Origin of the sequence: Rhodococcus sp. MEB041 (assembly GCF_030208955.1) — a bacterium.
Lineage (GTDB): Bacteria > Actinomycetota > Actinomycetes > Mycobacteriales > Mycobacteriaceae > Rhodococcoides.
In genome coordinates this window covers 449973-506555 of record NZ_JARVSZ010000001.1, presented here as the reverse complement: position 1 = coordinate 506555, position 56583 = coordinate 449973, and the positions used below count along the sequence as shown (strand labels likewise).

The window sequence follows — 56583 nt, the reverse complement described above, 5'->3', positions numbered from 1 at the left end:
CATCGGTCGTGTCTGCTCGAGCGCTCCGAGAGTGGCGGAGCGACCTCTGATTCCGGTCTTCTCCGCTTCGCGCGCCTTGGCCAGCTTGTGCTCGAGCTTGTCGAGGCCGCCCAGGAGGTTGGCGCCGGGGATGCGGACACTGTCGAACTTCAGCTCCGCGGTGTGGGATGCACGGCACCCCAGCTTGTCGAGCTTGCGCACGAGTTCCAGTCCGGGGGTCCCGCCGGGGACGATGAACAGGGCCTGGCCCTTGTGACCGAGTTCCGGGTCCACATTGGCGTTGACCACGTGCACGTCCGCGATGCCACCGTTGCCGATCCACATCTTGTGGCCGTCGATGATCCAGTCGTCGCCGTCCTGCCGCGCCGTCGTCCGCAGGTTGCGAACGTCGCTGCCGCCCTCGGGCTCGGAGATGGCGAGCGCCGCCAGCTTCAGGTCGTCCGGGGTGCCGAAGCACTGCGGTGCCCATTCGAGCATCTGTTCGGGCGTCGCCGCCTGGCCGATGGCCGACAGCGCGAGCGCCGGCATCACCACCGCGAGACCGATTCCCGCACAACCCCAGAACAGTTCCTCCATGAACACCGGCAGCGAGAGCCCGGTCGGGTCACCGATGAGGTCGCGGTAGAACAACGGCGAGTAGAAGCCCGCCCGCGCCGCCTCCTGCAGCACCGGCCACGGGAACTCCTGCTCCTTGTCGTAGTGCTGCGCGACGGGTCGCACCACGTTCTCGGCAAAGTCGTGAGCACGACCGACCAACTCGTGTTGGGCCGGTGTGAGCGTCAGATCGAAAGCCATGATGTCCCCCCAGGACGGTTGTTTCGGCAGGGCATACCCCACCTCGACGAGTGTTACACGTCACTCAGTCTCATCAGGCAACGCGCTCGCCAACACTTGCGCGAGGTGCTCACCGCGGCGATCCGTGAGATCGGACAGCTGGGTACGGCAGGAGTAGCCGTCGGCCAAAATCGACGCGGTGTCCGCCGCCGACTGCACCGCCGGCAGAAGTTGCTGACCGGCGATGGTGACCGAGACGTCGTAATGCCCCTTCTCGACGCCGAAATTCCCGGCGAGCCCGCAGCAACCACCGAGGCGCTGCACATCGGCGCCCGCTCTCTCGAGCAGAGCCGCGTCTGCGCCCCAGCCCATCACGGCGTGGTGGTGACAGTGCGGCTGCGCCACCACCTCTCGGCCGTTAAGGGACGGCGGTTCCCACCCGCGCTCGGTGAGCAGTTCGGCCAGCGTGCGGGCGGCCTCGGCGACCGGCGCGGCGCGTTCCCTGCCGAGCAGTTCCGTTGCGTCGCTTCGTAGTACACCGGTGCACGACGGTTCGATACCCACGATGGGAACACCGCCGTCCGACGCCTCGGTCACGGCGTCCACGGTGCGTCCCAGGATGCGCTTCGCGGCGTCCAGTTGACCGGTCGAGATCCACGTGAGACCGCAACACTGCTGCTTCTCGGTCAGCCTGGGCCGGTAGCCCGCCGCCTCGAGCACACGCACCGTCGCGCGGCCCACCTCGGGCGTGAAGTGATTGGTGAAGGAGTCGACGAAGAGCACGACGGGATCACCGGTCGTGGGCCGGTGCGATTCGTGGAACCACTGCCGGAACGTCCTCGGGGCGAACTCGGGTATCGAGCGACGCGGATCGATGCCCGCCGCCCGCAGTGCCAGCGGACCCACACCCGGAAGCCGCGCCGCAGCGTTGACGGCGCGCGGCGCCCGAGCGGCGACAGCAGCCCAGCGCGGGAGCCACCCGAGCGAGTAGTGCGCCACAGGGCGTAGCCGACGTCGGTAGCTCTGGTGCAGCACCTCCGCCTTGTACGACGCCATGTCGACACCGGTCGGACAGTCCGAGGCACATCCCTTGCAGGACAGGCACAGATCCAGGGCATCGTGCACCTCGGGCGAGCGCCACCCGCCGGTGACGTCGGTGCCGTTGATCATCTCCTGCAGTACCCGGGCGCGACCGCGGGTGGAGTCCTTCTCCTCCCGAGTCGCCAGGTACGACGGGCACATCACCCCGCTGGTGCCGGTGGTGTCCGCGCGACACTTACCGACGCCCGTGCACCGGTGCACGGCCTGACTGAAGTCGCCGCCGTCCTCGGCGTAGGCCATCGCGAGCAGCGTCCGAGACGTCGCGGACGGGACACGAAGATCCGCATCGAGCGGTCGAGGATCCACGAGCACACCGGGATTGAGGATGCCGTCGGGATCGAACGCATGCTTGACGGCACCGAACAACGCGAGTGTGTCCGCCGAGTACATCAGGGGCAAGAGCTCACTGCGCGCACGGCCGTCGCCGTGCTCACCGGACAACGACCCGCCGTACCGCGCCACCAGCGTGGCGGCATCGACGAGGAACCGGCGGAACACCCCTGTCCCACCGGGCTTGTCGAGCGGCAGGTCGATGCGCACGTGCAGGCACCCGTCACCGAAGTGCCCGTACGGCAGCCCGGTCACCCCGTACTGCGTCATGAGGTCGTCGAAGTCGCGCAGGTATCGGCCGAGCGAGGCCGGCGGTACCGCCGCGTCCTCCCACCCGGCGTGTGCCGGCAACCCCGCGGGACTGCGCCCCGCGAGTCCGGCTCCGTCTGCTCGGATCTGCCACAGCCGAGCGGTGCGTTCCGCGTCGGTGACCACCAGGGAGTCGACCGCTCCGCAGCCGCGTGCGACCGCGTCGGCTCGGTCCGTGGCCTGCTCGCGGGTATCGCCGACGACCTCGACGAACAACCACGCGGCGCCGCCGGGAAGAGGCGGAACCGCATGCAGTCCGCGGCGTTCGCGGACGACGTCGACGATGCGCGAATCGATGCCCTCGCATGCGGTGGGCGTGAACGTCAGGACGGTGGGCGCGGCGTCACCGGCGGTGGCGATGTCCGGGTACCCGAGAACGACGAGGATGCGGAACGCAGGCTCCGTCACCAGGTCGACGGTGGCGCGCGTGGTGACCGCGAGCGTGCCCTCGCTGCCCACCAGCATCCGGCGGACGTCGAAACGGTTCTCCGGCAACAGGTTCTCCAGCGCGTAGCCGGAGACCTGGCGGCCGAACATGCCGAATTCCGTTCGGACGGTTCCGAGTCCGCCGGCGACGATCTGCCGCAGCGCATCGAGAGTCGGAGACGTGGTGTCCCTCGGCAGGTGCAGCTGCTCCCCGCTGCCCGTCACCACGTCGAGCGCGGAGACGTTGTCGGAGGTCCGGCCGTAGCCGAGAGTGCGCGAGCCGCACGCGTTGTTCCCGATCATGCCGCCGACGGTGCAGCGCGTGAAGGTGGACGGGTCGGGACCGAACCGGAGCCCGTGCTGCGCCGCTGCCTTCTGCACCACCGACTGCACGGCGCCGGGTTCGACAGTCGCGGTGCGCGCCTCGGGGTCGACGTGGAGCACCCGGTTCAGGTGCCGACTGACGTCGAGTACAACCCCGGTACCCACCGCGTTGCCGGCCACGGACGTGCCGCCGCCGCGCATGGTCAGCGGGACCCCGGTCTCGCGGCACACCGCGACGGCCGCCGCGATGTCCTCGGTGCGACGGGGCCGCGCGACGACGAGCGGGTGCACGCGGTAGAGCGACGCGTCCGACGAATAGGCGGCGCGGGTCGTGCCGTCGGTGAGCACGTCGTCGAGGCCCGCGCGGCGCAGTGCGCGGGCGCAGTCCTCGGCGGAGATCACCGTGTCGACGCTACCGGGCCGGGTGGGCGGGGGTGTGGGGATGGCGGGGGCGAACGGGTGCGGGTGGGTGGGGGGCGGGTGAGTGGGTGCCGGTGGGTGGGTACCGGCGGGCGGGTGCGGGGCGGGTGGTTGGGTGCGGTGCGGGTGGTTGGGTGCGGTGCGGGTGGGTGCGGGGCGGGTGGGTGCGGGGCGGGTAAGTGCGGGGCGGGTAAGTGCGGGGCGGGTAAGTGCGGGGCGGGTGGTTGGGGGGCGGGTGGTTGGGGGGCGGGTGGGTGCCGGCGCGCACTGCGCGGCAGTACGCGCTGGACGTGGCCTGCGCACGGTGCTGGGCGGTGAGCGGATGGTGGTGCTCGCTTGTCCGCGCACGCTCCGGTCGGGTGCGCCGGTTGTGGTGAGCGGGGGTGCTGACGGTCGCGCGGATCGGCGCGTCGGTCGGCGCCGCAGACGCGCACCGTGCAGCAGTACGCGCAAGTCCGTGGCCTGCGCGCAGTGCTGGGAGCTGCGCGGCCAGCGGTCGCGGCGGATCCGAGCACCGTTCGGACACCCGCGCCGGTTGGACCGCGCGCGGCTGACCAAAACCCGCGCGGATCCGCATGGGAACCGCCGGGCCGCTGACCGCGTCCAAGTTCGAGTGCGATGGATTCGAGGTGGGGTGGCCGTGGCTGCGCTCGTGTTCTGCGGCGCCTGCTCCCCCGGCGTCTCGGGCGAACCCGTCGCGGAGCTGTGGGATCCGTGCACCATTCCGAGTGACGCCGTGGCGGCTGCGGGCGTGAACGCGGAGATCGTCGACTCGGGTCAGTTCGATCAGGGAAACAGTCAGTGGCGGTACTGCTCGTTCCGGCAGGACTGGTTCGTCCTGACCATCTCGTCGACGACCACAGCGATATCAGAGTTCCGCGGAGACAGCCGATCCGTGAACCAAGAGGATATAGATATAGGCGGGCGCCCAGCGCTCAGCTTCCAGCAACTTCCGGGAACTCTCGACGAGGCCTGCCACATCGCGTACGCATCGACCGCAGGGGCAATTGAGTTCGCCGTGAGAAACGCGGGTGATCCATCAACTGTCGGCGACTACTGCGCAGAAGCCAGGCGCATTTCAGGCGCTCTCGAGAGCGCGACACCACCATGACGGGGGCACCGTGACAGGGTTGAACGAGCTCGAAATAACCACGGAGGCCGCGGAGCGATGTGCCCGTGCGTGCGCAGAATTCGCCGAAGGCATCACCGCCGTGAGGTCGACCATCCAAGTGCAGGACTTCGCACAGGGCTTCGGCACCCTCCCCTCCGGCCTGGCGCTGGCGCGCAAGTACTCCGAGCTCGCGGTGGGTGGGCCGGGGTCTTTGTCGACCTTGCTCCAGGCGCACATCGCGATCGCGTCGTCGCTCGCCGACACCTTCACCGAGATGGGTCGGAACTATCAGTCCACCGACAGCGAAGCGGCACAACGCATCACGCCGAAGTAGCCGTCACTTCAGCGCATCGAGATCCGCCTTCAACAGCATCACGTTGTAGTCGGACCAGCGCGAGGCAGTGAAGTACAGGTCACGCCCACTCGACTTCGGGTGGATGTACGGGGCGTAGACGCCGCCGATGGTCTCCGCACGCCCGAGCAGAGTTGTCATCGGGCTCCACGGTCCCTGCGGATCCGTGGCGGTGCGGGCGACGATCGAGCCCTGGTTCTCATCGCCGTAGAGCATCACGTACTTCTTCAGGTACGCGTTCCACGAGACGCTGAGCTCGCTGACCGGTTCGTCGACGACCTTCTTCGAATCGGCGACATCGGTCGACCACGGGCGCGCGACATCACCGGTGGAGTACTCGTACTTCGTCAGATCGAGGATGTCCGCCGGCTGCACACGGGCGAGGAAGGCTGCACCGAAACGGCCGTTGGGCGTTCCGAACTGGTACAGCCAGCCGTCGGGACCCTTGGCGTATGCGTTCATCTGGAATCGGCCGTTGGCCTCGTTGACCTGAGCGACACCGGGAATCGTGACGCCCTTGTTGACGCGAATGGTCATCGGGTCCGTCGTCCAGCTCTGCCCGTTGTCCCTCGACGTCGCGATAGCCGAGAAGTTGGTGACCCACCGGCCGGGCGCTCCCCAACTCTGCACGGACATGTAGTTCAGGTACTGCACACCGTCGATGGCGATGGCAGCTGTCGGGATGGTGGTCACCTCGATCTCCGGCAACCGCAGCGTCGGGACGATCTGCTCGGCGTACCGAGGCGTCGCCGGCAGGACGATGGAGCCGGACGCGCTGTCGCCGGGCACGGCGTCGGGAACGGTGATGCCGTCGGAGAGGTTGTCGTCGCTGGACCGCAGCAGCAGGTTGTTGCGCCACTGCTGCCCGTTCACCGAGCAGTTGCCGAAGGAGTCACCGAACGCCATGAGCGTCTGGCCTGCGCCGTTGTCCCAGCTGATGCCGAGATCGGTACCCGAGATGCCGAAACGGTCGTACGTGTTGTTGGCGCTGAGAGGTCCGGTCACCCACCCCACGGACTGTGTGTTCCCACTGCGGATCGGGGCGAGCGGCTGCTGAGTCCCGCGCGGGTTGCTGCCCCCGCCGCCACTCGATCCGCTGCTACCGAAGAAGCTGCCCAGCAGTGACGAGCCGGGGCCACCGAGACCACCGCACGGTTCCGCGGACGCGACCGGTGCCGACAGCACACCCAGACCGCTGGCCACCAACGTCAGCGCGGCCCCCACCGCGATCTGCCGACTTCGTGCTCGCATACTCCGACCCCCACCGATCGACTGTGTGACTCACGTGACTCATGTGACTGATGTGGTGAGTGTTACCGAAAAGTGGGCACGCCGCAACAAATGCACGTGTCGGTACTTGACAAATGAGAATTACATGGTGGGTATTTCAGCCGCGCAATGAGGGCGGCCGGTGCGCCCCCGACGGACGCACCGGCCACGAGGCCCACGTCGGTCCGCGGACTCCAGTCCAGTGTGCCCCTCGGACCGGACGGTATGCCGAGTCCTGAGTCACAAGCGTTTCGCGTGCACGCTGTCGAGCACCAGAAGAGCCGCACCCTGCACGACGACGGCGGCACCGTGCCCGGAGGACTGCTGCGGCGTCACCCTCCCGCCGAAGGTGGGCCGGTGGTACAGGAGATGTGCACCCAGGGCGACATAGACGACGTCGAGTCCGGTGTTGATCCACAAGGTCTTCCGCAGCTTGTCGGCCGCAACCTCGGTGGACCGGGCCGCCCCGATCCCGGCGATGGCGAGATCGATGGCACCCCAGCCCGCGGTCTGGATGCCGAAAGCACGGACCGCGGGAGAGCCGCCGCCCAACGCTGCGGCGGCACCGACCGCGACACTGCCGCCGCCCCACCAGAGAAGCCGTCGACCGAGATCCTTCGCGACACTGTGTGCTGACGTCATGGACACCAGTGTGCCCACTCGAGCGGTCAGACGATGCCGGTCTCGTGCAGGGTGCGCACCTCGTCGTCGCTGAGACCGAGCTCGGCGAGCACGGTGTCGGTGTCCGCGCCGTGCGGACGTCCGGTGTGGCGGATGCTGCCAGGGCTCTCCCCCATGCGCCACATGACGTTCTGCATGCGCACCGGCCCGAGAGCGTCGTCCTCGACTGTGGTGACCATCTCGATGGCGTTGACCTGCGGATCGTCGAGCAGCTCGCTCGGCTTGTAGACGGGGGCGACCGCCGCGCCGGCCTCCTCGAAGGCCGCGATCACCTCGTCGCGCGTGCGCTCGGCGATCCACCCACCGACGTATCCGTCGAGCAGGTCGGCGTGGGCCGCGCGCTGACGACCCGTCGCGAACCACGGCTCGTCGAGAACCTCCGGGTGACCGACGAGGCGGAGAACGCGTTCGGCGATGGAGTTGGCACTGGTGGAGATGGCCAGCCAGTGCTCGTCCTTGGTCCGATAGAGATTGCGGGGCGCGTTGTTGCTCGACCGGTTACCGGTGCGCTCCTGGTCGATGCCCAACTGGTCGGCGTAGATGATGCCGGGCCCGACCGCCGTCATGATGGGGCTCAGCAGATCGAGATCGATCTGCTGACCCTTTCCCGTCTTCGTCCGGTGCAGCAGGGCCATCGAGACCGCCGACGATCCCGCGATACCGGCCAGCGAATCCGCCAGACCGAAGGCGGGAAGCGTCGGCGGTCCGTCGGCCGAGCCGGTGAGGTGGGCGAACCCGCTCATCGACTCGACCAGGGTGCCGAACGCCGGCCTCGTCGAGTAGGGCCCGGTCTGGCCGAAACCGGTGACACGCAACAGGATCAGACCCGGATTGATCTCGGACAGCACGTCGTAGCCGAGGCCCCACTTCTCGAGGGTGCCCGGCCGGAAGTTCTCCACCACCACGTCGGCGTCCGCGACGAGCTTGCGGAAGACGTCGGCCCCCTCGGGCTTGCCAAGGTTCAGCGTCATGCCGCGCTTGTTGCGGCTCACCATCGTCCACCACAACGGGTGCCCGTCCTTGTCCAGACCGTGCCCACGCATACCGTCCGGCTTGGTGGGGTGCTCGATCTTGACGACGTCGGCACCGAAGTCGCCGAGGATCTGGGCGACCAGCGGACCGGCGAGGATCGTCGACGCGTCGAGAACGCGAATCCCCTCCAGGGGCCCGGTCACTTGTAGGGCCTGTGCAGGTAGCGGCCGGTGGGCTCCCCCGCGACAGCGCCGTTGTCGAGTACGCGGTGGCCACGCACGAACGTGTCGGTGACCTTCGCGCCGAGTTCGAAGCCCTCGAAGGGGGTGTACTCCTGCGTGGACTCCGAATCCTCGGGACGCACCGTCCACGTGTGATCGGGATCGACCAGTGCCAGGTCGGCGTCCATACCGACGGCGATCTCGCCCTTGCCCGGAAGTCCGTAGCGACGAGCGGGATTGAGCGAGGTCAGCTCGGCGATACGGCGCCAGCTCAGCCCACGCTTGCGGCCTTCGCTGACCAGTCCCGGCAGCAGGTACTCGGCGCCGCCGAATCCGGACTTGGCGGCGAAGATGTCGCCGCGGTCCTCGGCGAACTTCTTCTCGTCCTTGCAGCAGGCGTGATCGCTGACCACCCAGTCGATGTCGCCGCCGAGCAGGTGCTCCCACAGTGCCTCGACGTCGTCGCGTGGGCGCAGCGGCGGGTTGACCTTGCCGCCCAGTCCGTAGGCGGTGTCGATGTCGGCGAGCAGGTGACCGATGGTCACCTCGCGACGGAAGTTGACGTGCGGGAACGCCTTCGCCATCCGCATCGCGGCGGTGAGGGCCTTGCGGGAGGAGAGGTGCAGCAGGTTGATGTTGGGCAGCTGCGTCTCGTCGGCGAGGAACGACGCGATGGTGACCGCGAGGCCCTCGGAATGCGGCGGCCGGGAGGCGCTGTACGCCGCGAGGCCGGTGAGCGTTCCCTCCTCCTCGACGAGCTTGGTGTAGGCGCTCATGATCTCGGCGGTCTCGCAGTGCAGCGAGAGCGAGATGTGATCGGCCTTGTCACCGAGCTGCTCACGGGCCGCCTGGATGCCGCGCATGACGAACTCGAAGTGCGCGAGGTCGTAGCGCTCGCCCTCCGGCGTCATGAGGAATTCGCTCTGGTCGGTCGAGCGCCCGTGCAGCCCGTGGCTGCCGTAGAACATGAAGATCTTGAACGACGTCACACCGTGATCGGTGATGAGCGAGGGGATCTCGGCGATGTGCTCCTTCGACATCGGCGCGAGGTGGTACGCGTAGTCGACGAACGGCTTGCCCTCGGTGGCCTCGAGCACCGTCGGGAACACATCGGCGTACGAACCACCGGTGTTCATGTAGTACTGACCGGTGCGCATGTAGGACAGCGAGGTGGTGACACCGCCCTGCACGCAGGCCCTGGACTCGGTGTAGGCGTCCTCACCCAGCGGGTTGTAGATGCCCCAGTGTTGGTGCGCGTCCACCACTCCGGGGAATGCGACCTTGCCGGCGGCGTCGACGACGGTGTCGGCGCTCGACGGATCGATCCCCGCCTCGATGCGGGTGAACTTCCCGTCCTCGATCAGCAGGTCGAGGAATTCGCCGTCCTCGGGATGATCGGCGCCCGGACGTACGACTCGGGCATTGGTGATCAGAAGCTTCGTCATGACAATCCTTCTCTAGTGATGAGTACCGGCCACGACATCTGCGGCCAGATAAGCGAGTCCGAGTGCGGGCAGCAATCCGTTGCCGGCGAGGTACCCCGCGGCGCCGTGGCCCGAGATGCCCATCGCAGCGCCGCCGGAGGCGAACAGTCCCTCGATCGCGGTGCCGTCGGGTCGCAGGACCCGAGCGTTCCCGTCGACGACGAGGCCGCCCTGGGTGTGGAACAGCGCGGGGACGATGCGGATCGCCGCGTACGGCCCGGTGAGCTCGTGCTCGAACGAGGTGCGCCCGTGCGGGTCCGACGCCTCACCCCGTGCGTACCTCTCGACGGCCGCGAGTTCGTCGACGACGGCATCGGCGGGGAGCCCCAGCGCGTCGGCCAGCTCGGCCGGCGTGTCCGCCCACACGACGGCGCCCGAATCGACCGTCTGACGAAAGTCGGTGAACGACAGACACTTGTCGTGGATGTCGCGGTCGATGACGATGACGCCCTCGGACTCCGGGCGGGCCGCGAGATGGGCGGCGTACTCGGAGTAGCCCGTCGTCTCGTCACCGAAGCGTCGTCCCGTGAGGTCGAGGACGACGCCCCCGTGCATGACGGTGGCCCACCCGACCAGGGTCGACGCCTTCTTCGACAGCGCCGCATGCCCCTGGTACGCATCGAGATACGCGGTCGCGGCGCCGAGACGGTCACCGATGGTGAGCGCGTCTCCGCGGGAGTGCTCGCTGCCGTGGTAGCGAGCCTGCGCGATCTCGGGGACGTGGGTGGCGACCCGCTCGTGGTCGCCGCCGTACCCGTTGGTGGCCAACAACACCGCGTCGGTGGGGATCGTCTCGGTCGATCCGTCCGGGAGCGTGATCACCGCGGCGGTGACGCGACCGTCGTCGACGCGGACGTCGGTCAGCCGGGCCGGTGCCAGAACGTCGATGCGCGGCTCCGCCGTCACCGCGCGCACCAGGTGCTCGAGCAACACGCTTCCGTGCCGACCCTCGACGGTGTGGCAGCGCAGTGCCGAGTGACCGGGGTAGGCGAAATCGGTGACCAGCGACAACGGCACGTCGAGGTGATCCGCCATCCATTCGACGAGTGGCGCGCTCACGCGGGCGAGGGCTCCGGCGAGCTCTGTGTCGGCCGTGCCCTTCGTCTTGCGGAGCACGTCCTCGACGAACGTCTCCGGGGAGTCCTCGATGCCCGCCTCACGCTGCCAGCGGGACCCCGCACCGGGGATCATGGCCGTCGACATCGCGGTGTTGTTGCCGCGCTTGAAGTGGTCGCTGGCCTCGACGACCAGCACGTCGAGTCCGTGCTCGGCTGCACGCAGCGCGGCGATCAGTCCGCCGCCGGCCCCGGCGACGATCAGATCGGGTCCGTCCGCGCTCACGATGCCGGCTCCAGGTCGTCGCGCAGTGCGAGCAGGCGCAGGGCGGTGGCCGTGGGATCCACGACCAGCGGTGTGGTTCGCGGCCCGGTGAGATCGACCGCCGAGCACGCGTTGATGGCCACCGAACACGTCAGCGCACGAGCGTGGACGGTGACCGCGTCGGCCCAGGCCCGCGAGTCCGCGATGTCGTCGAACGACAGGTCCATGACGACGGTCGGCTCGGCGGGGATGCCGTAACCCGCCACGCGGCGGTCTAGTTCGGCAGCGATGGCGGCATTGCGGGCGAGGGCGCCGAGGCGGTGGCCCTGCGAGGCGTAGAACGACGCGGTGAGTCGCGTCAGTCCGTACAGGGGACGCTCGAAGGAGTCCGCCTCCTCCGCACACGGATCGAGCACGCAGTCGGGCAGGTATCCGTCGAACTCGTCCGGATCGGACGCGCGGAAGGCGGCGGCCAGCGCCACTTCGGACGCTCGGACGTCGGCCTCGGTGTCCAGCGCGCGCGGAGCATCGGGACCGATGTTGCGCAGGACGACGGACACGCCCACCGGGCTCAGTGCGTCGTACCGCTCCTGACGTCGCCGGAACTCGGCGAAGTCGACATGGATGGGGGTGTATGCGAGCAATCGCACGAAGAAACTCCTGACGAGAGGTGCGGCATCAGATGCCGAGGTACGCAGCCTTGACGCGATCGTCGTGGGCGAGCTCGGCTCCCGTACCGGTGAGCACGATGGACCCGCTCTCGATGACGTAGGCGCGGTCGGAGATCGCGAGTGCCTGTGCGGCGTTCTGCTCGACGATCAGCACGGTCACCCCGGTCTCGCGGATCCGCACGATGGCCTCGAGGACCTCGGCGGCGAGCTTCGGCGCCAGGCCGACGGACGGTTCGTCGAGCGTGAGCACACGCGGCTTCGACATCATGGCGCGGCCGATGGCCAGCATCTGCTGCTGACCGCCGGACATGGTGTCCGCGCGCTGGGTCCGCCGCTCGGCGAGAATGGGGAACAGATCGAAGACGCGGTCGAGCGACTCCTTCGTGGACCCGCGCTTCTGGGTGTACGCGCCCATCTCCAGGTTCTCGGAGACCGGCAGCGAACCGAAGAGTGCGCGGTCCTGGGCGACGTGCACCAGTCCCGACCGGACGATGCGATCGGCGCGGTTGCCACTGATGTCGCTGCCGTCCAACATGATGCGGCCCTTGCTGGGCGTGACCAGACCCGACAGGGCGCGCAGCGTCGTGGTCTTGCCGGCGCCGTTGGCTCCGATGAGAGAGACGATCTCGTCCTTCTCCAGATGCATCGTGACACCGTGCAGGATTTCCAGTCGCCGGTAGCCGGCGTGCAGATCGTCGATCTCGAGCATCATGCGGTCTCCTCACCCAGATAGGCCTCGACGACGCGGTGGTCCTCGATGACGGTGCGCGGATCCCCCGCTGTGAGGACCGCGCCCTCGTGCATGACGACCAGACGCTCGGACAACGCCATGACCGCGGCCATGATGTGTTCGACGAACAGGACCGTCTGCCCGCCGCTGTGCAGGGAGCGCAGCAGCTCGATCATCGGCGCACGTTCCGCCGGAACGAGTCCCGCGAGCACCTCGTCGAGCAGGACCACCCGCGGTTCCATGGCAAGAGCGCGGGCCAGCTCCAGGCGCTTGAGTCCGGCCGTCGACATCGTCGACACCGTCCCGCCCACCTGGTCGGAGAGCTGCACCCGGTCGAGCACCTCGAGAGCGTGCCGACGCGCGTCCTTCCGCGACTTACGCTTGGACAGTGCGGCGATGGTGACGTTCTCGAGAACGGACATCGACTCGAACGGCCGCATCAACTGGAACGTACGCACCAGCCCAGCGCGCGCGATGCGGTCCGCGGGCCACCCCGTGATGTCGGTGCCGTCGAAGATCACGCGACCCGACGTCGGCGGCTGCTCGCCCGCCAACAGCGAGAACAGAGTGGTCTTGCCGGCGCCGTTGGGGCCGATGATGCCGAGAAACTGCTCGTCCGGGACGTCGATGCTGACGTCGCGCACCGCGTGGATGCCCGAGAACGACTTGCTGAGATTCTCGATACTGAGGACGCTCACTTGCGCCACCTCTCGCGAATCGTGCCGAAGATCCCCTTGGGCAGGAAGATCACGATCAGGATGAGAATCACCGAGTAGACCGCCACGTCGAGTCCGATGGATCCCTGGAGGAACTCGAGGAACGCGGGCGGGTTGCGCAGCAGCTCGTTGATGAGCTCCGACAGCGGCCCGATGACCGCGGCGCCGAGCACCGGTCCCCAGATGGTTCCGATGCCGCCGATGACGGCCGGGACGATGGCCTCGACGGACACCGCGGATCCGAATGCCTGCTCGGGGCCCACGAAGAAGTAGTACTGCACGTAGTACACGCCGGCCACGGCCGTGAGGGCGCAGCTCGCCGCGACCGCGATGAGCCGGTACTTCATCGTGTCGATGCCGAGAGAGGCTGCCGCGGTGGCGTCGTCACGGATCGCCTGCACGTACTGCCCCGGGCGGGACCGGACGTAGAAGATGGTGCCCAGCACCGCGAGCGCCAGGATCACCAACGGGATCCACAGGTAGTTGGCACTGCCCTTCTCGAACTGCAGCATCCACCACGAATCACGGGGCAGGATCGGCACGTTGAAGCCCTCGGTCTTGTTGAAGACCTCGAGATTCTGCACGAGCAGCAGGAACATCTGCGCGAAGGCGAACGTCGCCAGGGCGAAGTACGACCCGGCCAGCCGGTAGCGCAAGCACAGGTAGGCGATGGTGGTGCCCACCGCGGCGGACACCACGGCGCCGACGAGCATGGAGATCCACGGCGAGATGCCGTGCTCCACCAGCAGATACGCACCGGTGTACGCGCCGATGCCGAAGAACGCCGCGTGACCGAAGCTGAACATGCCGCCGAAGCCGCTCATGAGGTTCCAGCCGACCGCCATGATCGCGAAGATCAATGTCCGGACAGCGACCGTCTGCGCCTGCTCGCCGAGCACGAGCGGGAACGCGGCGACGACCACGAATCCGATGACGAGCGTGAGCAACTGGCGTCGCAGCCAGGAGTCCTTCAGCCGCGTGTCGGACGCGGAGTCCGTCGAGACATCCGTCGTGGTGGTCATCGGCGTCCTCCGTACAGACCTTCGGGCTTGAGAAAGAGCACCATGACGAACACGGCGAAGACGAGGATCAGCGATCCGGTACCGGGGAGGTACAGGGCGCCGACCGTCTGGACCAGACCGATGACGATGCCGCCGACCATGGCTCCGACGACACTGCCGAGACCGCCCAGCACCACGATGACGAAGGCGAGGATCGTGAACTGCTCGCCCACCGACGGGGTGAGAGACGTGAACGGTGTCATCAGTCCGCCGGCGACGGCCACGCAGGCCGCGCCGATACCGAACGTCAGCGCGTAGACCCGGCCGATGTCGACTCCGACGAGCTTGGCGCCCTCCGAGTTCGACGCCACCGCGCGGATCGACAACCCGAGGCGCGTGCGTTCGAGCACCGACTTGAGCGCGATCGCCACGACCGCGGCACCGACGAACGCGAGCACCCGAGGCCAGGCCGCGACGGTGCCGAGGATCGAGATCGATCCGTCCACGGGCGCCTCCACCGACTTGGGCCGACCACCGAAGACCATGAGGAGCACGTTGATGATGAGCAACGACAACCCGAGGGTGACCAGCAGCGGCCCCTCGTGGCTCCCGCCGATGGTGAGCTTGGTGAGCAGGGTGGCCTGCACGATCATGCCGAACACGAACATGACGGGGACTGCGAGAAGCGTTGCCACGTAGACGGGCAACCCCGCCGTCGAGAGCGCGTACACGATGTACATCGCCAGGGTGAGCATCGCGCCCTGGGCGAAGTTCACGATGCCGAGCACACCGAAGATGAGTGTCAGGCCGACCGAGATCAGCGCGTAGACCCCGCCGAGCAGCAGACCGGACACGATGGCCTGGCCGACCAGGCCCTGGTCCTTGCCGCCGACGAAGAAGATGACGGCGAGGATCACCACGAGCGCTCCCCCGACGGCGACGCCGGGATTCACGGCGCGCCGGGTCTTCTCCGTGGCCGCGCTCTCGGCGACGACCGTCACCGGCCCGCTCCCGCGGGGAACTCGATGGCCTCGGTGGCGAACTCGTCCGGGAAGACCTGGGTGACCTGGCCGTCGCGCACCTGCATCACGATGACGGTCGCGTTGGAGTTCTGACCGGTCTCGTCGAACTGGATGGGACCGGAGAAGGCGAGCAGCGGATCGTCGATGGTGACGCCGGAGATGGCCTCGCGCAACGCTTCCGGATCCGCGTCGGCGCCGTCCTCGAGTCCGGCCGCGATGACCTCGACGGCCTGGTACGACAGCATCGCCGCCGTCTCCATCGGACGGCCGTACTTCTCCTCGAAGCGCGAGCGAATGTCGTTGACTCGATCGCTGGTGGCATCGAAGTGGTAGTTGGCGGACAGCACACCCTCACCGGCGGTGCCCGCGGCAGCCGGGAAGGAACTGTCGTCGAAGGCGCCGTTGGCGATGCCGTAGACACCCTTGACGTTCACGTTCAACTGCTCGACGGCCTTCGCGATCAGCAGACCGTCCGGGTAGTAGCCCGTCGCGACGATGACGTCGGGGTTGGAGACCGCGGCCTCGCGCACCTGCGTCGTGGCGTCGGAGAAGTTGGTGGCCGGGTACGTGATCTCCTGCACCGAGGAGATGCCCTGGTTCGCGGCCTCCTTCTCGAAGGCGTCGAACACGCTGTCACCGAACGAGCCCTCGATGTGCAGGTAGGACACGCGATCGATCGGCTGGCCGGTCTGCTCCTCGATGGCCGCGAGCGCCTTGGCGCCGTCGGTACCCATGCTGGAGGCGTTCGGCTGGATACGGAACGCGTACTGGTAACCCTGGTCGAGGATCTTGTCGTCGACCGCGACGTCGATGACCAGCGGCACCCGCGAGCGCTCGGCGACCGATGCGACGTTCTGCGTCACGTCACTCTGATAGGTGCCCACCAGGGCGACTGCGCCGTCGTCGATCAGACGCTGCGCCTCACTCTGGCCGACCTCCGCCTTGCCCTGGCTGTCACCGGTGACGAGTTCCAGTGGACGCCCCTCGAGCGAGGAGATGCCGCCGGCACCGTTGATGTCCTCGACGGCCAGTGCGGCACCGTCGTTCATCAGTCCACCGACACCGGCCAGCGCACCGGTGGTGGGGTGCACGGATCCGATCTTGATGGGACCCGAACCGTCCGATCCGGACGAGGATCCACACGCAGCCGTGCCCAGAAGGGCCACTGCGGCGAGCACGCCTACGACTTTTCTCATGATTGGATCTGCCTTCCGCGCCGATCGAGGCGCCGAGTCTCGGGAAACCGTGTGACCGAAGGACACGACCTGTGTTCCGCTCAGCGCACCACTTAGTGGGTGGCTATTCCCTGCAGTACTGAGTATTACACGCATCACTGGGTCAGAACAGGCTCTTTGATGACTTTCTTGTTACGGGTATGGTTCGCTCAGCGGAACGCGCCGAAGCCGCGCACGTACTCAGCGAATGTGGAAGGTTGGCCCCATGGCCGCAACTACCAGCTCGACCGGCACCGACTCCGCGTCGACGGGAACCGAATCGGCGGATCGGGTGGCCGACGTCCTGCTGTCCTTCGCGCAGTCCGACCGGGCACTGGGTGTCACGGAGCTCGCGCGCCGCCTGGACCTGAGCAAGGCTGTGGTGCACCGGATCCTGCAGTCCCTGGCATCGCGCTCGATCGTGCAGCCGGTGGCGGGCGAGTCCACCTACTCCCTCGGCCCGGCGGCCATCGGACTCGGCACGAAGGCATGGAGCCAACTCGATGTCCGTTCCATCGCCGCTCCCATCCTGCGCCGACTACGTGCGCAGACCCTCGAGACGGCGACGTTGTCCGTCCTGGTGGGGCATCGGCGGGTCTACCTGGACCAGTACGAGAGCCCGCAGGAGGTGAAGATGGTGGTGGAGATCGGCCCGCAGTACCCGCTGCACTCCGGCGCCTCGAGCCGCGCCATCCTCGCGTTCCTTCCGCCGCACTACGCGCACGAAGCCTTCGAGGAGCTGCGGGGAAGCGCTCCGGACGCCGACGAGACGACGTTCCTGGCCCGGCTCCAGGAGATCAGAGACACCGGCTACGGGACCTCCATCAACGAGCGCAACACCGGCGCCGCCTCCATCGCCGCCCCGTTCTTCGACGCGGCCGGCCACGTGCTCGGCTCGGTCAGCTCCTCCGGACCGGCCTTCCGCTACTCCTCCACCGCCGACGACGATCATGTGGCGCACGCCGGTCAGGTGCTGGCCGCCGCGCGCGCGATCACGCAGAGCCTCGAAGCGCGGGCCGCCCGATGACCCGCCGCATGCCGCGCTCGTTCCTCTACGTGCCGGCCGTGAAGCCCGCCTTGTTCGACAAGGCCGTCTCGGGACCGGCCGACGCCGTCATCCTCGACCTCGAGGACGCGGTCCCACTCGCGCAGAAAGACACGGCGAGAAACGATGTCGCGCAGTGGCTGGACCGTCCGCGCGACGGTGGAGCGCAGGTGTGGGTTCGTGTGACACCCGAGTTCCTCGCCGAGGACCTCGCCGCGGCGGCGCGCCCCGGCGTCACCGGGATCATCGTGGCCAAGTGCGGGGCGGCCTCCCTCGCGGAGGCGGACGAGCGACTCGGAGACGCGGACATCGCGATGGTGGGTCTGGTGGAGACCGCGGCCGCCCTGCGCGGCCTGACCGACCTGGCGAGCAGTTCCCGACTGGTGACCGTCGGCATCGGCGAGGTGGACCTGCTGGCCGATCTGCGGATCACCCGCGCGGCGGACACCGAGCACGTGGTCGACGCCATCCGCGCGGACATCGTGATCGGCTGCGCAGCAGCGGGTCTGGAGGCGCCGATCGCACCGACCTCCACCGAGTTCCGCGACCTCGACGCATTCGTCACCACCACCGCGCACTTCGTGCACATGGGCTTCCGCTCCCGCACCGCGGTGCATCCCGGTCAGGTGCCCGTGATCAACGATGCCCTGACACCGGCGGCGGACGACGTGCGCCGGGCCGAGCGCCTCGTCGACCTGTTCGACCGGGCGGCCGGTGGGCCCACGGTCGACGACGACGGACGCTTCGTCGACGAAGCCGTGGTCCGCGGCGCCCGGGAGATCCTGGCCCGCGTCCGACTCTAATTCCCCAGAGTACGAATCGAATCGAACAGCACGCCCGGGTCCTCGAGGTCGGCGAGGCCGGCGCACTGCGCTGCGAAGGCGTCGGCTGCCTGCACGCTCAGCAGACCGTCGACGTTGGCCGAGAACTTCGCTCGAACGTCCTCGAACGACAACGGCCGCTCCGGTCCACCGCGCGTGGTCAACACCTCTTCGACGACGGTGGTGCCGTCGGTGAGGTGCGCCGTGAGAACGGCCGGGAACTGGTGCGGGAAGATGGCGTCGCACTGTGCGTCCGGGACGACGTCGACGCGCGCCATGATGTCGCGACGCTCCGTCGACGTGGCCTTCTCGTCGGTGTAGTCGTCCAGTACCGCACCGAGTCCACCGCCACCGAGCATGCCCACCGCCACCGCGTAGGGCCCGCTGAACTGAGCCATGTACCCGGTCTGCGGGGTGCGCTTGACCTCGATGGGTTCGCCGATGGTCCGGAGGTTGGCGGCGGGGACACCGAGGACGAACCGCTCGACGTCCGCGGGCGTGATGCCCCGACTTCGCAACGCGGCCGCCGCGTCGAGAGCCGCGTGCGTGAAGTGGTTGGCCGGGTAGGGCTTCACGAAGAGACCCGGCGCGGCCCAGGTGCTGCCCAGGCCGTCGGTGATCTCGGCGGCGCGCCCGCTCTGGTGCAGCCACGCCTGAAAGAATCCGAACCTGCCCTCAAGCACCGTCGGCGGTCCGGTGATGCCGTGCCGAGCGAGACCCGCCGCGGACACGCCGGAGTGCGCCGCCCACCCGCAGTGCATGCGCTTGACCGTGCCACCGGTGCGGTTCGCCTCGATGATGCCGGCCGCCATCGACGCCGCGATACCGAGCGTGTCGACGATGCCGTCGGCCGAGGCGCCGCCGATCACCGCGGCAGCGGCCGCACCGCCCATGGCTCCACAGATGGACGTGGCGTGCTGCCCGTTCTCGAAGAACACCGAGTTCTTCGTCTCCGGATCGAAACCCGCCATGCCGAGGCGGACACACACCTCGAGGCCGATCGCAATGCCGCGCACCAGGTCCCGGCCAGAGGCGCCGTGCTGCTGCGCCGCGGCGAGTGCGGCCGGTACCACCGACGCGCTGGGGTGCAGCACCGAGGGCAGGTGGGTGTCGTCGAAGTCGAGGGAGTGCGCGAGCACCCCGTTGACGAAGGCCGCGAGGGTAGGCGGGAGGTTCTCCTCCACGCCGACGGCCGAGGCGACGGCCCGGCCGCCCTGCTCCCGCGCCCACGCGGTGGCCATCGCACTGGTGTCGAGTTCTGTGGCCGCGATCGCGATCCCGAGCGTGTCGAGGACGCGGAGCCCGATGCTGTCGACCACGTCGACAGGCAGATCGTCGAACGAGTGCTCCACCGCGAACTCCGCCAGCGTGCGGGCGAGTGTGGACTCGGTCATGCCGACACCACCGCAAGGGGGCGCACCGGCGATCCCGTGGCGCCGAAGATGTTGAGCGGCACCAGGACGAAGGTGAACTCGTACGTCCGGGTGCGTGCGAGCTCCTCGAGATCGAGGGCCTCGATGATGTAGATGCCGCTCTCCACCAGCAGGACTCGGTGAGCGGGGAGCAGCGCGTGGCCACCGCCCGGCGCGAGGCGTTCGAAGGCGATGGTGTCGGCGCCCGCGGCGTGCACCTCTCGGGACGCGAGCCACTGCGCGCCGGGCTCGCCGACGCCGGGAACCCCGGACGGACCACCGACATAGGGCTGACCCTCGTCGAACAACTGCGCCCACCCACTGCGGATCAGCACGACGTCGCCGGCCGACACCTCGACACCCTGGGCGGCGCAGGCGGACTCGAGGTCGTCGACCGTGATCTCGTCGCCGCCCTCGAGTCGCTCGGTTCCGCGCACGGCCGGAATGTCGAGCAGGATGCCACGGCGGATCATCGGCGCGATCGTGTGCACGCCGAGCTCGACGTACTTGCCGCCGACACCGGCCTCGGCCGCGTCGACACCGCCGTGCATCTTCCCCTCGTGGGAGACGTGGGCGAGCGCGTCGATGTGGGTTCCGACATGCGTTCCGGTGGTGATCATGTCGTTCGCGGCGCTGCCGCCGTCCGACCGGGTCATGTCACCGTGCCGACGCGGAAGCGTGTGCCAGAACTGCGGGTGATTCGGCGACTGCGGCATACCGACCCGCAGCTGGCGTCCGAGATCGACCGTGCGTACACCGGCCGTGACGGCCTCGAGAAGTCTGTCCGACATGGCTCGATTCTCTCCTCTGGACTGGGGTTCACGGCGAGCTGTGTTCCGCTGAGCGGATCGCCACCGGAGACACCGCGATGCCTGACTGTTGTCGATGCCGACCCTAGCAGCCCTGATCACGTCCGGCAGATGTATTGACCAGCACGAGCGTCAGTCCTAGCGTTGCCGCATGACCGACTCGACGGCGTTCCTTCCAGCGGAACAGGTGCGGATGCGCATCGACGATCTGGCGCGGTTCTGCGTGGACCTACCCGCGACCGGTACCGCGTACGAGAGTCGGATTCGCACCGTGCTGCTCGACCTTCTGGGTGTCACCCTGGCGGGAGCGCGGACACCGGAACTGACCGCGCTTCTCACGCGGTGGCGAGCCGAACCGGGCACGACGGCCACCGTCGGCCGCGGCGCCCACACCGGCGTGGAGACGGCGGCCTACCTGGACGCGATCGCCTCGTGCTGCCTCGAACTGGACGAGGGCAACAAGTACGCGGCGGGTCACCCTGCCGCCCATGTGCTCCCGGCTGCCGTCGCAGCGGCCCGCCTCAGCGCGCAGCCGGTGTCGGGCGACCGGTTCGTCGCCGCCGTGGTGGCCGGTTACGAGGTGGCCACCCGCTTCGGTGCCGCACTGACCCGCGACCCGAAGTGGCACACCCACGGACACTGGGGAGCGACCGGCGCCGCCGCCGCCGCTGCCGTCGTGTGGGATCTCGACGCCGAGCGCACGGCGGCCGCGATCGACGCCTCGACCGCGCTCGTGCACGTCGCACCGTGGGCCGTGGTGCTCGCGGGCAACTTCGGCCGGAACCTGTGGATCGGCGGCGCCGTCCGTGCGGGACTCGACGCCGCACGGTTGTCCTCGGCAGGACTGGTGCACAACAGCGGCGCGGCGGCGACGACCCTGGGGGACATCGTCGGCACTCTCGATGCCGACAGGCTCGCACCCGCGCCGGACGGCACGTTCGCCCTCGATCAGGGGTACGCGAAGCGCCATGCCAGCTGCTCGTACACCCACGCCGCCGTCGACATCGTGCACGCTCTGCGCACGAACCTGGATACCGCCGACATCGCGAGCGTGCGCGTCCGCACCCACGCGCTGGCGGAACCCCTGTTCGGTCGGCACCCCTCGACGCGGCTCGGTGCGATGTTCTCGCTGCCGTTCGTCGTGTCCGCCGCGGTGGTGGCCGGAAGCATCGACGTGGAGACCCTGACGCCCGGCAGCGCGACCTTCCGTGCGGCGGAGGAGTTCAGCGCACGGGTGGACGTCGAGTCGTCGCCCGCGCTCACGGCGCTGCTGCCCGACCGACGCGCCGCGGAGGTCGACATCGTTCTCGTCTCCGGCGAGACCGTGTCGGCGGGTTCACCGGATCCGGTGGGCGACGTCGACCATTTCCCGTTGGACCACGCCCAGATACTGGAGAAGATCGAACGGCTCGTCGGCGCGGAGGACGCCGGGCGGATCGATCGCGTGGTCACCGATGTCCTGCATTCTTCGGACGTGGTCCGAACTCTGACCGCACTGCCCTGAGCAGCGCGTTCCGGCGGAAACCGACCACCCTGTAACGTGACGCGCGCCCCGCGCGACGTGTGGTGTGACCCGTTGCTGCCATTCACCTGAGGACCTGCATGACCGCGTATCCGCCGCCGTTCCAGCCGCCCCACATCGAGGCCCGCAAGAAGGGCAAGAAGGGCAAGATCACGGCCGCTGTCGCCGCCTTCGTGGGCCTGTCCGTCGTCGGACTGGGGCTGATGCAGGAACCCGAACCCGTCGCCGCGAGCGCGGAGACCACCCTCACCACCACGTCGGCCGCACCGACCACCACTCCCCGCGCGACGACCACCACCCCGCGGCCGACCACCACCCCGCGGCCGACCACCACGACGTCGACGACCACTGCCGTCACGACCACTCCCGAGACCGTCACCGTGTACGCACCGCCGCCCACCACGACGATGCCCTACGTCGAGACTCCGTACGTCGACGTGCCGGACGTCGACGTGCCGGACGTCGACCGCGCCTACGTCCCGGCGCCCGTGCCGTTCGTCGCGCCGGTACCCGCACCGGCTCCGTACGTCGCGCCGGCCGTCGTTCCCGAGTCGTCCGGATCGACGTACTACACGAACTGCACCGCGGCTCGGAACGCCGGCGCAGCGCCCGTCCGCGTGGGCGACCCCGGCTACGGCTCGCACCTGGACCGCGACGGAGACGGCGTCGGGTGTGAGTGAGCTCAGCGCACGCTCTTGAGAACGGTCACCGCCGGCTTGGCCACCCCGTTCGAGCGGTAGACCCCGAAGTAGTTCTCCTTGTCGGGGTTCACCGCGGTCATCGCGGCGCGGTCTGTGGTCTCGTAGAAGAAGATCGGCCCGGCCCACGAGTAGGACAGGCGGTTGTCGACGGCCTGTCGGTAGGCCGTCGCCTGTACCTGCTCGCTGACGCTCGGGTCGCCCGCGGTGGCGGCGCCGGCCTCGGTCATGACGATGAGCTTCCCGGCGTCGCCGTTCTCGGTCATGATCGTGCGCGCGCTCATCTGGTAGATCGTGCCGTCGGGATTGGTGAAGTCGACGCTCATCTGCGACCACGCGTTCCAGTCGGCAGTGTCGTTCGGCAACGCGGGCGCGGTGTACGGGTGCCAGCCGACGGCGTCGAAGTACGGTCCGGCGCCGAGGTCGTACATCTGATCGAGGTAGGTGATCGGTGAGACGGCGTGCCCTTCCGGGCTCTGACCGGTGGTGCCGTAGGGGGACAGTCCGGCCGCCACGATGCTGATGGCACTGGTGGTGGCGGCCTTCATCTTCGGGTAGGCCGCCTTCAGTAGATCGACGTAACCCTGCACGTTCGGCTTGCCCGTCACCGGGTCGGCCCAGAACATCCACAGGTTAGGCTCGTTCCACACCTCGAACGATCGAACCCCCTGCGGCGCATACCTGCTCACGACCTTGGCGGCGAACGTCGCGTAGTCGTTCGGGTTCGTCGGCGGCGTGCTGCCGTCGTTCGTCGTCCGAGCCCACGGCGGTGTCTTCTGGATGAGCAGCAGGACGTTGAGGGACTTGGCCTTGGCCGCCGCCACCGCTCCGTCCGGACCCGACCAGTTGTAGGCCGTCGGCCCACCGTCCTGGACGTACCACCAGTCGATCTCGATGCGGACCCACTTGGCGCCCGTGCCCGCGACCCGGGTCGCCTGCGCCTGCTGAGCGCTCGAGCTGCTCCGGAAGTCGATGCCGTTGAGCCCGATGCCCTGACGCCCGACATAGGGACTCGCCGCCGACGCGGTCGGCACCGACAGAGTGGCGATCACCGTCGCCACCACCAACAGAATCTGCGCAACGCGTCTACCGACCTGCATGACCGCACTCCCCGACCGACTCGGCTACCGCGACACGCGGAAGCTCTCGGTGTCAGAAGTACCACCAGTCACATCAGTCACACAGGTAACACGCCGAACGCGGGTTCGATCACCTCAGCGCGCGTTTGAGCAGCTTGCCGCTCTGGTTACGCGGCAATTCGTCCTTGAACCGCACCTGTTTGGGAATCTTGAACGGTGCGATGCGACCCGAGACGTGGGCGATGATCTCCTCGGCGGTCACCGCACGACCGTCCTTCACCGTCACCACCGCCGTGATCGCCTCGATCCACTTCTCGTCCGGAACGCCGATCACCGCGACCTCGGCCACCGCCGGATGGGTGTAGATCGCGTCCTCGACCTCCCGCGACGCCACCAGGATGCCGCCGGTGTTGATGACGTCCTTGATGCGGTCCACCACCGTCACGAATCCCTCCGCGTCCCGGGTCACCAGATCACCGGAGTGGAACCATCCGTCGCGGAAGGCCTCGGCCGTGGCGTCCGGGTTCTCCCAGTACCCGTCGCACAACTGCGGTGAGCGGTAGAGGATCTCGCCGGGTTCACCGTCCGCCACGTCCTCACCGTCGGCGTTCACCACCCGCGTCTCGACGAAGAAGACGGCGCGCCCGCACGAGGCGGGCCGTGCATCGTGCTCCTCCGGCTGCAACACCGTCGCCAACGGACCGATCTCCGACTGTCCGAAACAGTTGAAGAACCGAAGATCCGGATACCGCGCCCGCAGCCGCTCCAGCACCGTGACCGGCATGATCGATGCCCCGTACTGCGCCTTGGTCAGGGACGACAGATCGCGGGTCTCGAGATCCGGGTGTCCCGCCAGAGGGACCCAGACCGTCGGCGCCAGGAACAGCGAACCGATGCGGTCGGCCTCGACGCGGCGCAGGATCTCCGCGACGTCCGGCTTCGCCATCAGGCGCACCGTCGCGCCGACCGACAGGTACGGCAGGGCGAACACGTGCATGCCGGCCGAGTGGTACAGCGGCATCGCGATGAGCGGGGCGTCGTCGGCGGTGAACGCCAGTGCCAGGACGGACGAGACGTACTCGCTCACCAGCGCACCGTGAGACATCATCGCGCCCTTGGGCTTCGACGTCGTTCCCGAGGTGTACAGCAACTGGGCGAGATCGGTGGTCAGCACCGTGGGCAGCGCGACCGACACGTCGGGAAGGTCGAGAAGCTCCTGCAGAGAGAGCACGACGTCGAGATCGAGACCCGTCCGCACGGCGTCGACCGCCGGCGCCAGAGCGTCGTCGACCAGCAGCGCGCGAGCACCGGACTGGCCGACCAGGTAGGTCAATTCGTCCTCGACGAGGGCGTAGTTGATCGGCACGTGCACCAGCCCGGCACGGCAGCAGGCGAGGAACCCGACGATGTAGGAGTCGGAGTTGGTGCCGTAGGCCGCGACCCGCTCTCCCGGTGCGAGCCCCGTCGACACCAGGTACCGAGCGACGCGGGACACCGCCGCGTCCAGTGCCGCATAGGTGTGCGTTCGACCGTCGAACTCCAGGGCTGCCCGGTCCGGGTACCGACGCGCCGACCTCGTCAGGACTGCGTCGACCGTGCTCGCGCGAACATCAGCTGTCATACCTCGGACACTAGAGAAGGCCGGGCGCCTCCGGTGCCCGTTCGAGACGAGCGCGAAGGAGCGACCACTCGGAGGCGGTGACCACGGACGGATTCGACTGCTGGGGCGACCGGAGCATCTCGAGTCGGTCCAGCCCGGCCGTCCCGGCGCACTCCGCGGCCGTCACGGGCTCGCCGAGCGTGGTGATCTCGGTGGGAACGTGCAGGCGCGGATCGTCGGGATCGTGCATGTCGACAGCGGGGCCGAGCACGGTCCCCACGCCCCAGAATCCCCGCGCGGGGTGCACGCCGGATCGGTTGCTCACCCACAGCAGGATGGGCTGACCGGCCGCCATGAGGCGCGAACGGTAGTTGGGCGCCACGCACCAGTCACCGCCCGCGTGCCCGTCGGCGAGCAACGAGGCGACGTCGGTCCTGCGGGGATTCACCGTGATGACCCACGCCCCGAGAGTCCGGGCCGTCACCTTCTCCATGCGCGCGTCCTCCCTGATTTCTGTGAGACTCCAGTAACATTCTGCTCGGAAATGGGTATAAGTCAGCGACTGACCCACCAACCGAGGACACGTGATGCCAGCACATCGGCGACCGACTCGCACCGGACGACGGATCGCGGTGATCGGCGCCGCGGTGACCGTGCTCGCCGGCGCAGCCACCACGACGATGGTGCTGTCCGACAGTGCCCCCGCCACGGCCAGTGCCTCGGACGCCCCCGCACCCGCCGCGCCGGTCACCGCAGTCGACACGCCCGTCGTCCTCGACACTCCGGCGGTGCAGATCGCTCCCCTCGCCCAGCAGGCCGCCGAGGAACCGTTCGACGCCTTCGCCGAGATCATGCAGATGGCCGGCTACCCGACCGACCCGGACACCGCCGCCTTCATGGACACCTCGGTCACCTCGATCTGCCGAGACCTCGCCGTCGGACGCACCGGAGTCGACATCCTCGCCGACACCGCCGACCGGACGCGGGTGCGCGGATGGTCGGACGAGCAGTCGGACGGACTCGTCTACATCGGCGTCGCCTCCACGTGCTCCGCGTACTCGCACCTACTCCCCTGACACTGGAGAGTCAGCGCCGGAGTTGCCGTGCGCCGTCCCAGCCGGGCGGCGGCGGTGCCGTCGAACTCCACGGATGCCCGCGGTCGATCCACAGCCGGCGCCAGGATTCGGGCGTCACCCCAAGGTCGTCGTCGGTGACACCGAACTCGTAGCCGCACGACGGGCAGATCTCGTACGACGGGCCCGCCTCCGACCACGGCGGGTCCGCGAGACCGGGGTAGTGGCAGACCGGGCAGAGGTGAGTGGTCATTCCGGAACTCCTGGTTGGCGGTCCCAGTACGACGCACCGGATCCGGGCTTGAAGTATGTCTTGGTGGTGCCGTCCGGCGTGTAGGACGCGAACGTGTTGGTCTCCGGGTCGTACATCCGCACGGTGCCGTCCGGGCCGACCTTGACCTGATGCGAGCCCTCCGTGCGGAACCGCGCCGCGAGGTCGGCGTACTCGTCGGCCGACCGTGCACCCACGTCGGCGCCGTGGCGCGCGAAGTGGTCGTCGAGCGCACGAGTGGACGACCACCCTGCCGGCGGCGGACCGGCAGCACGCTCCGCCGCACTGACGTCGTCCAGGCCGACGGGCACACGAGTGGTCAGATCCTCCACGTCGTCGGCAGCTCGTCGCACCGTCGCCATCGACGTCTCGGTGCGCCGCATCCGAGCGAACGCGTGCAGCGCCGCGATGACCGCGCGCACTCTCGAGGCGGTACGTGCGAAACGACCGGCCGTGATCGCCGCTCCCGCCGCGGCCGACAGTCCCGCGGACACGAAGGCCAACCCGATACCGACCGCGACGGCCGCCGCCTCCTCCACTGCGAACTGCTCGATCAGGTCGCGGATGTCGCGGCGCGTCTTCTCGAGCTGCTCGGCGTAGTCGTGGCACGCGGCGGCCAGCCCCGAGCACGCACCCGCCACCGCTTCCACTGCCTCGGACAGTCGACGGAGGTCCCGCACCATCGCGTCCCGCTCCGGCACGTTCACGGCACCCAGATCGGCTGCGGCACCGAGCACCTCGGACCGTGCGTCGAGCATCGCCTGCCCCAGCACGATCCACGCGCTCGACGCGTCCCGCAGTGCGTCGGTGTCGCCGTTGGGGCACGGCACGCCGACCGCGTCGGCCAGCTCCACCGCACCCTGGAGCCCCGGGCCGAGGTCACCCACCGCGCTCGGGTACTCGAGCTGCCGCGCGGCGGACGGTGCCCGTCCTGCCGGCGGCGGGGTACTCGGAACCACCGCGATCGACTCCGCCGCAACGTGATTCGCACCCGCCTGATCGACGAGTCGCGCCAGCACCGACGTCGCCGAGAACGTCGTGGCGAGTGCGCGGGAGAGATCGACGACGGATCCGTCGTACGCCCGGCCCCACTGCTCACCCGCGGCGTCGCTTCCCGCCATCGCGGCCCACGCGCGCGACGCACCGTGGTGGACGTTCACCGCACTCGCCATGATCTCGTCCGCGCGATACACCGACCGAGCCGCCTCGGCGTAGACCTCGGGTGACACGTCGAGAACGACCGGAGGCGCCATCAGTCGCGCCCGAACATGCGGCTGTTCGACTCGAGGGCCGCGGTGTATGACGAGTGTGCCCGGCGCGCAGCGTCTCTCATGGTCTCGACACCGACCGCCATCTCGCGAGCCCCAGCCGACCATGCGCTCTGCGCGGCGCGATGAGCCTCTGCCGCCGTGCCCTCCCACGGCAAGCCGGACACCCGCACCGACACGTCGTCGAGGGCGACCCGCGTGGCCTCGGCCAACCGCGTCAGCCTCACGACCACAACATCCAGTTCGGCCAGGTCCACTCGGTAGCCCGTCACACCGCACCGGCGATCGCGGCCGCGGCCGCGTCGTCCTGTCCCGCATAGGCAATGGCTGCGATCTCGAGTCGACCCGCTGAGTCCTCGAGCGCCGCGACCACCGACCGGGCGCCGTGATGAACGGTGCCCCACCCGTCGACGAACGCCGTCGCCGCCAGGCCCTGCCACGAGGCGGACACCGCGGCGACGACCGAGGCGGCCTCCGCGACCTCCCGCTCGAGATCCAGCGACACCCTGCCCAACGCCCTGGCCGCGTCCACCATGGTCGCCGCGTCGACAGCCGTGTGTTCCATGCCGTGCTCCCCCCGCCCGGCGCCGGCGACCGGTCGTCGGCGGCGTGTGCAGGCATGGACGGGCAGGACTCACGTTCGGTTCCCGCGGAACCGGTCAGCAGTGTCCGGACACACGAATGCGGCGCCTGCCCCGTGCAGACGCCGCATTCGGATGGTGGTCACTGTGCTCCGTGGTGACGGTGCACGGTGATCAGATCAACGCTGCCCCCTCGTTCGAACGAACAGTCCGCAGCATTGACCCGGATATCTCTCGGTGATCAGCGGTCGAGCTTGTGCTTCACCGTATCGGCCAGATCCTGACCGAAGCTCTGCGCGACCGACAGTCGCTTCTGGGCGACCCGGCGCGGGGCGTTGCGCCGACGGCGCACCACGACGACGGCCACGATCGCACCGACGACGGCGGCGATGACGGGGGCGCTCACTGCGGAGGCCTTCTTCACGTCGGACGAGTTCGCGTCGAAGCTGCGCACCTGCTGGGCGACGTTGTCCGCGGCGTGCTTGGCACGATCGGCGACCTCGCCGGCCTTGTCCTGCGCCTTGGCAGCGACCTCGTTCGCCTTGTCGGCTGCCTTCTCCGCGACGTCCCCGGCCTTGTCGGCCACCTCGTTCGCCTTGCCGGCAGCCTTGTCTGCGACCTCGTCGGCCTTGTCGGAAGCCTTGTTCGCCGCGTTCTCCGCCTTGTCTGCGACGTCCCCGGCCTTGTCCTTCACGGCACCTGCGGCATCGTCGACAGCTTGACCGGCCTTGTCGGCGGCCTGCTTGCCGTCCGCCTTGGTCTGCTGGGCTGCACCCTCGGTACGCAGCGAATCGTCGCCCGTGACCTCTCCGGCCTTCTTCTTCGCGGCGCCTGCGGCCTCGTCGACCTTGTTCTGTGCCTTCTCGATGAAGTCGGCCATGATGCACTCCTTTCGACGCTGCCCCTACCGGGCGCGCTCGTGTTCGTATGAAGGTGAGTCGTACAGAGAACGGAGAAGCGCGCGCCGACGACACATGATCTGGGTCACAGCCCGCGTCGACCTGACGGGACGACCGGACCGGTGACCGCATTAAGGTCGGCGCATGGGATCAAACCGACCGGGCAACCGCGGGCAGAAGCGCGCCGCCAAGACCGCGGCGCGGAGACGCCGACAGACCTCGGGGCCGACGGCGTCCACGACAGAGCGGGTGCTCGCTCGCTTCGTGACGTGGATGGCCGCTCAGGAGGGCGCGGGAGACGTCGAGCCGACGCGTCGCGTCGTCGAGTCGCTCCTGGGTGAACTCACCCGGGTCCACGAGGGATTCACCCCCACGGCCTGGACCCCGGACGACGCCCACCTCGTTCTCGACGCCGCCGAATCCGTCCTCGCGCAGAACACCGAGGCGAGCGAGGACGCCGCGCTCCACCTCGTGTTCAGCGCCCTGTCCTATCTGACGTTCCTCGACGACGAGGACATCTGGAGCGGCAGCGACGCCGACTACGAGCACTGCATGGAGGACCTCACCGATTTCGTCGACGGCGTCCCCGACACGCTGACGCCCGAGGACATCACCCTGCCCGAGGTGACTGCGGACGCGGAGTCGGCGGCACTGGCCGAGCTCGCGATCGTCCGCGACGTCGACGCCCTGCTCGCCTGGTCGAGCACCGGTCGGCCGATCGAGGCGAAGGAGGTGGCCGCCGCGCTGGGGCTCACCGTGCCCGTGTCGACGTTCCAGATGCCCGCCGACGTGCCCGAACTCGCCCACGCCTGGACCACCGCCGTGTCGTCCGGCGTGGTGGAGATCTCGGACGCCGGCGCCGCTCCCGGACCACTCGCGGCGAACGTCCGGGCGCGTGAGGCGGACGCTCTGCGCACCGTCGTCGCGGCGCACGTCACGGCGCAGTTGTCCGCCGACGACGAGATCGACGTCTCCGCCTCGGTGGCCGACAGCTTCGTCGCCCAGGCGGTGCTGGCCGCCATGACGCCGGACCCGCCCGAGGGCAACCTGGACGAGAACTACGACGACCTCGAGGGCGAGGACAAGCGGACGGCGGAGTTGGTGACCGCGAAGCTCCGAGCGTTCATCGACCAGGGACTGCTCGTCGGCGGAGAGGTGTTGCTGGTGCCACCCGAGCTCCGGCACGCGGTACTCGACGGCGTGGGACGCGCGGACATCTTCGGCACCGTTGCCGCAGAGACCTCCGCCGAGGACTGACACCGCGGCGTAGCGTGCGCGGCGTGGCCCTGATTCATCGCGCGACCATCGTTCCCACCAAGATCGACCTGCTGCGGCAGTGGGTTCCGCTGCAGCCGTGGGCGGCAGGCATCGACGCCGGCACTCTCGAGGTCGTCGACGCCTACCGCTTCGACGATCCCGACGGCGAGGTGGGACTGGAGTCGCACCTGCTCCGCGCCGCCGACGGGACGATCCTGCACGTGCCTCTCACGTACCGATCGGCACCGCTACCCGGCGCCGAGACGGCGCTGATCACCACCATGGAGCACAGCGTGCTCGGGACCCGCCACGTTCACGACGCGGCGCACGATCCGGTGTATCTGGCGACGCTGCTGCGGACCGTTCTCACGGGCGGAACTCAGGCGGCGTTCGAGTACGCCGAGCCCGGGCCCGAGCGCGAAGTCACCGCACTCGTCCACGGAACCGGACAGGCCGGCGCCGACGTTCCCGACGTCCACGCGCCGTCGGTCGACACCCGCGGCACCGACACCGTCGTCGACGTCGGCACCGCCGTGCTCACCCTGCATCGCGTCCCGCTGGACGGCCCGGCCGATCGCGACGCCCTTGTCGGCACGTGGGCCGGACGGGCTCACCCTGCCGTTCTCGCGACGGCCGTCCTGCATGGAACCGCGCACGGCGGGTAGGCCACTGCCGACGAGCGGGGCCGACACGTGGCGGGGGCGTGTCGACGCCCCCGCCACCGTCATCCCGCCGACCGGGTCACCCGGCCGGCTGGGTGTCGGGAATGCCGCTCTCCGGTGGGGTCGCCTCCTCACCGGTGTACTCCTCGACGGCCGAGTCGCCGATGTCCGTGACAAGGACCGGGGTCAGGTTCTCCGGCTTGCCGTTCGTGATCTTGTAGACGCTGGCACCGGAGATGCCGAGGTGACTGTCCTCGGAGTAGCGGAACGGGGCGAGCTGAGGGCCGGGCAGGTCCTTGCCCTGCGACTGCAGCGCCGACACGATCGACTCCCTGGTCGGGTTCTCGCCCGCGGCCTGCAGCGCCTGCACGAAGGCGTAGGCGTGGCTCATGCCGTAGATGCGGTAGTTGGTCAGCTCCTCACCGGTTCCGTCGGCGGCCCACACCTTCTGCCACAACTGCGTCCACGGGTTGTCCGGCGAGTCGATGCCGGGGATGTACTCGAGGGAGATCATGTTCTCGAGCGACGAGGCGCCGTCGGTCACCGCGCCCTGGGAGAAGCGTCCGAGCAGCGACCCCACGAGGTCCACGTCGGAGCCGATGGAGCTGTAGAACCATTCGGGCGTGTAGTTCAGTCGGCGGGAGACCAGCTGGCTCAGTGCCGTGTACGACGGGACGTTGAAGCCCAGGATCAGATCGGCACCCGCCGCCTGGAGGGACGCGATCTGCGGGGCGACGTCGGTGTTGCCGGACGTGTAGCGGGCGACGCCGACGATCTGATCCTCGAGGTACTGGCGCACCGCGGCCTCGCTGTCGCGGCCGAGGTCGTCGTCCTGCAGGAAGAGTCCCACCTTGGCGTCCGGCCGGTTCTTCTGCACCCAGTCGCCGATGATCTTGCCCTCGACCTGGTAGTCGGGCTGCCACCCGAAGGTGTTGGGGTACTTGGCCGGATCGTTGCCCCACATGATCGCGCCCGAGGACACGAACAGATCGGGGACGCCCTCCTCGTTGAGGAAGTCGATGACCGCACTGTGTGTCGCGGTGCCCAGACCGCCGACCATCGCGAACACCTCGTCCTGCAGGACCAGCTCGTTGACCACCTGCGTGGTGGTGGTCGGGTCGTACGCGTCGTCACGCACGAGGTACTCGATCTGCCGACCGTTCACCCCGCCGGCGGCGTTGACGTAGTCGAAGTAGGCCTTGGCGCCCGTGGGGATCTCGCTGTACCCGGGAGCGGCGACTCCCGTCAGGGGATAGTGCGCACCGATCTTCACCGAGGTGTCGGTGATCCCGACGGTCGAGCCCTCCGTGGACTCCTCCGCCTCCTCACGGCCACCAGCACCGCACGAGGCCACCAGTACGACGGCCGCAGCGAGAGCGGTGCCCCGCTGCGCCCATGTTCGGATCCTGTTCATCGAACTCCTTCTCTCTTCAGACGACGCTGTACGAGACGACCGCGGACCGTGCCGACCAGTCCGAGTGGCGCGAAGAGGATCACGACCACGGTGAAGATGCCGGTGACCAGAGGCGCGAGTTCCGCGGCCTGCAGGCTGCTCAATCCGGCGTCGAGGCCGAGGTTGGTCACCACCGGCGGGATGTAGGTGAGGAGCGCGGCACCGATGAGAGCGCCTGTCAGCGAACCGAGTCCGCCGATGACCACAGCGGAGAGCAGGGTCAGGGACAACACCAGCGTGAACCCGCTCGGCGCGGCGATGCGGGAGGCCATCGCCATGATCGCCCCGGCGGCACCGGCACACGCGGCACTGACCACGAAGGCCAGCACCCGTGCCCGCCCGAGGTCGATCCCCGCGATCTCGGCCGACACCTCGTCGTCACGCACGGCGCGCCAACGCCGTCCGACGCGACTCGACGACACGTTGGCCAGCAGGAAGAACACCAGCACGAGCAGGAACCACCCGACGTAGGCCACGAACTTCGTGGACGTCAGCTCGTTTCCGGTGACGAAGAAGGCGATGTCGTCGAGCGCGGCCGGCACGTCGGGACTGGGCACGATGAGACCCTGCTCGCCCCCGAGGTACTCCGAGAAGTACAGCGCGAGACCAGGGACGGCGACGGCGAGCGCCAACGTCGCGCCGGCCAGGTAGGGCCCGTGCAATCGCGCCGCGGCGACCCCGACGACGACCCCGACCAGACCGGCCACGACGGTGGCCGCGATCAGGACCAGGGGCACCGACCAGCCGGACTCGTTCGCCCGCAACATCAGTGCCGCGGTGTACGCGCCGACCGCCATGAATGCGCCGTGCCCGAGGGAGAGCTGACCGTTGAGTCCGGTGAGCACGGTCAGTCCGGCCGCGGCGATCGCGAGATACGCCACCGATGTCAGCTGGCTCTGCCGGAACGTGCTGACGCTCTCCAGCACGAGAATCACCACGACGAGGGCCAGCAGAGCGCCGAGCAGGTGCCGCCGCACCGGAGTCGACACCACGCGGGCGACGCGCGAGCGTGCGGGTGAGGGGGTGGGCCTGTCGGTCGTCGTCACGGTCATGTCAGACCCTCCTCGCTGCCGCGGCAGCGAACAATCCGTTGGGACGCAACAACAACACCGCGATGAGGATGACCAGCGCCGCGAAGGACACGAGGTCCTGCCCGATGTAGCCACTGACCGCACTGAGCCCGACGCCCATCAGCAGTCCGCCCACCACGGCGCCCACCGGGCTGTCGAGACCGCCGAGCACGGCGGCCACGAATCCGAACACCACGACGGAGTCCATGTAGCCGGGGTGCACCAGCGACCCGCCGGCGATGAGCAGACCCGCGACCGACCCGACCACCGCGGCCAACGCCCATCCCAGCGTGAGCATGCGGCCCACGCGCACTCCCAGCAGGCGCGACACCTCCTGGCTGAAAGCACTGGCGCGCATCGTGAGTCCGAGATCGGTGAACCGGAACAGCGCGACCAGCGCGGCGAGCACCACCAGCACCGCGACGACCTTGTAGATGTCGTTGCCCGTCAGCGCCACGTCCACGGACCCGATGCGCCGACCGTCGAGACCGAACGGAGCGGGAAAGGACCGGAACTGGTTGCCGAACACCAGTGCCGCCACCGCGTGGATCACGATGAAGAGACCGAGAGTGAGGATCACCGGATTGATGTGCGACGCGCTGTCGACGTACCGGATGATCAGTCGCTCGATCAGCGCGCCGAGCACGAGGCCGGAGACGAGCGCGGCGGCGAAGCCGACCCAGTAGGAGTAGCCGGCATCGACCACGACGAGCGCCACGTACGTGGTGATCATCGCCATCGGCGCCTGCGCGAAGTTCACGATGCGCGTCGAGCGCCAGATCAGCACGAGTGCCAGAGCGAAGGCGGCATAGACCATCCCGTTGGTCACTCCGTTGATGACGATGGTGAGCAGTTGTTGCACTCTGTCGTCCTTTCGTGAGGGTGGTCAGAAGCCGAGGTAGGCGTGGCGGAGTTCCTCGTCGCCGACGAGGTCGGCCGCCGGACCCTCCCGCGCCACCGTCCCCAGGGACAGCACGACGGCGTGTTCGGCGATGGACAGCGCGCTGCGGGCGTTCTGCTCGACCAGCACGACGGTGAGGCCGTCCGAGTCGACCGAGTCACGCAGCGTCTGGAAGATCTGCGCCACCACGCGGGGAGCGAGCCCGAGCGACGGTTCGTCGAGCAGCAGGATCGTGGGGGTCGCCATGAGGGCGCGCCCGATCACCAGCATCTGTCGCTCACCGCCCGACAGCGTGTGCGCGGTCGACGCCCGACGCTCCGCGAGAGCCGGGAACAGGGACAGCACGCGGTCGATCCCCACCGCGGCCGCGGACCTGTTGCGGCCCAACGCCCCCAGACGCAGGTTCTCCTCCACGGTGAGTTCGACGATGACCCCGCGGCCCTCGGGCACGTGCGACAGTCCACGCCGTGACATCGACTCCGGACTCGCTCCGACGAGGTCGACCTCGCCCATCCGGATGTGGCCGGACACCGGCGGGTGCAGCGCCGAGATCGTCCGGAGCAGGGTCGTCTTGCCGGCACCGTTGGCCCCGAGCACCGCGGTGACCGCGCCGCGGGGCACCCTCAGCGACACGGAGTCGAGCGCGGTGACGGCGCCGTACCGCACCGTCAGATCGGACACTGTCAGGGCGTCGCGGGTCGCCTCGTCCCGCACGACGTCACGCGTCACGGTCCACCTCGTCCCCCAGGTAGGCGGCGAGCACAGCGGGATCCTCGCGCACCGTGTCGGGTGTCCCGCGCGCGATGACCTTCCCGAAGTCCAGGACCACCAACCGATCACAGACACTCATGACCAGATCCATGTGGTGCTCGACCAGGAGGATCGACATCCTCGAGGTGAGTCCGCGGACCAGCTCACCCAGCTCGTCCATCTCCGCGTTCGACAGACCCGACGCCGGCTCGTCGAGAAGCAGCAACGTCGGCTCCCCCACCAGCGCCCGCGCGAGCGCTACGCGTTTGCGCACCGCGTACGGCAGGCTGGGCGGGTACCGGTCGGCGTACTCGTCGATGCGGAGTTCGGACAACGTGGCCAGAGCCCGGTCGCGGATCGCGGCGGTGTCGGCCCCGCTCCGAGCGAGTCCGAGCAGCCCGGCGACGATCGAGGTCCGGGCGAGATGGTCCGCACCGACCATGACGTTCTCCACCACGGTCATCCGGTCGAACAGCCCGAGGCCCTGCAGTGTGCGGCTCATACCGAGTGCCGCCAGCGCGGTCGGCTTCAGCCGACGTACCACCCGGCCGTTCCGGGTCACGGTGCCCGACTGCGGCGCGACGAGGCCGCACGCGACGTTGAACAGTGTCGTCTTGCCCGCCCCGTTGGGTCCGATGACTCCGACGACCTCGCCTCGTCGGACATCGAGTCCGACGTCCGACAGGGCGACGATGCCGCCGAACGACACGGTGACGGACGACAGCTCGAACACGGACTCGGTCATGGTCTCGATCGTTGACACAGTGGCCCACCTCACATCTCGGTGGCACTCACTATGGTCACTCCGCACAGTCGGCGATATGGTCTCCGCGCACGAAAAGGGTCATGCCGTGGGCACCAATTTCGGTCAAACCGCTCGAACCGTCGGGCGCTGTGCGCAAAAATGCGCGCATGGCGTCGCCGTCGATCGGCCGTGGATCGGGGCTGCACCCTGTCCGCGGACGGCTGTCGGCGGAGGAACGAGCCGCGATCCAACGCGCGTGGGCGACGCTGATCCCGGAGGCGGACGCCATCGCCGACTCCATCACGTTGGCTCTGTTCGAGCAGGACCCCGACTATCTCCAGGCCGGCTCCGACATCACGGCCGTGGTCCGTCGCAGCACGCGGGAACACATCCGTCTGGGGCTGCGCAAGCTCAGCGGCACGCAGCACGGTAGCGAGGACAACACCGAGGTGTGGCGGCGCACGGGTCGCGAACGCGCGCGCCAGGGCATCCCCATGGAACTCGTGCTCAAGGCGTACACCCTCGGTAGTCGAACGTTGTGGGAGGAACTCGTCAACGCTCGCGGCGCGAATCCCGGGCTGCTCGAGCCGCGACTGCTTCTCGTCGCCGGCCAACGGTTGTGGCACGCACTCGATGCGCAGAACACGATTCTCGTCGACTCGTACCGGCGTGAGACCGCACGGATGCAGCAGCGCGACGTCACGAAGATCCTCGCCGTTCTCGACGGCTTGCGCGACGGGCGCGGAGCCGATCCCTCGTTCGTCGTCGATGCGCGGAACACACTGGGGCTCACCGCACAGCATCGGATCGCGTGCGTGGTGGGCCCGCTGTCCGAGCGAGGTGACCCACCCCTGACCTCACCGGAGGACGCCGTCGACGGCGTGACATCACTGTCGCACTGGCACATTCGCGACGGAGTCCAGTTCGGCGTCGTGTGCCCGGCCAAGGCGGACCTCGGCTCGGTGGCGGAGGCTCTCGCCGCACGCGCGGTCGGACCGGTGGGCATCGCCGCGTCGACGGACGGACTCGTGACCTTCGCCGCCGCGTACCGAGCTGCCGCGCGCACGGCGGCCACCATCGGCGCCGGCGACACTCCCGCCGCGGTGGCCACGGACCGACTGCCCCACATCGTCATGTCTGCCGACGACGAGATCTCGGATCTGGTCGTGTCCCACGCACTCGGGTCGCTGAACGGACACCCGCCCGCGCAGCGGGAGGTACTGCTCCGAACTCTGGCGCACGTCCTCGCCACCGACGGTTCACCCACCAACGCCGCCAAACTGCTGTACTGCCACCGGAACACGGTGATCTATCGGCTTCATCAGGTCGAGGAACTGACCGGCCGATCCATCACCGCGCCGGACGACCGGCTCCTCCTCACCCTTGCCCTGGTCCGCTCCGGGCACTGGGCGGACGCGGTGGCCGGCGTCGGCGCCGCCGCGACTGTCACACCAGAGAGCTCGACCGCAACGTCAGCACGGTGATCTCGCTCGGTGCGAAGACACGGAACGGTGGACCCCAGAACCCCGTGCCCCGGCTCGTGTAGAGCTGCGTGCGGGCGCCGTGTCGGCTGAGACCGTGGACGACCGGTTGATCGAGTCGGACGAGCAGCCCGAACGGCCAGATCTGTCCACCGTGCGTGTGCCCGGAGACCTGCAGATCCACTCCCGCCGCCACGGCCGCGTCGATCTGCTTCGGCTGATGCGCCAGCAGGAAGATCGGCAGCGACGGTTCCGCGTCCGTCAGCGCGGCGGTCAGATCCGCGCCGTGACCCACCTCGCCCGACCCGCGCGCGGTCCTGTCGTCCACCCCGGCGACGACCAGCCTGTCGCCACCGCGCATGACGGTGATGTGCCTGTTGTGCAACGAGTCCCAGCCCAGCGACGTCATGTGGTCGAGCCACTCCTGGGCCTCGCCGAAGTACTCGTGATTGCCCGTCACGTAGACGCGCGCCGACTTCGCGTGCACCCGTTCCAGGGGCGCCACCTGCTCACGTCGACGCTCCACCGACCCGTCGGCGAGATCACCCACGTGACAGACGATGTCGGCGTCCTGGCGATTGATCTCCGCCACGACGTCGGAGGACCAGACGGACCGATCGATCGGCCCGTAGTGCGTGTCCGTCACCAGGACGACGCGGAGCCCGTCGAGTCCGGCGCCGAGTCGATCGAGCGTCACCGTCACGTGCTTCGTGCGCGGCAGCCGCATCGCCTCGCGTCGTCCCCACACCGCCAACGCGACGATGACGGCCAGCACGGCGCCGGCGACGATGCGCGATCGCAGCGGATCGTCGACCCCGACGACGCCGAGCCCGAGCCGTACGACGAGCCCGATGATCGACCACACGAACGCGATCCACACCAGTCCGAGCAGGGTGTCCCCGATGCGCGCCCACCGGTCGGAGTGTGCCCGGCCGTGCCCCTTCGCCATGCCGACCACGAGTGCGGCGGCAGCACCGACCGCGACCACCGTCGCGATGATCCTCGCGGCGATCGGCCAGTCCGCGCCGGTGAACGCGAGAGTCCACAGCGGCGTCCCGAACAGGATCGCGAGAACGACTGTCACGACGGCGAGCCGGCCCACGGGCGGCCCGCCGGACGGAGTGCTCTCGCGAACCTCGCCCGGCACTGAGTGGTCCGACATGGTGCACGTTCCTTCGGTGTCGGGAGCGTCGGCGATCTCTCGAGGAGCATCGCCGCGCGTGGGAGAGACGCGTCAACCGTACGCGGAACCGTGCGGCCGGTCCGCGCGTCGAATGTCACGGGGATCGTGGCACCGCGGTCGGGGAGGACACGAACATGGGGTTCGACATCACGGGGGTGATCGGTGCCGCGGGCGAGACGATCTCGGACGCGGCGTCGGAGGTGGCCGACTTCGCGACGGGACACGACAGCGACGCGGCGGAGTCCGCGGCACGACTGACGGCGGAGTTCCACGCCGACGACGCCGTCCGGGTCGCCCGCGAGGCCGTCGACAGGTCCAGGGTGGGCGACACGGCGAGTGGCGCGAGCGTCGTGGTCCCGGAGGCGTTCGACGGCATGTCGCACCCCGAGATGTTCGCGTACACCACCGAACTCACGCCGGAGCTCCTCGATTCCGGTGCCGCGATGTGGCGCGAGGCCCACACCCGGGCGACCGCACTGGTGTGGACCCTGTGGAACGACCTCGGCGCCGTGCTCGGGACCGACTGGCAGGGCGCCGCGGCCGACTCCGCGCTCGCCGCGATCACGACGTACCGCACCGAGTCGCTGCGCACCCTCGACCTCATGGACATCGTCGCGGGCAAGCTCGAGCAGTCCCGCGACGGGTTCGCACTCACCCGCGCCACCATGCCCGCCCCACAGTCGTTCACACCGTCGGACTGGGCGCGCACCGCGATGACGGCCGCGTTCCTCGGACCCGTCGGGTCGATCACCGCGATGATGGCCGAGGAGGAGGAGCGGCGCGCCGAGGCCGTGGCGGTCATGAACGGCACCTACGTCCCCACCGCCGTCCGAGCCGATCACGGCGTGCCGGTGCTCACGCCGCCGGGAGATCCGGCGAGCGGGTCCGCGTCGGGTTCCTCGTCCTCGGCGGCCGGTGGCATGCGCGGAGGTGTCGACGCCGCATCGCTCGGTTCGACGGCACTCTCGTCGCTCGCGGCGACTCCCGCACCGACCACGGCGGCGTCGGTCGGCGACTCGACGCCCGTCGCAGGGCCACAGCCTGCGGCCGCCGCCCAGAACTCCGCGGGAGCAGGCACGAGCAGCACCCCGAACGGCGCAGCTCCGCCGCCGGGTGTCGCACCCGTGAGCACGGCACCGGTCGGCCCGTCGGGGTCCCGGCCTGCCCTGACTTCACCCGCGGGCTTCGGGCGCGGCTCGGCCCCCGCCGGGTACGGGACGGCAGGGCAGCGGTCGTCGGCGGGATCCGGTGGGTCGGGTGCGCGGACACTCGGTCCGGGATCCTCGTCCGGGCGCGGCCCCTCGGGCGGTACCACCGGCCCCGTCCTGCAGAGCGCGACCTCAGCCGGCGCGGGCGGTTCCGGCGCGGGCACCCGCGCGGCGGCCTACGGACCGGGCGCAATGATGCCGGGGAGCCGCGCCGGTGGAGACCAGGACGGCGACCACACCACGGCGGGGTACCTCGTCACGGCGGACAACGGCGACCGCCTGGTCGGGGAGCTCCCACTCGTCGCTCCCCCGGTGATCGGGTGATCGTTCGAGCGGCTCCCACGGGGGTCGCCTCGTGGCACCTCACGTCACTCGAGTTCGCCGTACTTCTCGACCGGATCGGCCGCGATCGAGTGCCGTTCCCCTTCTCCTGGACAACGCGCGCCCGCACAGCCGCGGATCTGCGTGCGGAACGCGAGGCCGCCCGCCGCCGCCTCGGTGACCGATCGCTGCTGGCCGCCGCGTCCCTGCTCGGCGGACCCGGACTCCAGGTCACCGCCTGCGGGGTGGAGTCGAGCGATCGACGCGTGCGCATTCGAGCCGCAACCTCGTACTCCGCAATCCCGCTCCATTCCGACCGGCCTCCGGCCTTCCCGCTCGCCGTCGTGGTGGTCCAGGACCCGGGACCGACCTCCGACACCGGCGGCACGGTCCACGTCCACGCCGTACCACCGGAGCGCATGACCCACACCCTCACGGCGGCGCTGCCCCACCGCCGCGCGGGACGGGTGACGCCGTCGTCCGTGTCCCGCGACGACGTGGTCCGCGCTCCGTCGTCCCACCTGCACGATTCGCGTGGCGACACCGACCGCGATCGCGTGATCCACATCCTCGACGGGCCACGGGAGGGGCTCGGTGAGATCGTCGTGGGACACGGCGGCGACGGCCCGCTCGAGGCGATCGCCGGCAGACGGTGGATCGACGCGCTCGGTGACGGGCGCTACCTGGTGCACGCGACCGACGTGGTGGCGGTGCTGCCCGCCACGGCCCAGACCATCGCGGCGGCGCTCGACGACGAGATCCGACGGGCCGGTGCGGTACCACCGGTGACGGGTACACGCAGCTAGGGTTGGGCCATTGAACGCTGCGGCGCTGACGCGTGCGCGGCCGATCGAGAGGACTGGGCAGATGAGCGATCGCTACCCGCGCGACTCCGACAACCGCGACGTCGGCAACTACGGCTACGACGACCGCACTCGGGCCTACGGTCGGCAGGAGCCCTACGCCGAGCCCGGTGGTCAGCGCTACGCGCCGCAGAAGCCCGCATCGTCCGGACTGAAGTTCGACGTCGGCCCGTTCATCGGCGGAGTCGTCGCCACCGCCATCACCACGTTCATCGCAGGATGGGTGGCCACGGCGATCGTCCAGGCCGTCTACAACCGAACGGGAACCAGCGTGTTCTGGATGTACGGACTGGAGGATCCCTGGATCGCCGGTGTGTACGGCGCCCTCGCCGCGATCCTCGCCGGAGCGTTCATGCTCCTGCTGTTCCAGGCGGTGCCGTCACCGAACACGTTCTTCAGCTGGATCGCCGGACTGGTGGTCGTCGCGATCATCGTGCTGCCGTTCCTCGCCGCAGGAGCGATCACCGCTGCGTTCGGCTCCGCGATCGTCAACGGCCTGATGGGGTTCGTCATCGTGGCCCTGCTGTCCACCACCGCGGCCAAGACGTATCACGGTCGTCCCTGACGGCCCCCGTCGTGCGTGACGCTCAGGGAATCCAGTACCCCTGAGCTTTGACCGACCTGCGCGGAACGCGGTAGTCGGACTTCAGGATCGACGCGATCGAGCGCGTCGTGACCGTGTCGCACGCGACCCACGCGGCGTGGCGGGACGCGTCGAACGCTGCGGCCGAGACGGCCTCCACCATCGAGGCACCGTCGTCACGCCGTCGTACTCGATGTACCTGCGTGGCGCTCGTCGCCGCGAGCGGGAGCGCGTCGTCGCCGTCGTGCACGGTCTCGAGCCACAGGGTGACGGGAAGATCGTCGGGCAGAGCGGCCAACAACGAGTTCACCGCGGGAAGTGCCGCGCTGTCTCCCGCGATGAGGTACCCGGCGGGAAGGGGGTCCGGTACTGCGTACTTCGAGCCCTGGAAGGTCGCCTCGAGGGTGTCGCCGGGGGCGGCGCGTCGTGCCCAGTGCGCGGCCGGACCGTCGTGCAGCGCGAACTCGAGGTCGAAGCGGTCGTTCTCGGGGTCCGGGTTCACGACCGTGTAGGCACGGTGGTGCAGCGAGGCACTGCCGTCGTCGGTGGGAAACCACAGGCGCAACCACATCGTGGGATGCACGGGCTTACGCGTGAACAGTCCACCCGCGGAGACCGTCAACCGACGGTAGTGCGGGGTGACGTCCTCCGCCGCGAGAACGGTGAGCAGTACGTCCGAGCCGCCCATCAGCTTGAGGACCGTGCCCTGCCAGCCCTTGGTCTGCTCGCTGGTCGCTGCGTCGGTCATGCAGCTGAGGGTAGCCTAACCCTGACCGACGTGGGGGTGTGCCAACTCCTCGAGGTACTCCGCGATGCCGTCGTCGTCGTTGCTCGCGACCACCCGATCGACGAGAGCCTGCACCTCGGGGATGGCATTGGACGGACAGATCGCGGTGCCGGCCCACGCGAGCATCTCCAGATCGTTGCGTGCGTCTCCGGCGGCCGCGACCTCGCGCCGAGCGATGCCGCGGCGCTCGCACAGCGCCGCCAGAGCGGTCGCCTTGGACACTCCGCGCGCGGCGATCTCCACGTAGGGCGCGCCGGAATGGGTGACCGAGACGTCGTCGACACCGCCGGCGAGCAACGCGCGGTAGAGATCGACGCTCGGCACGGTGGCGTGGCGGGCGACGATCTTCACCATGTCCTCCCGCAACCACGGGAAGGCTGGAGGCCGGTCGCTGTCGGACGGGAAATCACCACCCACGACAGTGTCCATGGTGGACGGGTCGCGGTGATGGTCGGAGAACACGCACAACGCGGCGTATCCCGTCTCCGCGACGAACGAGGTGGGTCCGACCGCGGCGACCACGGTTCCCGGTACGAGGGCGCGCACCCGGTCGACCGCGGCCTGACCGATGGCGACGTCCATCCCCACCGTCTCGGTGATCACGGGTGTCCCGTCGGCGAGATCGATGAGGACTGCGCCGTTGGCGCACACCGCAATTCCGCGGAAACCGCTCTGCTCGGCGAACTCGTGCACGGAGTGCCGAGCACGGGCGGTGGCCCACACCACGTCGATCCCCGCGTCTCGCGCTGCCGCCATGGCGTCGGCGGTGCGCGCTGAGATGGTCCGGTCGGAGCGCAGCAGCGTCCCGTCGAGATCGGTGGCGAAGAGTCGAACGGTCACCGGGTCAGCCTCTCACCCGGTGACCGTTCCGACCGGGAGTCAGCTCAGCGCGTCGGCGATGGGCGTCTCGCCCTGGTCGAACTCGATCATGCGGCCGGCGGTGGACGGGGTGTCGAGCACGGTGGCGATCACCGCGGCCACGTCGTCGCGACTGACCGAGGCGCCCGTCGCTCCCTGCTCCTTGGTGGTGATGGAGCCGGTGCCGGCGTCGTCGGTGAGACCGGACGGCGCGACGATGGTCCAGGACAGGTCACTGTTCTTCAGGTGCTGATCGGCCTCGGCCTTCGCCTCGGCGTACGCGTAGAAGGAGTCGTCCGGGGAGACACCGTGATCCGGTCCGGCACCGAAGTACGACACCAGCACGAACCGCGGGACGCCCGACGCGGACGCCGCGTCGATGCAGCGGATGGCGGCGTCGCGGTCCACGGAGTACGTGCGGTCGGCATCGCCACCCCCGGCGCCGGCAGCGAAGACGACGGCGTCGTGGCCGGTCACGGTTCCGGCGATCTCCTGGGTGGTCTGCGCCTCGACGTCCGCGACGACGGCGGTGGCGCCGGTCTTCTCGATGTCGGCGGTCTGATCGGGATTGCGGATCAGCGAGGTGACCTGGTGCCCACTCTCGGTCAGTATCTTCGCGAGCTTCAGGGCGATCTTGCCGTGGCCGCCGACGACTGCGATGCGTGACATGAGTTCCGGGTGTCCCTTCTTCGAGCACGGGCGGCCGTACGACCGTCCACGGAGGGGGGTTCCCTGCTGTCGGCGCCCGACAAACATCGGACGCCGATCAGGGATACGGTCTGCCCGCCGCGGCGGGACCACGCACCTTTCCGACGAGCCCGGCGACCGCCAGGATGGTGACCACGTAGGGCAGCATCAACATGAACTCGCTGGGTACCGGCGAGCCGATGATGCCCAGCACGTTCTGCAGGTTGGACGCGAATCCGAACAGCAGGGCCGCCAACGTCGCACGGACGGGATCCCATCGTCCGAAGATCACGGCGGCGAGGGCGATGTAGCCGGCACCCGCGGTCATCTCCTTGCCGAACGCACCGACCGACCCCAGGGTGAAGTACGCGCCGCCCATGCCGGCGATGGCGCCCGCGAGGCAGACGTTCCAGAAGCGGGTGCGTGCGACGTCGATACCCACGGAGTCAGCGGCGCGCGGATGCTCACCGACCGCGCGCAACCGCAGGCCCCACCGCGTGCGGAAGAGGCCGACGAACACGGCCGCCACAGCGATGTACATGACGTACTCGATGACCGTCTGCCGGAACAGCACCGGACCGATGATCGGGATCTGGGAGAGCAGCGGGATCTCGATGCGGGGGAAGCGCGGCGGCGTGTTCAGTGTCGCGGCACTGGGGACCAGCACCTTGGAGTACAGGAAGCTGGTGAGCCCGACGACGAGCACGTTGAGCACCACGCCGACGATGACCTGGTTGACGAAGTACCGGATGGAGAACACCGCGAGGACGCTGCCCACCAAGGCTCCTGCGACGAGTGCCGCGGCGAGACCGACGTACGGCGACCCGGTGAGCGTCGCGACCACCGCGCTGACGAACGCGCCGCCGAGGAGCTGGCCCTCGATGGCGATGTTGATGATGCCGACGCGCTCGGAGACGACGCCGCCGAGCGCACCGAAGATCAGCGGCGTGCTGAGGGCGACGGTTCCGAGGAGCAGCCCCGGCACGGGAATGGTCTCGCCCACCGCGGACCACGTGAGGAACAGCAGGACGAACGCGACGGCGAACACCGCGGTGACCGCCACCGGTGTGCGCTGCCCCGCCCGGGTGCGAACCGCACTGACCAGCGTGAGGGCGGCGAGCAGGATCACGAGCGCGATGCACGTGGCGCGCGCGGGCAGCCCCACGTCCGGCAACCTGACGAAGTCGCTGTCACTGGCCAGGGAGAACGTGCTGGTGCCGCTGTCGCCCCGCAGCCCGAAGGCCAGCAGCGCGACGACGGTGACGACACCCAGGACGACGGGAAGCTTCCAGGAGGCGGCGGGACGGGACCCGGCGTCAGGAGGAGCCGTGGCGAGTGTGCTCATCAGCTCACCCCTTTCGCTCGAGGTTCGGGTAGTCGGAACACCGCTCGCACCAGGGGCGGCGCGGCGATGAACAGGACGATGACCGACTGGACGACGAGCACGATGTCGATGGGGATCGACTCCGCGGCCTGCATCGCGAAGCCGCCCGCCTTGAAGGCTCCGAACAGGATGCCGGCGGCGAACACACCCCACGGACGCGAGCGCCCCAGCAGTGCCACCGTGATGGCGTCGAATCCGATGCCGGCGTCGATGTCAGCGGAGAAACCCGTGGTGACGGTACCGAGTACCTGTGCGACACCGGCGAGCCCGACCAGAGCACCCGACAGGACCATCGCGTAGATGTACACGCGCTCGACCTTGATGCCGGCCACGCGGGCCGCGGAGGCGTTCTCCCCCACGACACGGAACCGGAAGCCGACGCTCGACCTCTCGAGCAACCACCACACAGCTGCGGTCACGGCGATGACGAGGACGAAGCCCCAGTGCAGCGAGTACTTCGATCCGAACAGCGACGGCAGGATCGCGTCGTCCATCATCGCGGGCGTCTTGGGGTTGTTGGAGCCGGGTGCCTGCAGCGCGCCGGGAGTGCGCAGCAGGTACGAGATCAGGTAGAACGCGACGTAGTTGAGCATGATCGTCACGATCACCTCGTGCGCGCCGGTCCGCGCCCGCAGCAGTCCGGCGATGCCGCCCCACAGCGCGCCGCCGACGACACCGGCCAGGATCGCGACGATGAGGTGCACGTAGGGCGGCAGGTCGAAGGTGAACCCGACGTAGCCGGCACACGCGGCGGCGATCAGCATCTGGCCGCGGCCGCCGATGTTGAACATGCCGACCCGGAACGCCAGCGCGACACCGAGACCCGCGGCGATCAGCGGGGTGGCGAAGGTGAGGGTCTCGGTGAGCGGACGGATACCGTCCGCGAACCGAGGCCGTCGGAAGTTGTAGACACTGCCCTGGAAGAGCGCCGAGTAGGCGCCCCAGACCGAGTCCCAGATCGCGGAGAGCATGTCCGTGGGCCGCGAGAAGAAGTAGCCCGCCGTCTCACGCACCTGCGGATCGGTGACGGCGATGAGAATCGCGCCGACCACGAACGCCATCAGGACCGACAGCAGGGACAGCAGCACACTGCCACTGGCGATCTTGCGCAGCACCGACTCGGACGTGGACGGCGGCGTCGCGGTGTCCGTCGCGGTCACGCGGCTCCCTCGGTGTTCGCGTCGGTGGAGTGGCCTCCGGCCATGAGCAGTCCCAACTCTTCTCGTGAGGCGTCGCCGGACACGATGCCGACGACGGCGCCTCGGTACATCACCGCGATGCGGTCGGCCAGCGCCGACACCTCGTCCAGCTCGGACGAGATCACGATGACGGGGGTGCCCGCGTCCCGCGTCGCGACGATGCGCTTGTGCACGAATTCGATGGATCCCACGTCGATTCCGCGCGTGGGTTGCGACGCGATGAGCAGGCGCAGATCGCGCCCGAGTTCCCGTGCGAGCACGACCTTCTGCTGGTTACCGCCCGAGAGTCTGCCGACGGCCGTGTCGATGCTCGGCGTGCGGATGTCGAACTCCGACACCTTCTCCGACGCGAACGACCGGAGGAAGGACCGCACGATGCTGCCACGAGCGGAGAACGGCCCGCCGTGCGACCGGTCGAGCATGAGGTTCTCGGCGATGGTGAACTCGCCGACGAGCCCGTCCTCGGTGCGGTCCTCGGGAACGAAACCCACACCGGCGTCGAGCACGGACTTCACGTCGCGACCGACCAGCGAGGCACCGTCGAGCGTGATCTGACCGGTCATCGCCGGATGCAGACCCAGCAGTGCTTCGGCGAGCTCCGTCTGACCGTTGCCCTGCACGCCCGCGATCGCCAGGATCTCGCCGGCGCGCACCTCGAAGGACACGTCGTTCACCACCGGGCCGGCAGCACCCGGAACCGTCAGGTTCGACACGACCAGCGCGGCATCCCCCAGCTGCGCCGGGTCCTTGGCGACGCGCAACTGCACGTCGCGACCGACCATGAGGGACGCCAGTTCGCCGTCGGTGGCGGTCGGCTCGGCCTGGCCGACGACCTTCCCGAGGCGGACGACGGTGATGCGATCGGCGACCACGCGCACCTCACGCAGCTTGTGCGTGATGAAGACGATGGCCGTTCCCGCCTCGGCGAGCTGACGCATGATCGTCATCAGCTCGTCGGTCTCCTGCGGGGTGAGGACCGCCGTCGGCTCGTCGAAGACCAGGATGTCGGCCTCGCGGGAGAGCGCCTTGATGATCTCGACGCGCTGCTGCACGCCGACCGGGAGATCGCCCACTCTCGCGTCCGGATCCACGTCGAATCCGAAGCGGGCCGACACCTCCCGTACCAGCGCACGAGCCGCGTCGAGATCGAGGCGACCGCCGAACGTCGTCTTCTCGTTGCCCAGGATGATGTTCTCGGCGACGGTGAACACCGGGATCAACATGAAGTGCTGGTGCACCATGCCGATCCCGGCGGTCATCGCCTCGCCGGGGCCGGCGAAGGTGCGCCGCTCCCCGTCGATGAGGATCTCGCCCTCCTCCGCCCGGTACAGGCCGCTGAGGACGTTCATCAGCGTCGACTTCCCGGCACCGTTCTCACCGAGCAGGCAGTGGATCTCCCCCGCCTCGACGGTCAGATCGATGTGGTCGTTGGCGACCAGGGAACCGAAACGCTTGGTGATGCCCCGGAGTTCGAGCTTCGGCAGGTCGTGCACGGGGCTGCTGTCGAGCGTGGACGCGGTGTCGTTCGACGCCATCGTCAGTTGGGCGACGAGGGCGACGTGACCGTGATCGATCCGTCGATGATGCCCGCGCGGATCGTGTCGAGTTCACCCTGCAGAGCCGGATCGACCTGCGACTCGAAATCGTGGAACGGAGCGATGCCGACACCGTCGTTCTCGAGCGTGCCGACGTACGGGGTGTTGTCGAAGGAGCCGTCGCCGACCGCCTTGACCACTTCCTCGGTACTGGTGGCGAGGCCCTTGGTCACCGACGTGAGCACCAGGTCGGAGACCGACGGGTCGGAGACGTACACGTCGGCGTCGGCGCCGATCAGCGCGATCGGACGGTTCGCGTCACGGATGGCCTGGGCAGCGGACTGGTAGATCGGACCACCGACCGGGAAGATGACGTCGGCGTTCTGGTCGATGAGGCCCTGCGCGGTGTTCTTCGCGACCTCGTTCGCCTCGAATCCACCTGTGAAGGAGCCGTTCTGGGCGTCGACGTCCCAACCGATGACGCGCACGTCGCGGTTCTTCTGCTCGTTGAAGTACTTCACACCGTCGGCGAAGCCGTCCATGAAGATGGTGACGGTGGGGAACTGCGATCCGCCGAAGGTACCGACAGTGTTGGTCTTGCTGTAGCTCGCTGCGGCGTAGCCGGCGAGGAACGCGGACTGCGCCGTGTCGTAGGTCAGCGGCTTGACGTTGTCCAGTTCGATGGACGAGTCGTCGACGATGGCGAAGTTGATGTCGGTGTTCTGCTCCGCGGCTTCCTTGGTGGCGTCCGCGAGCGCGAAACCGACCGTGACCACCAGTCCGCAGCCCTGATCGACGAGGTTGTTCAGGTTGGGCGTGTAGTCCGTCGGGGAGTTCGACTGCACCGTGATCGGCTCGACGTTCAGTTCGCCGGCCGCGGTCTGCAGGCCCTCGTAGCTCAGCTGGTTGAAGGACTTGTCGTCGAAGCCGCCGGAGTCGGAGACCATGCACGGGGTGAAGTCACCCGAGTCGGATCCGCCGCTCGCGCTGTCTTCCGGCGCTGACCCACAGGCGGTGACCAGGGTGAACGCGCTCGCGACTGCGACGGTGGAGAGTGTTGCTCTGGAAAGGGTGTTCGGCACGGGTGTGCTCCGTTTCGCTCGTGGCTGTGATGGAACATTAACCCGAGCGTCGGACGAGCGCCGAGCGTCCGTCCGAAAACCTGCATGCGACCCCACCCCCGGACATGCCACTGGGGCCGGACACCTGTCGGTGTCCGGCCCCAGTGTGAAGTTTCGGTGGGTTACTCCGAAATCAGATCGCGCGAACGCCGCTCGCCTGAGGACCCTTGGCGCCCGAGGTGACCTCGAACTCGACGCGCTGGTTCTCTTCGAGGCTCTTGAAGCCGGTGCCCTGGATCTCGGAGAAGTGGACGAACACGTCAGGTCCATCTTCCTGAGCGATGAAGCCGAAGCCCTTTTCGGCGTTGAACCACTTGACGGTGCCCTGAGTCATGGTGTTGCTCCCTACAGCTGATACTTCGAGTTTCACACCGTGTGAAACCCGGGCCGGCACTGAACGTGACGAACTCCGAGTTTCCTCAGAAAGACGCACACGCTCGCAACTACAAGTTCCCAGCGAGCGTGCATGAACACGAACACACAAAAACTACGACCTGTCAGCTGCGATAAGGCTACAACACACCGGGGACCATGCGCCACCGGTACCGCGTGAGGTGACGCGAAGCACCGAGCGGGTATACCCGTCTCATGACCGACCCGACGACCTCCGTGGCCGACGCGCTCGTCGCGCTGCGTGACCGCGCGCCCCTCGTCCACGCCGTGACCAATTACGTCACAGCGGGTTTCACCGCGAACGTGCTCCTCGCCGCCGGTGCCAGTGCGGCCATGGTGGACAACGAGGACGAGGCGGCGCTGTTCGCCGGGGTGGCCGACGCGGTGCTGATCAACCTCGGCACGCCCCAGCCGCAGCTGCGTGAGGTGTACCTGGCCACCGCGGCGGCCGCCGCGGCTGCGGGCACCCCGTGGGTGCTGGACCCCATCGCTGCCGGTGGACTGCCGTGGCGCGGCGCACTCGCCCGCGACCTTCTCGAGCACCGACCCGCAGCCGTGCGGGGAAACGCTTCCGAGATCATCGGTCTCCACCGCCTGACCGGACTCGACACCGACGAGCGGAACGGGTCCGGACGCGGCGTGGACAGCTCGGACGATCCGGCGGACGCTGTCGACGCCGCACGTGGCCTGCTCGCCTACTCGACAGCGGTGTCCGCGAGTGGGGCGATCGACCACATCGCCCACGAGGGCGGACTCGCGACGGTGCACGGCGGCAGCGTCCTCATGACGAAGGTGACCGGAACCGGGTGTTCGCTCGGAGCTCTCGTCGCCGCGTACTGCGCCGCCGTCGACGACCACGGAGTCGCGACGATCGCGGCCCACACGCACGCGACGGTCGCCGCCGACATCGCGGCCGAGACCGCCACCGCGCCCGGCTCGTTCGCGGTCGCCTACCTGGACGCACTGCACGCCGTCACTCCCGACGACATCCTCCGGCGCGCGCACGTCGAGTGGCTGCCACGGTGACGTCACCGATCACCGACTACCTGGAGGCCGTGCTGCGCGACTGCCGGAACTCGGACGGCGGCGAGGTCCTCACGGGCAACCGCATCCTCTCGGAAGCCGACCCCGACGTGTTCTCGGTCGCCGTCGTCACCGTCGAGGGCACGGTCTACTGCGCCGGCGACGTGGACTCGTCCTTCTCGATCCAGTCCATCTCCAAGGCACTCACCTACGCCCTCGCGCTGGCCGACCGTGGGCTCGACGCCGTGCACCGCAAGATCGACGTCGAGCCGTCAGGCGACGCGTTCAACGAGATCTCGCTCGAACGCGACACCGGCCGACCACGCAACGCGCTCATCAATGCCGGTGCCATCGCGGCACACTCGTTGGTCGAGGGGCGTGACGTCGAGCATCGCGTCGACCGGATCCTCGCGCTGCACTCCGCGTTCGTCGGCCGCGACCTCTCGATCGACGACGACGTGTTCGACGCCGAGATGGAGTCGAGCGACCGGAACCTGGCGCTCGCCCACATGCTCGCCTCGGTGAAGGTCCTCGAGTGCGATGCACACGAGGTCGTCACCGGGTACGCCAGGCAGTGCAGCATCGACGTCACCACACCCGATCTCGCGATGCTCGCCGCGACGATGGCGAACGGCGGTGTCCATCCCGAGAGCGGCGAGCGGGTGGCGACGTCCGCCGTCGTGCGACAGGTGCTCTCGACCATGACCACGTGCGGGATGTACGACGGCACGGGCGACTGGATCGCGAACGTCGGCATTCCCGCGAAGAGCGGTGTGTCCGGCGCGATCATCGGGGTGCTGCCCGGTCAGCTCGGGATCGCCGTCCACTCCCCACGACTCGACGACCGGGGCAACAGCGTGCGCGGGGTCGAGGTGTTCGAGCGACTGTCGCGGGACATGGATCTGCACATGATGGACATCGCCCCGTCCGGTCACTCCGCGGTGCGCCGGGCCCGTGAGGAGGACGGCCGCACGGTGTACGAGCTGCAGGGCGACATCCGGTTCGCCGGCGCGGAGAACATCATGAGCCGCGTCCTGGCAGACCTTCCGGACGAGCCGACACGCATCGGCTTCGAGCTCGAGCCCGCCCGAGCGGTCAACGGAGCTGCGGTGCGGCTGCTCGGTGAGCTGATCGAGCGACTGCGCGGCGACGGCCACGACGTCGAGGTGGACGACCCCAACGGGCTCATGTAGCGGGAAGGCCGGAGGCCGGCCGGGGTCGGAAAGTGGGAAGGCCGGAGGCCGGCCGGAATCAGACGAGCCGGAGTTCTCTCCGTGAGCTGAAGGTGCGGGGGTCGCCGGTGAGCGGATCGGTGAAGCTCAACCGGCGCGCGAGCAACTGCAGGGGTGTCGAGAAGTCGTCGGGCGCCACGGACGTGAACGTCGGGTAGTACGGGTCGCCGTGGATCGGGATGCCGAGCGAGGAGAGATGCAGGCGCAGCTGATGCGTCTTGCCCGTGCGAGGAAAGAGCCGGTAGCGCGCCGCGTCGCCCACCCTCTCGATGATCTCCACCCGTGTCTCGCTGTTCGGCTCACCCGGTTCCTCGTGCGCGGTCATGACGCCGTGTTCCTTGACGATCCGGCTCTCGACACTGCGCGGGAAGGTGAGGCCGGGGTCGAATCCGGCGACGGCCTCGTACTCCTTGTCCACGCTCCCGTCGACGAAGAGGTCCTGGTACGCCCGGCGGAATCGGGCTGCTCTGGTGAACATCAGGACTCCCGCGGTGGCGCGGTCGAGCCGATGGGCCGGCGTGATGTCCGGCTCGTCGAAGAGCCGCCGCAGCCGCACCGTCGCGGTCTCGGTGATGTGACGCCCGCGCGGGATGGTCGCGAGGAAGTGGGGCTTGTCGACGACGACGATCGCGTCGTCGACGTGCAGGATCTCCATCTCGAAGGGAACCGGCACCTCGGGCTCCGGGATCCGGTGGAAGTGCACGACGGCACCGGCGCGATAGGCCGTGTCCTCGCTGTACGGGCGGCCGCGCTCGTCGACCACCTCCCCCGCCGCCATCGTCGCCCGCCACGCGTCGCCGGGCAGCACGCTCTCCAGATATTCGAGCGTGGTCGCCGGATGCTCGCCGTGGGGCAACCGATGCCGCAGCGGTGCGAGCCCGTCCCGGAACGGCAACGGCACGGTCACGTGGGGACGCACTCGGTGCAGACCAGAGCCAACCCACGACCGTGGCCGTCGTCCGTGTCGAGGTACCGCGAGGTGGGAACATCGCAGCGTGAACAGGTTCCGATGACGGCCGGTTGGTCGGAGAACGAGACGGTGCCGCGCTGATCGAACACGTACAGCGACCCGGACCAGAGCCCGTCGTCCCCGTACCGCTCGCCGTACCGCACGATGCCGCCGTCCAGCTGGTAGACCTCCTCGAAGCCGCGCGAGCGCATCAAGGAGGACAACACCTCACATCGCACGCCCCCGGTGCAGTAGGTGACGACGGGCTTCGACTTCAGATGGTCGAACACCCCGGAATCCAACTGCGCCAGGAACTCTCGCGTGTTCTCGACGTCCGGAACCACAGCGCCGTCGAAACGTCCGATCGCGGCCTCGAAGGCATTGCGGCCGTCGAGGAAGACGACGTCGTCCCCCCGCTCGGCCACCAGGTCGTGCACCTCCTCGGGTGCGAGGTGCCGGCCACCTCCCACGACGCCGTCCGCGGTCACGTGGAGTTCGTCCGGTACTCCGAAGGTCACGATCTCGGGACGCACCCGGACGCTGAGCTTGGGGAAGTCGTCGCCGCGGCCGTCCGACCACTTCACGTCCGCGGCCGCGAACGGCGCGTACTCACGAGTGCCGCGGACGTACTTCTTGACCGCGCGGACGTCGCCGCCCACCGTCGCGTTGATGCCGTGCGGGGAGACGATGATCCGGCCGGTGAGCCCGTGTGCGGACGCCAGGGTGTGCTGCCACAGCCGGACCGCCTCGGGGTCCGGAAGCGGCGTGAACACGTAGAACAGCACGATCTTGGGCGTCGACACGGAGGAACAGTCTAGATTCCCCGAGCCGGGGGTACGTCAGGGCAGTCAGGGAGCCAGGCGCGGAGCCGGAGCCACCGTCTGCGTGCCCGACCCGACGCGGAAACCCGCACCGAAGTAGGCCGTCGACGCGGGATCCTCCTTGGCGGTGACGTACCAGTGATCCATCTGCGCGCCCGACGGCGTCACCTCGAAGACACCGAACCCGTGCGTGTCGAGGTCGACGTACTTGACGTGGTGGTTGAAGGCCTTGAACGCCTCCTCCGCCACCCGTCCTACCGTGTGCTCCGGGACCTTCAGGAAGTCGTCGATGTTCGCCGAGGTGACCGACGTGACCACCAGCTCGGTCGCCACCGTTCCCGCCGCCGGGTACGCCGCGGAGTCGACCGGGATGTCGCAGGCCCACGAGGAGTGGATGTCGCCGGTGATGAACACGGTGTTGTCGACCCCCGCGGTACGGATCGCGTCGAGCAGCCTGCGCCGGTCGGCCGTGTACCCGTCCCACGGATCGGCGTTGTACGACACTCCGGCGGCCGGGAGCCCGAGCAGCTGGGTGACACCTCGCGCCGCCTCGGGGTCCAGAGGCGGAATCAGAGTCGGCGTGATCATCACCGGGTTGCCGATGATGCGCCACTGCGTGGGCGACGACGTCAGACCTGCCGTCAGCCAAGCCATCTGGTCGGCGCCGGTGATGGTGCGATCCGGCGAGTCCACCGCCGGGCCCTGGAACGGCAGCACCTGCTTCGAACGGTAGGTGCGAAGATCGAGCATCGACAGCTCCATCAGCGTCCCGAACCGCAGTCGGCGGTACAGGTGCCGGTTGTTCGCGGTTCCCGCAGCACGCACGGGCATCCACTCGTAGTAGGCCTGAACCGAGTTGGCCTTGCGCGAGGCCCAGTCCCCCTCGGTGTCCGGCTGATGGTTTTCGGCGCCCGTGGCGTAGGCGTCGTTCGCCGACTCGTGGTCGTCCCACGTGCAGATCCACGGAACACCTCGGTGAGCGGCCTGGAGATCCGGATCGGACTTGTACTGGCCGTGCCGGATTCGGTAGTCGGCGAGGGAGACGATCTCGTGCACTGGATCGTGCACTCGCACGACGCCGTTCTTGCCCTCGAAGCCGCCGGTCTCGTACTCGTAGATGTAGTCGCCCAGATGGATGATCGCATCGAGATCCTGGCGGGCCGCGAGATGGCGATACGCGGAGAAGTACCCCGACTCCCAATTGGCGCACGACACGACGCCGAATCGCAGGCGCGCGACGTCGGCCTCGGCGGCAGGGGCAGTACGGGTGGTGGCCACCGTCGACGACTCGCCCGCCGCCGTGAAGCGGTAGTGATAGGTCGTCGCCGGGCTCAGACCGGTGACGTCGACCTTCACCGTGTGGTCGGTGTCTGCAGAGGTGACGACGCTGCCCGAGCGCACCACGTCGGTCAGCGCGGCGTCGCGCGCCAGCTCCCACGTGACGGTGGTGGCCGGTCCACGGCCGGACCCCGGCGTCGCGTCGGGGGTCGGCGTGACGCGGGTCCACAGCAGGATCGCATCCTCGAGTGGGTCGCCCGAGGCGACGCCGTGTCGGAAGACGGACGACGACTGCGCCGCCGCGGTCCGCGCGGTGAGGGTCGCCGCGGCGCCCACCCCTGCGGCGAGGGTGGTGGTCCGGAGGAAGCCGCGGCGGTTCAGAGAAGTCTCGTGCACGCCCGTGAGTCCATGCCATGGGGGCCGATCGGTCAAGTGAACGTTCGAGCGGCGCCCTCTCAGGAACAGGACCCCCGGTCGAATCGTTGCCCCACACATGAAGGCAATCGTCTACACCGAGACCGGTGCACCCTCCGTCCTGACCGCAGTCGACCGCAACATCGTGGAGCCCGGCGTCGGCGAGGTGCGGGTGCGCCTCGTCGTCGCGGGGGTCAATCCCACCGACTGGAAGTCGCGGACGGGCGCGGGTCCGGGGCAGAAGCCCGCGTTCGACGAGGTGGTTCCGGGCCAGGACGGGGCCGGTGTCGTCGACGCGGTCGGCCCGGAGGTCGAGGGCATCGCCACCGGTGACCGGGTGTGGTTGCTGCTCGCCCAGCACGAGCGCCCCACCGGAACCGCCCAGGAGTTCACCGTCGTCCCGGCGGATCGCGTGGTCCGGCTGCCCGAGAACGTCGACTTCGACCTCGGCGCCTCGCTCGGCGTCCCGGCGGTGACCGCCCATCGCGCGCTCACCGTGTCCGAGGACGGACCGTCCCGTCTCCATCCGGGCGCACTGGACGGCAAGACCGTCCTGGTCGCCGGCGGTGCAGGTGCGGTCGGTCACGCCGCGATCCAACTGGCCCGCTGGGCCGGCGCCACCGTCATCACGACGGTGAGCGGCCCGGAGAAGGCAGGTCTGGCCACCGCAGCCCGTGCGCACCACATCGTCAACTACAAGTCCGGCGACGCTGTGGCTCGCATCCGCGAACTGGCTCCGCACGGTGTGGACATCATCGTCGAGGTGGCTCCCGCCCAGAACGCGGAGCTCGATGCCGCCGTCGCCGCACCCCGCGCGTCGGTCGCGATCTACGCGAACAACGGCGGCGACGCGGTCTCCATCGACATCCGCCCGAGCATGGTCGGCAACATTCGCTACC

General features: G+C 69.0%; 56 protein-coding genes (2 of these 56 running past the window's edge). 16 read left to right on the top strand and 40 right to left on the bottom strand.

Translation table 11 applies throughout. The annotated features are described in order from the left end of the window. Both QRN16_RS02390 and QRN16_RS02385 read right to left on the bottom strand, forming a co-directional pair. Positions 1-795 carry the 5' portion of an acyl-CoA dehydrogenase family protein gene (locus QRN16_RS02390; RefSeq protein ID WP_222632930.1) on the bottom strand. Its footprint begins 591 nt before the window's first position, so 795 of the gene's 1386 nt are visible here — the first part of the coding sequence; its start codon is at positions 793-795; its stop codon lies beyond the left edge, outside the window. 60 nt (positions 796-855) lie between these two features. Then, positions 856-3666, bottom strand: a complete 2811-nt coding sequence (locus QRN16_RS02385; protein ID WP_285184467.1) for an FAD-binding and (Fe-S)-binding domain-containing protein — start codon at positions 3664-3666, stop codon at positions 856-858. A 658-nt stretch (positions 3667-4324) separates the two neighbouring features. Here QRN16_RS02385 and QRN16_RS02380 point away from each other — a divergent pair. Together QRN16_RS02380 and QRN16_RS02375 are read left to right on the top strand one after the other, a co-directional pair. Further along, positions 4325-4795, top strand: coding sequence for a DUF3558 family protein (locus tag QRN16_RS02380; protein ID WP_162246745.1), 471 nt, complete (start codon positions 4325-4327; stop codon positions 4793-4795). A gap of 118 nt (positions 4796-4913) precedes the next feature. Continuing rightward, the gene (locus QRN16_RS02375) at positions 4914-5129 is read left to right on the top strand and encodes a hypothetical protein (protein WP_285184466.1); all 216 of its coding nucleotides are present in this window, start codon (positions 4914-4916) and stop codon (positions 5127-5129) included. 3 nt (positions 5130-5132) lie between these two features. Here the strand turns inward: QRN16_RS02375 and QRN16_RS02370 are convergent, their stop codons facing one another. The 11 genes from QRN16_RS02370 to QRN16_RS02320 all read right to left on the bottom strand — a co-directional run bounded on the left by QRN16_RS02370 (position 5133) and on the right by QRN16_RS02320 (position 16430). Further along, complete coding sequence (locus QRN16_RS02370) at positions 5133-6398, bottom strand: glycoside hydrolase family 183 protein (RefSeq protein WP_285184465.1); 1266 nt, start codon at positions 6396-6398, stop codon at positions 5133-5135. 258 nt (positions 6399-6656) lie between these two features. Beyond that, positions 6657-7058 (bottom strand): DUF6992 family protein, encoded by a 402-nt coding sequence (locus QRN16_RS02365; protein ID WP_027504763.1) that lies wholly within the window; start codon positions 7056-7058, stop codon positions 6657-6659. Positions 7059-7084: 26 nt separating this feature from the next. Next, entirely contained in the window at positions 7085-8272 is a 1188-nt protein-coding gene (locus QRN16_RS02360; protein WP_027504762.1) for a CaiB/BaiF CoA transferase family protein, read from the bottom strand. Further along, on the bottom strand, positions 8269-9735 hold the full coding sequence (locus tag QRN16_RS02355; RefSeq protein ID WP_222649674.1) for a dihydroorotase: 1467 nt from the start codon (positions 9733-9735) through the stop codon (positions 8269-8271). Before QRN16_RS02355 ends, QRN16_RS02360 begins: the two co-directional genes overlap by 4 nt. 12 nt (positions 9736-9747) lie before the next feature. Continuing rightward, positions 9748-11115, bottom strand: coding sequence for an FAD-dependent oxidoreductase (locus tag QRN16_RS02350; RefSeq protein ID WP_285184464.1), 1368 nt, complete (start codon positions 11113-11115; stop codon positions 9748-9750). Further along, the gene (locus QRN16_RS02345; RefSeq protein WP_285184463.1) at positions 11112-11744 is read right to left on the bottom strand and encodes a hydantoin racemase; all 633 of its coding nucleotides are present in this window, start codon (positions 11742-11744) and stop codon (positions 11112-11114) included. The genes QRN16_RS02350 and QRN16_RS02345 overlap by 4 nt, the downstream gene beginning before the upstream one ends. A 28-nt stretch (positions 11745-11772) precedes the next feature. Continuing rightward, positions 11773-12477 (bottom strand): ABC transporter ATP-binding protein, encoded by a 705-nt coding sequence (locus QRN16_RS02340; RefSeq protein ID WP_056442074.1) that lies wholly within the window; start codon positions 12475-12477, stop codon positions 11773-11775. Then, positions 12474-13193, bottom strand: coding sequence for an ABC transporter ATP-binding protein (locus tag QRN16_RS02335; RefSeq protein ID WP_197027740.1), 720 nt, complete (start codon positions 13191-13193; stop codon positions 12474-12476). Before QRN16_RS02335 ends, QRN16_RS02340 begins: the two co-directional genes overlap by 4 nt. Then, on the bottom strand, positions 13190-14233 hold the full coding sequence (locus tag QRN16_RS02330) for a branched-chain amino acid ABC transporter permease (protein WP_056442070.1): 1044 nt from the start codon (positions 14231-14233) through the stop codon (positions 13190-13192). The genes QRN16_RS02335 and QRN16_RS02330 overlap by 4 nt, the downstream gene beginning before the upstream one ends. Continuing rightward, complete coding sequence (locus tag QRN16_RS02325; RefSeq protein WP_027504755.1) at positions 14230-15213, bottom strand: branched-chain amino acid ABC transporter permease; 984 nt, start codon at positions 15211-15213, stop codon at positions 14230-14232. Before QRN16_RS02325 ends, QRN16_RS02330 begins: the two co-directional genes overlap by 4 nt. Beyond that, positions 15210-16430: an ABC transporter substrate-binding protein gene (locus QRN16_RS02320; protein ID WP_027504754.1), complete on the bottom strand. Its 1221-nt coding sequence runs from the start codon at positions 16428-16430 to the stop codon at positions 15210-15212. Before QRN16_RS02320 ends, QRN16_RS02325 begins: the two co-directional genes overlap by 4 nt. A gap of 244 nt (positions 16431-16674) precedes the next feature. Here QRN16_RS02320 and QRN16_RS02315 point away from each other — a divergent pair, with 244 nt between their 5' ends. Both QRN16_RS02315 and QRN16_RS02310 read left to right on the top strand, forming a co-directional pair. Beyond that, entirely contained in the window at positions 16675-17475 is an 801-nt protein-coding gene (locus QRN16_RS02315; protein ID WP_037184784.1) for an IclR family transcriptional regulator, read from the top strand. Positions 17476-17483: 8 nt separating this feature from the next. Beyond that, positions 17484-18296, top strand: coding sequence for an HpcH/HpaI aldolase/citrate lyase family protein (locus QRN16_RS02310; protein ID WP_285184462.1), 813 nt, complete (start codon positions 17484-17486; stop codon positions 18294-18296). Here the strand turns inward: QRN16_RS02310 and QRN16_RS02305 are convergent. Next, positions 18293-19708, bottom strand: a complete 1416-nt coding sequence (locus QRN16_RS02305; RefSeq protein ID WP_285184461.1) for an MmgE/PrpD family protein — start codon at positions 19706-19708, stop codon at positions 18293-18295. The genes QRN16_RS02310 and QRN16_RS02305 overlap by 4 nt on opposite strands. Continuing rightward, entirely contained in the window at positions 19705-20517 is an 813-nt protein-coding gene (locus QRN16_RS02300) for a cyclase family protein (RefSeq protein WP_056442061.1), read from the bottom strand. The genes QRN16_RS02305 and QRN16_RS02300 overlap by 4 nt, the downstream gene beginning before the upstream one ends. A 169-nt stretch (positions 20518-20686) precedes the next feature. Between QRN16_RS02300 and QRN16_RS02295 the strand changes: the two genes are divergently transcribed. Together QRN16_RS02295 and QRN16_RS02290 are read left to right on the top strand one after the other, a co-directional pair. Beyond that, on the top strand, positions 20687-22039 hold the full coding sequence (locus tag QRN16_RS02295; RefSeq protein WP_285184460.1) for an MmgE/PrpD family protein: 1353 nt from the start codon (positions 20687-20689) through the stop codon (positions 22037-22039). 98 nt (positions 22040-22137) lie between these two features. Beyond that, positions 22138-22737 carry an excalibur calcium-binding domain-containing protein gene (locus QRN16_RS02290; protein WP_285184459.1) on the top strand — a complete coding sequence of 200 codons (600 nt, stop codon included), beginning with the start codon at positions 22138-22140 and terminating at the stop codon, positions 22735-22737. A gap of 2 nt (positions 22738-22739) precedes the next feature. On the opposite strand, the gene QRN16_RS02285 is transcribed toward QRN16_RS02290, so the two are convergent. From QRN16_RS02285 to QRN16_RS02275, 3 genes are all read right to left on the bottom strand, one after another. Continuing rightward, positions 22740-23855, bottom strand: a complete 1116-nt coding sequence (locus QRN16_RS02285) for a cellulase family glycosylhydrolase (protein WP_285184458.1) — start codon at positions 23853-23855, stop codon at positions 22740-22742. Positions 23856-23964: 109 nt separating this feature from the next. After that, on the bottom strand, positions 23965-25455 hold the full coding sequence (locus tag QRN16_RS02280; RefSeq protein ID WP_285184457.1) for a fatty acyl-CoA synthetase: 1491 nt from the start codon (positions 25453-25455) through the stop codon (positions 23965-23967). Between the two features lie 10 nt (positions 25456-25465). After that, positions 25466-25927, bottom strand: a complete 462-nt coding sequence (locus QRN16_RS02275; protein WP_056442050.1) for a hypothetical protein — start codon at positions 25925-25927, stop codon at positions 25466-25468. A 94-nt stretch (positions 25928-26021) separates the two neighbouring features. Here QRN16_RS02275 and QRN16_RS02270 point away from each other — a divergent pair, with 94 nt between their 5' ends. Beyond that, positions 26022-26510 carry a hypothetical protein gene (locus QRN16_RS02270; protein ID WP_285184456.1) on the top strand — a complete coding sequence of 163 codons (489 nt, stop codon included), beginning with the start codon at positions 26022-26024 and terminating at the stop codon, positions 26508-26510. A gap of 10 nt (positions 26511-26520) precedes the next feature. On the opposite strand, the gene QRN16_RS02265 is transcribed toward QRN16_RS02270, so the two are convergent. The 5 genes from QRN16_RS02265 to QRN16_RS02245 all read right to left on the bottom strand — a co-directional run bounded on the left by QRN16_RS02265 (position 26521) and on the right by QRN16_RS02245 (position 29507). Then, the gene (locus QRN16_RS02265; RefSeq protein ID WP_027504748.1) at positions 26521-26760 is read right to left on the bottom strand and encodes a hypothetical protein; all 240 of its coding nucleotides are present in this window, start codon (positions 26758-26760) and stop codon (positions 26521-26523) included. Continuing rightward, complete coding sequence (locus tag QRN16_RS02260) at positions 26757-28031, bottom strand: WXG100-like domain-containing protein (protein ID WP_285184455.1); 1275 nt, start codon at positions 28029-28031, stop codon at positions 26757-26759. Before QRN16_RS02260 ends, QRN16_RS02265 begins: the two co-directional genes overlap by 4 nt. Continuing rightward, positions 28031-28318: a WXG100 family type VII secretion target gene (locus tag QRN16_RS02255; RefSeq protein WP_285184454.1), complete on the bottom strand. Its 288-nt coding sequence runs from the start codon at positions 28316-28318 to the stop codon at positions 28031-28033. Before QRN16_RS02255 ends, QRN16_RS02260 begins: the two co-directional genes overlap by 1 nt. Further along, positions 28315-28611, bottom strand: coding sequence for a WXG100 family type VII secretion target (locus QRN16_RS02250; RefSeq protein ID WP_285184453.1), 297 nt, complete (start codon positions 28609-28611; stop codon positions 28315-28317). The genes QRN16_RS02255 and QRN16_RS02250 overlap by 4 nt, the downstream gene beginning before the upstream one ends. 257 nt (positions 28612-28868) lie before the next feature. Next, entirely contained in the window at positions 28869-29507 is a 639-nt protein-coding gene (locus QRN16_RS02245; RefSeq protein ID WP_285184452.1) for a hypothetical protein, read from the bottom strand. Positions 29508-29670: 163 nt separating this feature from the next. On the opposite strand from QRN16_RS02245, the gene QRN16_RS02240 reads away from it, so the two are divergent. Beyond that, positions 29671-30783: a hypothetical protein gene (locus QRN16_RS02240; RefSeq protein WP_285184451.1), complete on the top strand. Its 1113-nt coding sequence runs from the start codon at positions 29671-29673 to the stop codon at positions 30781-30783. 23 nt (positions 30784-30806) lie between these two features. Further along, positions 30807-31448, top strand: a complete 642-nt coding sequence (locus tag QRN16_RS02235; protein WP_285184450.1) for a CG0192-related protein — start codon at positions 30807-30809, stop codon at positions 31446-31448. Positions 31449-31524: 76 nt separating this feature from the next. On the opposite strand, the gene QRN16_RS02230 is transcribed toward QRN16_RS02235, so the two are convergent. The 5 genes from QRN16_RS02230 to QRN16_RS02210 are packed head-to-tail and all read right to left on the bottom strand — an operon-like array spanning position 31525 to position 36364. After that, on the bottom strand, positions 31525-32859 hold the full coding sequence (locus QRN16_RS02230) for an ABC transporter substrate-binding protein (RefSeq protein ID WP_285184449.1): 1335 nt from the start codon (positions 32857-32859) through the stop codon (positions 31525-31527). Further along, on the bottom strand, positions 32856-33950 hold the full coding sequence (locus tag QRN16_RS02225) for a branched-chain amino acid ABC transporter permease (protein ID WP_222645565.1): 1095 nt from the start codon (positions 33948-33950) through the stop codon (positions 32856-32858). Before QRN16_RS02225 ends, QRN16_RS02230 begins: the two co-directional genes overlap by 4 nt. A 1-nt stretch (position 33951) precedes the next feature. Continuing rightward, positions 33952-34830, bottom strand: a complete 879-nt coding sequence (locus tag QRN16_RS02220; protein ID WP_027504741.1) for a branched-chain amino acid ABC transporter permease — start codon at positions 34828-34830, stop codon at positions 33952-33954. 24 nt (positions 34831-34854) lie between these two features. After that, positions 34855-35598: an ABC transporter ATP-binding protein gene (locus QRN16_RS02215; RefSeq protein ID WP_285184448.1), complete on the bottom strand. Its 744-nt coding sequence runs from the start codon at positions 35596-35598 to the stop codon at positions 34855-34857. Further along, positions 35588-36364: an ABC transporter ATP-binding protein gene (locus tag QRN16_RS02210; protein WP_261775734.1), complete on the bottom strand. Its 777-nt coding sequence runs from the start codon at positions 36362-36364 to the stop codon at positions 35588-35590. The genes QRN16_RS02215 and QRN16_RS02210 overlap by 11 nt, the downstream gene beginning before the upstream one ends. 167 nt (positions 36365-36531) lie before the next feature. Between QRN16_RS02210 and QRN16_RS02205 the strand changes: the two genes are divergently transcribed. Then, a complete protein-coding gene (locus QRN16_RS02205) occupies positions 36532-37848 on the top strand; it encodes a helix-turn-helix domain-containing protein (protein ID WP_285184446.1) in 1317 nt (438 codons plus the stop codon). On the opposite strand, the gene QRN16_RS02200 is transcribed toward QRN16_RS02205, so the two are convergent. Further along, positions 37811-39007, bottom strand: coding sequence for a metallophosphoesterase (locus tag QRN16_RS02200; RefSeq protein WP_285184445.1), 1197 nt, complete (start codon positions 39005-39007; stop codon positions 37811-37813). The genes QRN16_RS02205 and QRN16_RS02200 overlap by 38 nt on opposite strands. Positions 39008-39162: 155 nt before the next feature. Between QRN16_RS02200 and QRN16_RS02195 the strand changes: the two genes are divergently transcribed. From QRN16_RS02195 to QRN16_RS02185, 3 genes are all read left to right on the top strand, one after another. Beyond that, positions 39163-40560 (top strand): hypothetical protein, encoded by a 1398-nt coding sequence (locus tag QRN16_RS02195; protein WP_285184444.1) that lies wholly within the window; start codon positions 39163-39165, stop codon positions 40558-40560. Further along, positions 40557-41363 carry an ESX secretion-associated protein EspG gene (locus QRN16_RS02190; RefSeq protein WP_285184443.1) on the top strand — a complete coding sequence of 269 codons (807 nt, stop codon included), beginning with the start codon at positions 40557-40559 and terminating at the stop codon, positions 41361-41363. Before QRN16_RS02195 ends, QRN16_RS02190 begins: the two co-directional genes overlap by 4 nt. A 61-nt stretch (positions 41364-41424) precedes the next feature. Continuing rightward, positions 41425-41985 carry a hypothetical protein gene (locus QRN16_RS02185; RefSeq protein ID WP_051613116.1) on the top strand — a complete coding sequence of 187 codons (561 nt, stop codon included), beginning with the start codon at positions 41425-41427 and terminating at the stop codon, positions 41983-41985. A gap of 22 nt (positions 41986-42007) precedes the next feature. Here QRN16_RS02185 and QRN16_RS02180 read toward each other — a convergent pair whose 3' ends face one another. The 8 genes from QRN16_RS02180 to QRN16_RS02145 form a co-directional block, all read right to left on the bottom strand. Continuing rightward, positions 42008-42751, bottom strand: coding sequence for a siderophore-interacting protein (locus tag QRN16_RS02180; protein ID WP_056442011.1), 744 nt, complete (start codon positions 42749-42751; stop codon positions 42008-42010). Between the two features lie 15 nt (positions 42752-42766). Beyond that, entirely contained in the window at positions 42767-43630 is an 864-nt protein-coding gene (locus tag QRN16_RS02175) for an HAD hydrolase family protein (RefSeq protein WP_285184442.1), read from the bottom strand. Positions 43631-43669: 39 nt separating this feature from the next. After that, on the bottom strand, positions 43670-44317 hold the full coding sequence (locus tag QRN16_RS02170; RefSeq protein WP_285184441.1) for an SDR family oxidoreductase: 648 nt from the start codon (positions 44315-44317) through the stop codon (positions 43670-43672). 97 nt (positions 44318-44414) lie between these two features. Continuing rightward, a complete protein-coding gene (locus tag QRN16_RS02165) occupies positions 44415-45680 on the bottom strand; it encodes an ABC transporter permease (protein WP_027504732.1) in 1266 nt (421 codons plus the stop codon). Further along, entirely contained in the window at positions 45680-46879 is a 1200-nt protein-coding gene (locus tag QRN16_RS02160; protein WP_231476227.1) for an ABC transporter permease, read from the bottom strand. Before QRN16_RS02160 ends, QRN16_RS02165 begins: the two co-directional genes overlap by 1 nt. Continuing rightward, positions 46876-48453, bottom strand: a complete 1578-nt coding sequence (locus QRN16_RS02155) for an ABC transporter ATP-binding protein (RefSeq protein WP_285184440.1) — start codon at positions 48451-48453, stop codon at positions 46876-46878. Before QRN16_RS02155 ends, QRN16_RS02160 begins: the two co-directional genes overlap by 4 nt. Positions 48454-48455: 2 nt before the next feature. Further along, complete coding sequence (locus QRN16_RS02150; RefSeq protein WP_285184439.1) at positions 48456-49400, bottom strand: BMP family lipoprotein; 945 nt, start codon at positions 49398-49400, stop codon at positions 48456-48458. A 307-nt stretch (positions 49401-49707) separates the two neighbouring features. Continuing rightward, positions 49708-49908, bottom strand: a complete 201-nt coding sequence (locus QRN16_RS02145) for a cold-shock protein (RefSeq protein WP_027504730.1) — start codon at positions 49906-49908, stop codon at positions 49708-49710. A gap of 254 nt (positions 49909-50162) precedes the next feature. On the opposite strand from QRN16_RS02145, the gene thiM reads away from it, so the two are divergent. Together thiM and glsA are read left to right on the top strand one after the other, a co-directional pair. After that, positions 50163-50993: a hydroxyethylthiazole kinase gene (thiM, locus tag QRN16_RS02140; RefSeq protein WP_222630550.1), complete on the top strand. Its 831-nt coding sequence runs from the start codon at positions 50163-50165 to the stop codon at positions 50991-50993. Further along, the gene (gene glsA / locus QRN16_RS02135) at positions 50990-52183 is read left to right on the top strand and encodes a glutaminase A (protein ID WP_056442424.1); all 1194 of its coding nucleotides are present in this window, start codon (positions 50990-50992) and stop codon (positions 52181-52183) included. Before thiM ends, glsA begins: the two co-directional genes overlap by 4 nt. Positions 52184-52241: 58 nt before the next feature. Here glsA and QRN16_RS02130 read toward each other — a convergent pair whose 3' ends face one another. The 3 genes from QRN16_RS02130 to QRN16_RS02120 are packed head-to-tail and all read right to left on the bottom strand — an operon-like array spanning position 52242 to position 55765. Next, the gene (locus QRN16_RS02130) at positions 52242-53141 is read right to left on the bottom strand and encodes a pseudouridine synthase (RefSeq protein ID WP_285184437.1); all 900 of its coding nucleotides are present in this window, start codon (positions 53139-53141) and stop codon (positions 52242-52244) included. Next, the gene (gene trhO / locus QRN16_RS02125) at positions 53126-53974 is read right to left on the bottom strand and encodes an oxygen-dependent tRNA uridine(34) hydroxylase TrhO (RefSeq protein ID WP_222639461.1); all 849 of its coding nucleotides are present in this window, start codon (positions 53972-53974) and stop codon (positions 53126-53128) included. Before trhO ends, QRN16_RS02130 begins: the two co-directional genes overlap by 16 nt. A gap of 45 nt (positions 53975-54019) precedes the next feature. Further along, a complete protein-coding gene (locus QRN16_RS02120) occupies positions 54020-55765 on the bottom strand; it encodes an alkaline phosphatase D family protein (RefSeq protein WP_502943970.1) in 1746 nt (581 codons plus the stop codon). Here QRN16_RS02120 and QRN16_RS02115 point away from each other — a divergent pair. After that, positions 55764-56583, top strand: partial view of an NADPH:quinone reductase gene (locus QRN16_RS02115; protein ID WP_285184436.1) — the 5' portion only. Its footprint extends 209 nt past the window's final position; 820 of the gene's 1029 nt are visible here — the first part of the coding sequence; it begins with the start codon at positions 55764-55766; its stop codon lies beyond the right edge, outside the window. The two genes, QRN16_RS02120 and QRN16_RS02115, sit on opposite strands and share 2 nt — an antisense overlap.

Bases quoted from the DNA above. Each gene is read 5' to 3' on its own strand.
- QRN16_RS02370 (WP_285184465.1), bottom strand. From the start codon at position 6,398: ATGCGAGCACGAAGTCGGCAGATCGCGGTGGGGGCCGCGCTGACGTTG.
- QRN16_RS02365 (WP_027504763.1), bottom strand. From the start codon at position 7,058: ATGACGTCAGCACACAGTGTCGCGAAGGATCTCGGTCGACGGCTTCTC.
- QRN16_RS02355 (WP_222649674.1), bottom strand. From the start codon at position 9,735: ATGACGAAGCTTCTGATCACCAATGCCCGAGTCGTACGTCCGGGCGCC.
- QRN16_RS02340 (WP_056442074.1), bottom strand. From the start codon at position 12,477: ATGATGCTCGAGATCGACGATCTGCACGCCGGCTACCGGCGACTGGAA.
- QRN16_RS02330 (WP_056442070.1), bottom strand. From the start codon at position 14,233: ATGACCACCACGACGGATGTCTCGACGGACTCCGCGTCCGACACGCGG.
- QRN16_RS02320 (WP_027504754.1), bottom strand. From the start codon at position 16,430: ATGAGAAAAGTCGTAGGCGTGCTCGCCGCAGTGGCCCTTCTGGGCACG.
- QRN16_RS02315 (WP_037184784.1), top strand. From the start codon at position 16,675: ATGGCCGCAACTACCAGCTCGACCGGCACCGACTCCGCGTCGACGGGA.
- QRN16_RS02310 (WP_285184462.1), top strand. From the start codon at position 17,484: ATGCCGCGCTCGTTCCTCTACGTGCCGGCCGTGAAGCCCGCCTTGTTC.
- QRN16_RS02305 (WP_285184461.1), bottom strand. From the start codon at position 19,708: ATGACCGAGTCCACACTCGCCCGCACGCTGGCGGAGTTCGCGGTGGAG.
- QRN16_RS02300 (WP_056442061.1), bottom strand. From the start codon at position 20,517: ATGTCGGACAGACTTCTCGAGGCCGTCACGGCCGGTGTACGCACGGTC.
- QRN16_RS02295 (WP_285184460.1), top strand. From the start codon at position 20,687: ATGACCGACTCGACGGCGTTCCTTCCAGCGGAACAGGTGCGGATGCGC.
- QRN16_RS02290 (WP_285184459.1), top strand. From the start codon at position 22,138: ATGACCGCGTATCCGCCGCCGTTCCAGCCGCCCCACATCGAGGCCCGC.
- QRN16_RS02285 (WP_285184458.1), bottom strand. From the start codon at position 23,855: ATGCAGGTCGGTAGACGCGTTGCGCAGATTCTGTTGGTGGTGGCGACG.
- QRN16_RS02280 (WP_285184457.1), bottom strand. From the start codon at position 25,455: ATGACAGCTGATGTTCGCGCGAGCACGGTCGACGCAGTCCTGACGAGG.
- QRN16_RS02275 (WP_056442050.1), bottom strand. From the start codon at position 25,927: ATGGAGAAGGTGACGGCCCGGACTCTCGGGGCGTGGGTCATCACGGTG.
- QRN16_RS02270 (WP_285184456.1), top strand. From the start codon at position 26,022: ATGCCAGCACATCGGCGACCGACTCGCACCGGACGACGGATCGCGGTG.
- QRN16_RS02265 (WP_027504748.1), bottom strand. From the start codon at position 26,760: ATGACCACTCACCTCTGCCCGGTCTGCCACTACCCCGGTCTCGCGGAC.
- QRN16_RS02260 (WP_285184455.1), bottom strand. From the start codon at position 28,031: ATGGCGCCTCCGGTCGTTCTCGACGTGTCACCCGAGGTCTACGCCGAG.
- QRN16_RS02250 (WP_285184453.1), bottom strand. From the start codon at position 28,611: ATGGAACACACGGCTGTCGACGCGGCGACCATGGTGGACGCGGCCAGG.
- QRN16_RS02245 (WP_285184452.1), bottom strand. From the start codon at position 29,507: ATGGCCGACTTCATCGAGAAGGCACAGAACAAGGTCGACGAGGCCGCA.
- QRN16_RS02240 (WP_285184451.1), top strand. From the start codon at position 29,671: ATGGGATCAAACCGACCGGGCAACCGCGGGCAGAAGCGCGCCGCCAAG.
- QRN16_RS02230 (WP_285184449.1), bottom strand. From the start codon at position 32,859: ATGAACAGGATCCGAACATGGGCGCAGCGGGGCACCGCTCTCGCTGCG.
- QRN16_RS02225 (WP_222645565.1), bottom strand. From the start codon at position 33,950: ATGACCGTGACGACGACCGACAGGCCCACCCCCTCACCCGCACGCTCG.
- QRN16_RS02210 (WP_261775734.1), bottom strand. From the start codon at position 36,364: ATGACCGAGTCCGTGTTCGAGCTGTCGTCCGTCACCGTGTCGTTCGGC.
- QRN16_RS02205 (WP_285184446.1), top strand. From the start codon at position 36,532: ATGGCGTCGCCGTCGATCGGCCGTGGATCGGGGCTGCACCCTGTCCGC.
- QRN16_RS02200 (WP_285184445.1), bottom strand. From the start codon at position 39,007: ATGTCGGACCACTCAGTGCCGGGCGAGGTTCGCGAGAGCACTCCGTCC.
- QRN16_RS02195 (WP_285184444.1), top strand. From the start codon at position 39,163: ATGGGGTTCGACATCACGGGGGTGATCGGTGCCGCGGGCGAGACGATC.
- QRN16_RS02185 (WP_051613116.1), top strand. From the start codon at position 41,425: ATGAGCGATCGCTACCCGCGCGACTCCGACAACCGCGACGTCGGCAAC.
- QRN16_RS02180 (WP_056442011.1), bottom strand. From the start codon at position 42,751: ATGACCGACGCAGCGACCAGCGAGCAGACCAAGGGCTGGCAGGGCACG.
- QRN16_RS02170 (WP_285184441.1), bottom strand. From the start codon at position 44,317: ATGTCACGCATCGCAGTCGTCGGCGGCCACGGCAAGATCGCCCTGAAG.
- QRN16_RS02165 (WP_027504732.1), bottom strand. From the start codon at position 45,680: ATGAGCACACTCGCCACGGCTCCTCCTGACGCCGGGTCCCGTCCCGCC.
- QRN16_RS02155 (WP_285184440.1), bottom strand. From the start codon at position 48,453: ATGGCGTCGAACGACACCGCGTCCACGCTCGACAGCAGCCCCGTGCAC.
- QRN16_RS02150 (WP_285184439.1), bottom strand. From the start codon at position 49,400: ATGGTCTCCGACTCCGGCGGCTTCGACGACAAGTCCTTCAACCAGCTG.
- QRN16_RS02145 (WP_027504730.1), bottom strand. From the start codon at position 49,908: ATGACTCAGGGCACCGTCAAGTGGTTCAACGCCGAAAAGGGCTTCGGC.
- thiM (WP_222630550.1), top strand. From the start codon at position 50,163: ATGACCGACCCGACGACCTCCGTGGCCGACGCGCTCGTCGCGCTGCGT.
- QRN16_RS02120 (WP_502943970.1), bottom strand. From the start codon at position 55,765: ATGTGTGGGGCAACGATTCGACCGGGGGTCCTGTTCCTGAGAGGGCGC.